The sequence below is a fragment of the Streptomyces sp. 7R007 genome (assembly GCF_054850255.1).
On record NZ_JBTWMV010000001.1, the window covers coordinates 496,808 to 552,970 of the forward strand.

The 56,163-nt window shown below is 73.3% G+C and carries 48 protein-coding genes and 1 pseudogene (2 of these 49 only partly in view); 23 read left to right on the forward strand and 26 right to left on the reverse strand.

Features of this window, described 5'->3' with window-relative positions; translation table 11 throughout:
• The 4 genes in view from ACYF6T_RS02395 to ACYF6T_RS02410 are tightly spaced (each overlapping or abutting the next) and all read left to right on the forward strand, a layout consistent with a single transcriptional unit that may run on beyond the window.
• Positions 1–602, forward strand: partial view of a hypothetical protein gene (locus ACYF6T_RS02395; RefSeq protein WP_461692965.1) — the 3' portion only. 88 nt of this gene lie to the left of the window's left edge; the window shows 602 of its 690 coding nt (coding positions 89–690); its start codon lies beyond the left edge, outside the window; its stop codon occupies positions 600–602.
• Positions 599–1,582 carry a DUF6895 family protein gene (locus tag ACYF6T_RS02400; RefSeq protein WP_461692967.1) on the forward strand — a complete coding sequence of 328 codons (984 nt, stop codon included), beginning with the start codon at positions 599–601 and terminating at the stop codon, positions 1,580–1,582. The genes ACYF6T_RS02395 and ACYF6T_RS02400 overlap by 4 nt, the downstream gene beginning before the upstream one ends.
• Positions 1,579–2,499: a DUF6895 family protein gene (locus ACYF6T_RS02405; RefSeq protein WP_461692968.1), complete on the forward strand. Its 921-nt coding sequence runs from the start codon at positions 1,579–1,581 to the stop codon at positions 2,497–2,499. The genes ACYF6T_RS02400 and ACYF6T_RS02405 overlap by 4 nt, the downstream gene beginning before the upstream one ends.
• Entirely contained in the window at positions 2,496–3,587 is a 1,092-nt protein-coding gene (locus tag ACYF6T_RS02410) for a serine hydrolase domain-containing protein (protein WP_461692970.1), read from the forward strand. Before ACYF6T_RS02405 ends, ACYF6T_RS02410 begins: the two co-directional genes overlap by 4 nt.
• A gap of 51 nt (positions 3,588–3,638) precedes the next feature.
• Here the strand turns inward: ACYF6T_RS02410 and ACYF6T_RS02415 are convergent, their stop codons facing one another.
• Together ACYF6T_RS02415 and ACYF6T_RS02420 are read right to left on the reverse strand one after the other, a co-directional pair.
• Positions 3,639–5,012, reverse strand: coding sequence for an alpha-lytic protease prodomain-containing protein (locus ACYF6T_RS02415; protein WP_461692972.1), 1,374 nt, complete (start codon positions 5,010–5,012; stop codon positions 3,639–3,641).
• 239 nt (positions 5,013–5,251) lie between these two features.
• The gene (locus tag ACYF6T_RS02420) at positions 5,252–5,425 is read right to left on the reverse strand and encodes a hypothetical protein (protein ID WP_107082809.1); all 174 of its coding nucleotides are present in this window, start codon (positions 5,423–5,425) and stop codon (positions 5,252–5,254) included.
• Positions 5,426–5,802: 377 nt separating this feature from the next.
• Between ACYF6T_RS02420 and ACYF6T_RS02425 the strand changes: the two genes are divergently transcribed.
• Complete coding sequence (locus tag ACYF6T_RS02425) at positions 5,803–6,903, forward strand: ABC transporter ATP-binding protein (protein ID WP_461692974.1); 1,101 nt, start codon at positions 5,803–5,805, stop codon at positions 6,901–6,903.
• Between the two features lie 55 nt (positions 6,904–6,958).
• Here ACYF6T_RS02425 and ACYF6T_RS02430 read toward each other — a convergent pair whose 3' ends face one another.
• Complete coding sequence (locus ACYF6T_RS02430) at positions 6,959–7,768, reverse strand: SDR family oxidoreductase (protein WP_461692975.1); 810 nt, start codon at positions 7,766–7,768, stop codon at positions 6,959–6,961.
• A gap of 64 nt (positions 7,769–7,832) precedes the next feature.
• On the opposite strand from ACYF6T_RS02430, the gene ACYF6T_RS02435 reads away from it, so the two are divergent.
• From ACYF6T_RS02435 to ACYF6T_RS02445, 3 genes are all read left to right on the forward strand, one after another.
• Positions 7,833–8,618, forward strand: coding sequence for a helix-turn-helix domain-containing protein (locus ACYF6T_RS02435; protein ID WP_461692977.1), 786 nt, complete (start codon positions 7,833–7,835; stop codon positions 8,616–8,618).
• A gap of 126 nt (positions 8,619–8,744) precedes the next feature.
• On the forward strand, positions 8,745–9,140 hold the full coding sequence (locus tag ACYF6T_RS02440; RefSeq protein WP_461692979.1) for an HD domain-containing protein: 396 nt from the start codon (positions 8,745–8,747) through the stop codon (positions 9,138–9,140).
• 25 nt (positions 9,141–9,165) lie between these two features.
• Entirely contained in the window at positions 9,166–9,969 is an 804-nt protein-coding gene (locus ACYF6T_RS02445; protein ID WP_461692981.1) for an SDR family oxidoreductase, read from the forward strand.
• A 6-nt stretch (positions 9,970–9,975) separates the two neighbouring features.
• On the opposite strand, the gene ACYF6T_RS02450 is transcribed toward ACYF6T_RS02445, so the two are convergent.
• The 5 genes from ACYF6T_RS02450 to ACYF6T_RS02470 all read right to left on the reverse strand — a co-directional run bounded on the left by ACYF6T_RS02450 (position 9,976) and on the right by ACYF6T_RS02470 (position 18,295).
• Entirely contained in the window at positions 9,976–10,209 is a 234-nt protein-coding gene (locus tag ACYF6T_RS02450) for a hypothetical protein (protein WP_461692983.1), read from the reverse strand.
• 77 nt (positions 10,210–10,286) lie between these two features.
• Positions 10,287–11,780, reverse strand: a complete 1,494-nt coding sequence (locus ACYF6T_RS02455) for an SDR family NAD(P)-dependent oxidoreductase (protein WP_461692984.1) — start codon at positions 11,778–11,780, stop codon at positions 10,287–10,289.
• A 104-nt stretch (positions 11,781–11,884) separates the two neighbouring features.
• Positions 11,885–13,219 (reverse strand): wax ester/triacylglycerol synthase family O-acyltransferase, encoded by a 1,335-nt coding sequence (locus ACYF6T_RS02460; protein ID WP_461692985.1) that lies wholly within the window; start codon positions 13,217–13,219, stop codon positions 11,885–11,887.
• Between the two features lie 145 nt (positions 13,220–13,364).
• Positions 13,365–15,680, reverse strand: coding sequence for a GH92 family glycosyl hydrolase (locus ACYF6T_RS02465; RefSeq protein ID WP_461692987.1), 2,316 nt, complete (start codon positions 15,678–15,680; stop codon positions 13,365–13,367).
• On the reverse strand, positions 15,677–18,295 hold the full coding sequence (locus tag ACYF6T_RS02470; RefSeq protein WP_461692988.1) for a PA14 domain-containing protein: 2,619 nt from the start codon (positions 18,293–18,295) through the stop codon (positions 15,677–15,679). Before ACYF6T_RS02470 ends, ACYF6T_RS02465 begins: the two co-directional genes overlap by 4 nt.
• Before the next feature lie 161 nt (positions 18,296–18,456).
• On the opposite strand from ACYF6T_RS02470, the gene ACYF6T_RS02475 reads away from it, so the two are divergent.
• Complete coding sequence (locus tag ACYF6T_RS02475) at positions 18,457–18,840, forward strand: cupin domain-containing protein (protein ID WP_461692990.1); 384 nt, start codon at positions 18,457–18,459, stop codon at positions 18,838–18,840.
• A 12-nt stretch (positions 18,841–18,852) separates the two neighbouring features.
• On the opposite strand, the gene glgC is transcribed toward ACYF6T_RS02475, so the two are convergent.
• The 3 genes from glgC to ACYF6T_RS02490 all read right to left on the reverse strand — a co-directional run bounded on the left by glgC (position 18,853) and on the right by ACYF6T_RS02490 (position 22,061).
• Positions 18,853–20,073, reverse strand: coding sequence for a glucose-1-phosphate adenylyltransferase (gene glgC, locus ACYF6T_RS02480; RefSeq protein WP_461692991.1), 1,221 nt, complete (start codon positions 20,071–20,073; stop codon positions 18,853–18,855).
• 84 nt (positions 20,074–20,157) lie between these two features.
• Positions 20,158–21,309, reverse strand: coding sequence for a glycogen synthase (gene glgA / locus ACYF6T_RS02485; protein WP_461693237.1), 1,152 nt, complete (start codon positions 21,307–21,309; stop codon positions 20,158–20,160).
• A gap of 35 nt (positions 21,310–21,344) precedes the next feature.
• Positions 21,345–22,061 (reverse strand): (2Fe-2S)-binding protein, encoded by a 717-nt coding sequence (locus ACYF6T_RS02490; RefSeq protein WP_461693238.1) that lies wholly within the window; start codon positions 22,059–22,061, stop codon positions 21,345–21,347.
• 210 nt (positions 22,062–22,271) lie between these two features.
• Here ACYF6T_RS02490 and ACYF6T_RS02495 point away from each other — a divergent pair, with 210 nt between their 5' ends.
• The gene (locus ACYF6T_RS02495; RefSeq protein WP_461692993.1) at positions 22,272–23,339 is read left to right on the forward strand and encodes a DMT family transporter; all 1,068 of its coding nucleotides are present in this window, start codon (positions 22,272–22,274) and stop codon (positions 23,337–23,339) included.
• Here ACYF6T_RS02495 and ACYF6T_RS02500 read toward each other — a convergent pair.
• Positions 23,329–24,513, reverse strand: a complete 1,185-nt coding sequence (locus ACYF6T_RS02500) for a transglycosylase family protein (protein ID WP_461692995.1) — start codon at positions 24,511–24,513, stop codon at positions 23,329–23,331. The genes ACYF6T_RS02495 and ACYF6T_RS02500 overlap by 11 nt on opposite strands.
• A gap of 291 nt (positions 24,514–24,804) precedes the next feature.
• Here ACYF6T_RS02500 and gndA point away from each other — a divergent pair, with 291 nt between their 5' ends.
• Positions 24,805–26,244, forward strand: a complete 1,440-nt coding sequence (gndA, locus tag ACYF6T_RS02505; protein WP_461692996.1) for an NADP-dependent phosphogluconate dehydrogenase — start codon at positions 24,805–24,807, stop codon at positions 26,242–26,244.
• A 707-nt stretch (positions 26,245–26,951) separates the two neighbouring features.
• On the opposite strand, the pseudogene ACYF6T_RS02510 reads toward gndA, so the two are convergent.
• The 4 genes and pseudogenes from ACYF6T_RS02510 to ACYF6T_RS02525 form a co-directional block, all read right to left on the reverse strand.
• Positions 26,952–27,587 (reverse strand): annotated as a pseudogene (locus ACYF6T_RS02510) (aspartate/glutamate racemase family protein); the annotation flags it as partial.
• Positions 27,588–27,609: 22 nt separating this feature from the next.
• On the reverse strand, positions 27,610–27,963 hold the full coding sequence (locus ACYF6T_RS02515; RefSeq protein WP_461692997.1) for a GNAT family N-acetyltransferase: 354 nt from the start codon (positions 27,961–27,963) through the stop codon (positions 27,610–27,612).
• A 26-nt stretch (positions 27,964–27,989) separates the two neighbouring features.
• Entirely contained in the window at positions 27,990–28,409 is a 420-nt protein-coding gene (panD, locus tag ACYF6T_RS02520; RefSeq protein ID WP_461692998.1) for an aspartate 1-decarboxylase, read from the reverse strand.
• Between the two features lie 115 nt (positions 28,410–28,524).
• Positions 28,525–30,402, reverse strand: a complete 1,878-nt coding sequence (locus ACYF6T_RS02525) for an ABC transporter ATP-binding protein (protein WP_461693239.1) — start codon at positions 30,400–30,402, stop codon at positions 28,525–28,527.
• 174 nt (positions 30,403–30,576) lie between these two features.
• Here ACYF6T_RS02525 and ACYF6T_RS02530 point away from each other — a divergent pair, with 174 nt between their 5' ends.
• Both ACYF6T_RS02530 and ACYF6T_RS02535 read left to right on the forward strand, forming a co-directional pair.
• On the forward strand, positions 30,577–31,557 hold the full coding sequence (locus tag ACYF6T_RS02530) for a lysylphosphatidylglycerol synthase transmembrane domain-containing protein (RefSeq protein WP_461692999.1): 981 nt from the start codon (positions 30,577–30,579) through the stop codon (positions 31,555–31,557).
• A gap of 65 nt (positions 31,558–31,622) precedes the next feature.
• Positions 31,623–32,387 (forward strand): crotonase/enoyl-CoA hydratase family protein, encoded by a 765-nt coding sequence (locus tag ACYF6T_RS02535; protein ID WP_461693000.1) that lies wholly within the window; start codon positions 31,623–31,625, stop codon positions 32,385–32,387.
• Here ACYF6T_RS02535 and ACYF6T_RS02540 read toward each other — a convergent pair.
• Genes ACYF6T_RS02540 through ACYF6T_RS02555 form a run of 4 tightly spaced genes read right to left on the reverse strand, consistent with a single transcriptional unit; the run spans position 32,374 to position 37,747 of the window.
• Entirely contained in the window at positions 32,374–33,645 is a 1,272-nt protein-coding gene (locus tag ACYF6T_RS02540) for a cation:proton antiporter (RefSeq protein WP_461693001.1), read from the reverse strand. The two genes, ACYF6T_RS02535 and ACYF6T_RS02540, sit on opposite strands and share 14 nt — an antisense overlap.
• A 13-nt stretch (positions 33,646–33,658) precedes the next feature.
• Entirely contained in the window at positions 33,659–35,044 is a 1,386-nt protein-coding gene (locus ACYF6T_RS02545; RefSeq protein WP_461693003.1) for a cytochrome P450, read from the reverse strand.
• The gene (locus ACYF6T_RS02550; protein ID WP_461693241.1) at positions 35,041–36,144 is read right to left on the reverse strand and encodes an alpha-hydroxy acid oxidase; all 1,104 of its coding nucleotides are present in this window, start codon (positions 36,142–36,144) and stop codon (positions 35,041–35,043) included. Before ACYF6T_RS02550 ends, ACYF6T_RS02545 begins: the two co-directional genes overlap by 4 nt.
• Before the next feature lie 10 nt (positions 36,145–36,154).
• Positions 36,155–37,747, reverse strand: coding sequence for an NAD(P)-binding domain-containing protein (locus tag ACYF6T_RS02555; RefSeq protein ID WP_461693004.1), 1,593 nt, complete (start codon positions 37,745–37,747; stop codon positions 36,155–36,157).
• A 217-nt stretch (positions 37,748–37,964) separates the two neighbouring features.
• On the opposite strand from ACYF6T_RS02555, the gene ACYF6T_RS02560 reads away from it, so the two are divergent.
• Entirely contained in the window at positions 37,965–39,059 is a 1,095-nt protein-coding gene (locus tag ACYF6T_RS02560; protein WP_461693005.1) for a mechanosensitive ion channel family protein, read from the forward strand.
• A gap of 4 nt (positions 39,060–39,063) precedes the next feature.
• Here ACYF6T_RS02560 and ACYF6T_RS02565 read toward each other — a convergent pair whose 3' ends face one another.
• Positions 39,064–40,596 (reverse strand): M1 family metallopeptidase, encoded by a 1,533-nt coding sequence (locus tag ACYF6T_RS02565; protein WP_461693006.1) that lies wholly within the window; start codon positions 40,594–40,596, stop codon positions 39,064–39,066.
• 177 nt (positions 40,597–40,773) lie between these two features.
• On the opposite strand from ACYF6T_RS02565, the gene ACYF6T_RS02570 reads away from it, so the two are divergent.
• From ACYF6T_RS02570 to ACYF6T_RS02585, 4 genes are all read left to right on the forward strand, one after another.
• Positions 40,774–42,993, forward strand: coding sequence for an NADP-dependent isocitrate dehydrogenase (locus ACYF6T_RS02570; RefSeq protein ID WP_461693008.1), 2,220 nt, complete (start codon positions 40,774–40,776; stop codon positions 42,991–42,993).
• A gap of 199 nt (positions 42,994–43,192) precedes the next feature.
• A complete protein-coding gene (locus tag ACYF6T_RS02575) occupies positions 43,193–44,056 on the forward strand; it encodes a helix-turn-helix domain-containing protein (RefSeq protein ID WP_461693009.1) in 864 nt (287 codons plus the stop codon).
• On the forward strand, positions 44,053–44,283 hold the full coding sequence (locus ACYF6T_RS02580; protein WP_461693010.1) for a DUF397 domain-containing protein: 231 nt from the start codon (positions 44,053–44,055) through the stop codon (positions 44,281–44,283). The genes ACYF6T_RS02575 and ACYF6T_RS02580 overlap by 4 nt, the downstream gene beginning before the upstream one ends.
• Before the next feature lie 30 nt (positions 44,284–44,313).
• Positions 44,314–44,880 (forward strand): hypothetical protein, encoded by a 567-nt coding sequence (locus ACYF6T_RS02585; RefSeq protein WP_461693011.1) that lies wholly within the window; start codon positions 44,314–44,316, stop codon positions 44,878–44,880.
• Here ACYF6T_RS02585 and ACYF6T_RS02590 read toward each other — a convergent pair.
• On the reverse strand, positions 44,874–45,986 hold the full coding sequence (locus ACYF6T_RS02590) for a DNA glycosylase AlkZ-like family protein (RefSeq protein ID WP_461693013.1): 1,113 nt from the start codon (positions 45,984–45,986) through the stop codon (positions 44,874–44,876). The two genes, ACYF6T_RS02585 and ACYF6T_RS02590, sit on opposite strands and share 7 nt — an antisense overlap.
• 106 nt (positions 45,987–46,092) lie before the next feature.
• Between ACYF6T_RS02590 and ACYF6T_RS02595 the strand changes: the two genes are divergently transcribed.
• The 3 genes from ACYF6T_RS02595 to ACYF6T_RS02605 are packed head-to-tail and all read left to right on the forward strand — an operon-like array spanning position 46,093 to position 48,714.
• The gene (locus ACYF6T_RS02595; protein WP_461693014.1) at positions 46,093–46,644 is read left to right on the forward strand and encodes a heme-binding beta-barrel domain-containing protein; all 552 of its coding nucleotides are present in this window, start codon (positions 46,093–46,095) and stop codon (positions 46,642–46,644) included.
• Entirely contained in the window at positions 46,641–47,435 is a 795-nt protein-coding gene (locus ACYF6T_RS02600; RefSeq protein ID WP_461693015.1) for an N-formylglutamate amidohydrolase, read from the forward strand. Before ACYF6T_RS02595 ends, ACYF6T_RS02600 begins: the two co-directional genes overlap by 4 nt.
• 58 nt (positions 47,436–47,493) lie before the next feature.
• Positions 47,494–48,714: a cytochrome P450 gene (locus ACYF6T_RS02605; protein ID WP_461693017.1), complete on the forward strand. Its 1,221-nt coding sequence runs from the start codon at positions 47,494–47,496 to the stop codon at positions 48,712–48,714.
• Positions 48,715–48,729: 15 nt separating this feature from the next.
• On the opposite strand, the gene ACYF6T_RS02610 is transcribed toward ACYF6T_RS02605, so the two are convergent.
• From ACYF6T_RS02610 to ACYF6T_RS02620, 3 genes are read right to left on the reverse strand one after another with little or no spacing between them, the layout of a single operon-like run.
• Positions 48,730–49,194 (reverse strand): hypothetical protein, encoded by a 465-nt coding sequence (locus ACYF6T_RS02610; protein WP_461693019.1) that lies wholly within the window; start codon positions 49,192–49,194, stop codon positions 48,730–48,732.
• Between the two features lie 2 nt (positions 49,195–49,196).
• The gene (locus ACYF6T_RS02615) at positions 49,197–49,772 is read right to left on the reverse strand and encodes an RNA polymerase sigma factor (RefSeq protein ID WP_461693021.1); all 576 of its coding nucleotides are present in this window, start codon (positions 49,770–49,772) and stop codon (positions 49,197–49,199) included.
• A gap of 59 nt (positions 49,773–49,831) precedes the next feature.
• Positions 49,832–51,268, reverse strand: coding sequence for a S8/S53 family peptidase (locus ACYF6T_RS02620; RefSeq protein WP_461693022.1), 1,437 nt, complete (start codon positions 51,266–51,268; stop codon positions 49,832–49,834).
• 148 nt (positions 51,269–51,416) lie between these two features.
• On the opposite strand from ACYF6T_RS02620, the gene ACYF6T_RS02625 reads away from it, so the two are divergent.
• Positions 51,417–53,981 (forward strand): CHAT domain-containing protein, encoded by a 2,565-nt coding sequence (locus tag ACYF6T_RS02625; protein ID WP_461693242.1) that lies wholly within the window; start codon positions 51,417–51,419, stop codon positions 53,979–53,981.
• A gap of 106 nt (positions 53,982–54,087) precedes the next feature.
• On the opposite strand, the gene ACYF6T_RS02630 is transcribed toward ACYF6T_RS02625, so the two are convergent.
• Positions 54,088–55,893, reverse strand: a complete 1,806-nt coding sequence (locus tag ACYF6T_RS02630; RefSeq protein ID WP_461693023.1) for a LuxR family transcriptional regulator AbsR2 — start codon at positions 55,891–55,893, stop codon at positions 54,088–54,090.
• Positions 55,894–55,988: 95 nt separating this feature from the next.
• On the opposite strand from ACYF6T_RS02630, the gene absR1 reads away from it, so the two are divergent.
• Positions 55,989–56,163, forward strand: the beginning of a protein-coding gene (absR1, locus tag ACYF6T_RS02635) for a beta-glucuronidase AbsR1 (protein ID WP_461693024.1). Its footprint extends 908 nt past the window's final position; the window shows 175 of its 1,083 coding nt (coding positions 1–175); its start codon is at positions 55,989–55,991; its stop codon lies off the right edge, out of view.

The window sequence follows — 56,163 nt, forward strand, 5'->3', positions numbered from 1 at the left end:
ACGCGCCGTCGGACGAGATCCCCCTGTACGGTCCCTCCGGTGACCTGGACGTCGCGGCGGCCCGCGTGCTGGGCGCCGACCTCCTGCTGCCGAGCGTCCTGCACCGCGCACCGCCCCCGCCCGACCGGCTCGACCTCGCCCGACGCACCCTCGACGCCTTCCCCCCGCGTCCGGACGCCGCGCCCACCGTCCAGTGGAGCCACTGGGCCCTGAGGCGCGCACTGCACCACGTCGATCCGTCCCCCGCCGGCCTCCCGCCGGAGCCGGACGCGACCTGGATCGACGGCGCCTCCTGGCCGTACCTCACCCACCAGCTCGCCGTACTGGCGCCCCTCGCGCTGCCCGCCGAGGACTGCGCGGTGGCCCGGGCGGCACGCGCCAGGAGCCTCGACGTGGCCCGGGGCTTCGTGCGGGCGGTCCGGCGCCGGGACTGGCTGCAGGCGGCCGGCGCGGGCCGCTGGCTGACGCTGCTGCCGGACGTGCCGGACACCCTGGGTCTGGCGTCCGGACTCGACTTCGTGGAGCTCATGGGAGGTGAGGACCCGCGGGTGCTGCTCCAGGTGCGGGCCGCGCGGCTGATGTCCACGGGGGTGCCCGCGTGACGGCGCCACGGATCGCACAGGTGCAGCGGGCGGCGCTGGGCTGGCTGTCCCAGCGGCGGCAGCGGTTCGCGCTGGGCCCCGACGCCCTGTCGCCGGACGGCCGGGTCAACAGCACCTGGAAGCCGCTCGGCGAACTGGCGCAGGTCTGCGCCACGCTCGCCGTGCACACCCCCCGCTCCGATCCGCTGCACGCGTGCGCGCGCGACCTGCTCGCCTTCGCCTGGCGGCAGACCGAGGAGGGCGAGCTGTTCCTGCGCCTGCAGCGGGCGGAGCCCTTCGCCACCTATCCGCTGGAGGTCTACGCCGCGTTCGCCGCGGCCGGCCTGCGCCACCCCGGTTACGAGCGGGCCGCGGCCACCGTGGCCCGCACGCGCGGCTGGCGGCTCGCCGAACAGGACCCCACCCGGCGCCTCGGCGTCCTGCGCGCCGAGCAGTGCGGCCGGCTGAACCCGCACGCGCGCGTGGAGCACGTACTGGCACGGACCTGGCTGGGCGGGCTGCCGGAACCGTGGACGTTCGAACGCTCGTCCGGCTACGCGCTGACCCATGTCGTCTTCCATCTCACCGACTGGGGCCGGGGCGGACCCGGCGTACCGCCCGGGCTGGCGGACTATCTGACGGACTGGCTGCCGGCCTGGCTCACCACCTGCCTGGAAGCCCGTATGTGGGACCTCGGCTGCGAACTGCTCGCCGTCGCCGCGAGCCTGCCGGAGCCGCCCGACGAGGCACTGCTCGCGGACGGCTGGGACCGCGTCGCGGACGCGCAACTGCCCTCGGGCGCCCTGCCCGAGGAGGGCGGCGGCGAGGACGCCGCCGGCTCCGACGACTTTCCCCACAGCTACCACTCCACCCTGATGGCCGCCTTCGCGGCCGGTCTCACGGCCGGCCGGCGGGGCCGCGCGGACGGTGACCGGCCCACCGGCCGCCCGCGGCCCGGCGGCGTACGGATCGCGCACGGCGGACAAGGAGTGCCCGGATGACCGACACACGTCTCCTGCACACGGTGGGGGCCCGCGCCATCGAGTGGCTGTGGGCCCACCGCGACGGATTCCGGCTCGAGGAGGACGTCGACCCGGAGGTCGGGTTCCTGGAGCGGTTCAAGCCGATCGGTGAACTCGCCCTGGTCTGCAAGGTGCTGTTCCGCGAGGGCGTCGCCGGGTCCCGCCAGGCCGAACTGGCGCGCCGGCTGCTGGACCACGTCTGGCGCGAGACGCTGGACGGCGGCCGCATGCTGGTACGCGGCCAGCGCACCGAGCCGATCTCGCCGATCCCCTTCGAGGTGTACCTGCCCTTCAGGGAACTCGGCTACAGCCGGCCCGAGATCGAGCGGGCCGCCGTACTCAACCACCGCCTGGACAGCTGGCACGCCTTCGAGACCACCCCCACCCGGCGCCTGGGCCTGTCCGCGTTCCAGCGCCGCTTCGGGCTGCGGCCCCGCCCGCCCGAGCAGGAGGCCCTGGCGGCGACGTGGCTGGCGCGCACGCCCGAGCCGTGGACGGTCGAGGGGCACATCGCCTACGACGTGACGCACGCGGTGTTCCACCTCACCGACTGGGGCGAGAACCCGGACGGCCTGCCGCCCCGGCTCGCCGACTACCTCGCCCAGTGGCTGCCGGTGTGGATCGACGACTGGCTGGACCTCAGGCGCTGGGACCTGCTGGGCGAACTGCTCGTCGTGGACGCCTGTCTGCCGTGTCCCACGCTGGACGAGCGCGGCTGGGCGGGGTTCGCCGGGGCACAGCGGGCGGACGGCGCCATGCCGGCGGTGCGGGACATGCCCGAGACCGACGACGCCGACCAGTTGTTCGACATCGTCTACCACCCGACGCTGGTCGCCGCCTTCGCCTCCACCCTGGCCACCTCCCGCGCCCTGACCGAGCTGGCGCAGGCGTCATGACCGGCCGCACGCTGCTGTGGCCCGGCGAGGCCCTCGACGATCCGCCCGAATCCGACGGCCCGCGACCGGACGACGGCCCCGACGACGGCGAGCTCGGCGAGCGGCTGGCGGCCGCCGTCGACGCGGTCGAGGCCCCCGACGCCGTCTTCGCGCTCTCCCGCCACGGGCGGCGCCTGACGCGCACCGGCGGCACCGCCCCCGCCCCGGCACTCCCCCGCGAGGACCTGCGCTACGAGATCGGGTCGGCCACCAAGGCGTTCACGGCGCTGCTGCTGACCGAGCTGATCCGGCGCGGCGCCGTGACCGGAGCCGAACCCGCCGCCGCGCTGCTCCGCCCGGCCCGTCCCACCGAGGCGTCACCCGCCACGCTGGCCCACCTCGTGACCCACACCGCGGGACTGCCCGCGCTGCCACGGGACTTCCACCTCCGCGCCCTGCCCGCCTGGCACAGCAACCCCTACGGCCGCTACCCCTCCGCGCGGGTCGTCGACGCCTACCTGCGCCACCACCCGCGCCACCGGCCCGGAACCCGCTGGCACTACTCCAACTTCGGCGTTGCCGTCCTCGGACACGCGCTCGCCGCCGCCACGGGGACCTCCTGGGAGGACCTGGTCTCGACGTGCCTGCTGCGCCCCCTCGGGCTGTACGGCACCTCCCTGCGTCCCGGCGACACGGACCTCGACGCGGTGGGCCGCCGCAAGGACGGCCGCACCCCGACCCCGTCCTTCGACGCCGGCGGCTTCCAGGCGGCCGGCGCCCTGCGCGCCACACCGCACGACCTGCTCGCCTTCCTGGAGGCCCATCTCCGGCCGGACGGCACCCCGCTTCGGGAGGCGCTCAGAGCGGTACGCCGTCCCGTCCTGCGCCGCGGCCTGGGGCACCGCCACGTGCACACCGTGGGGTGGTTCCGGCATCCGTTCTCCGGCGGCCCGATGTACTTCCACAGCGGAGCCACCCTCGGCCAGCAGGCGTTCCTGGGCTTCCGGCCGGACGCGGGCACGGCCCTGGTGGCGGTGTGCACCCGGCGGTTTAGGGCGCACGACCCGTTCGTGGCCACGGCGTACGGGCTGCTGGCGGACCTGCCGTGACCCGGCCCGGGCGGCGAGGCGCGGTGCCCCGCGCCCGGGCGGACGGCGTCGTCACACACGCTGCCAGAGGGCGGGCGTGACGTCGGGGGCCCAGGAGCTCTGCGCCTGGTGGGTCTGCAGGCACCGGTAGCCGACCGTGCCGTACGTCACCGTCGCGCCCGCCTGGTACACCCGTCCCGCGCTCCAGCCGTCCGCCGCCGCGCCGTTCTGCTCGGGCGCCGCGGTGCTCTGGCCCGTGGTCTTCAGGGTCAGGCCGAAGTCGCTGAGGGTCGGGTTGACCGGCTGGAAGAACGTCGTGCCGCCGCTCGTGCAGTCGCCGGAGCCGCCCGAGGTGGTGCCCTGCGCCTGGACGCCGGCCACGTAGGGGCCGCCGGAGTCGCCGGGTTCGGCGCACACGCTGGTCTGGGTCAGCCCGTCGACGGTGCCCTCGGCGTAGCTGACGCTGGTGTCCTGGGACTGGACGGTGCCGCAGTGCCAGCCGCTGGTCGAGCCGGAGCGGCACACCGACGCGCCGACCACCGCCTCCACCGAACCGGCGACCTGGACCTTCTCGCCGTTGTCGGCCTTGACGTCCGGGGTGGCGGTCCAGTTGGCGTTGACGCCCACCCAGGCCATGTCCTTGCCGGGGAAGGTGGAGGCCTGGAAGGTGCCCTGGTCGGTCTGGTCGAAGCCGGTGGTCTTGGAGCCCGGCTTGCCGCAGTGGCCGGCCGTGACGAAGCCCTGCTGATCGGCCTTGGTGACGGAGAAGCCGATGGAGCACCGCGCCTGGGCGTCGATGTAGTAGGCGTCGCCGCCGACGAGGTCGGTCATGAGCCGGGGCCGCTTCGCCGAGGAACGCACGCTCGTACGGTCGGCCTGTGCGCCGGCCGCCTGGACGAACCTGGTGGCCGCGGCGCCGCTGGTGGCCTGGATCACCACACGGTTGGTCCGGACGTCCACGTACCACACGGGCGTGTCGGCGGTCTGGACGCGCGTGGCCGCCTGGTCCAGCTTCTCCTTGACCGAGCGCAGGTCGTCCAGTCCCCAGCGCACGACCGCGGCCTTGGCGCCCTGGGCCTCGATCGTGGGGACGTCCGCGGCGTCGGTGGTGGCGACGGTCAGCTCGGCCGAGGTCGCGCCGCGCACCCAGGCGCCGGCGAAGTGCGGGCCCAGGGCGTTGCGCAGGACCCCCGCCCGACTGCCGGCCTCCGCCTCGTTGACCAGCCGGGTGGAGGCCTGACTCGAGGTCAGACGTAGATCGCGGCGCAGGGCGCTGAGGACCGCCGAGGACGGCCGGTCGGCGCCGACGGTCTGGGCGGCGCTGGGGAACGGTCCGCGGGGGGACGGCGGTTCGGCCGACGCGGCCGGATGGATCGCGGCCAGGGCGAGCGTACCGAGAGCGGTCACGGCGGCGCTGCGTCCGACCGCACGGTGTCTGCCTGCCATGCGGCGTACCTCCTTGGGATGCGGTTGAGCAGGTCGTGAGGCAACAGACCTACCGCCGCAGCCGCGGGCGATGGCGCGGGTGATCCCCTTTTGCGTACTTCGGGGGACGCCGGGATGGCATGTGCAGTAGCGATGCGCGGGGCCCGGGTCTCCTGTCCGCAGGAGACCCGGGCCCCGGCTGGAGCTCGCCGGTCGTGACGATCCGGTCGTGACGATCCGGTGCGCGAACGGTGGGCGCGTCAGTCGACGCTGGGCAGGATGTGCGGCTCGGCCAGGTCGTCCTCGTAACCCGCCAGGCGGATCGGGGCGGACCTGGCCCACACGTCGAGGCTGCCGATCTCGCCGGGCCGCCGCCCGGCGCGTTCGGTGCGTTCCTTGGGGCGCTGTTCGCGATTCGTCTTCTCCGGTGTCACCGCGCACTCCTTATGTGTCGGGTCACCCTCGGGGCGTGCCGGCCACTCTGCGGTCCGGCGCCTGACGCCCGCTCGGGTCTGAGTCGAAAGCCGTTCGGACGCGGTGGCGCCGGTAACTCGCGTGAGAGCAAACCGTTGTGAAGCGGCCTGCCCCGGGACGGACGTGGGTGTGGGTGGGACCCGGTGGTGCTGTCCGTCGGCTCCAGATTAACCAAATGAGCGGGCGCCTGCTCGATGGGGCTGAAAACTTGTGGTTACTGTCTCAAGTCGTCCTGTTTCATCCCTCTCTCGCGTCACCCGTTCGGCGCACAGGTCTGCCGAAACCCCAACAGGCGTTCCACCCTGGGGTGGAGGGCTTCGTCCGGGAGGGGGCTGTCATGGCGTCCGTCACCTTCGAGAAGGCCACCCGGTGCTTTGCCGCGGCGGCCCGGCCGGCCGTCGACGCCCTCGATCTGGAGATCGGGGACGGCGAGTTCATGGTCCTGCTCGGTCCTTCCGGCTGCGGGAAGTCGACCTGCCTGCGCATGCTGGCCGGGCTGGAGGAGGTCGACTCCGGGGCGGTGCACATCGGTGTCCGGGACGTCACCCATCTTCCGCCGCGGGAGCGCGGGGTGGCGATGGTGTTCCAGAACTACGCCCTGTACCCGCATTTGTCGGCTGCCGACAACATCGGCTTCGCCCTGCGCGTCGCCCGCATGCCCCGGCGCGACGCCCGCCGGCGGGTCCGGTTCGCCGCCTCGGTGCTGGACCTGGAGGACTGTCTGGGGCGCAGGCCGGGGTCGTTGTCGGGCGGCGAGCGGCAGCGGGTCGCCACCGGGCGGGTGCTGGTGCGGGACCCGCGGGTCTGTCTGATGGACGAACCGCTGTCCCACCTGGACGCACGGCTGCGGGTGGAGACCCGGGCGCGGATCGTCGGGATGCAGCACCATCTGGGGATCACCACGGTGTACGTCACCCACGACCAGGTCGAGGCGATGGCCGTGGGCGACCGGCTCGCCGTGCTCAGGGACGGTGTGCTGCAACAGGTGGGCACGCCGAGGGAGGTGTACGCGCGCCCGGCCAACGTGTTCGTGGCCGGGTTCGTCGGGTCGCCCGCGATGAACCTGTTCCGGCTGCCGCTGTCGGCGGACGGTGCCCGGCTCGGCGCCATCACCGTGCCGCTGCCCCGGGCCGCCCTGCGCGCGGCCGGGCCCGAGCGGGAGATCGTGCTCGGCGTGCGGCCCGAGGAGTTCGAGGTCCTGCCGCCCGACGACGCGCGGACCGCAGGGCTGGACCTCGTGGTGGAGACGGTCGAGGACACGGGGGCCGCCACGTACCTGCACGCCGCCGGCTGGTCCGGCGAGGGGCTCGTCCAGGTCGTCGTACGACTGCCGGGGCGCCCCGCGCACGGCAGGGGCGAGCGGCTGCGGGTGGCGATCCGCGCGGACGCCGCGCACTGCTTCTCCGCCGCGACGGGGCTGCGGCTTCCGACGGACTGAGGGGCACCGTGCCGAGGGAGGGACGGCCGCACCGCGGGCCACCCCGCGGAAACCGTCAGGCCCTGGCGGCCAGCGGTCGCCACGCGTTCCACGTGCGCAGTCGCCGCTCGTAGGCGGCTTCGACGACGGGATAGGGGTAGGTGCCGAGGAACAGGCGCAGGGGCGGGTCGTCGGTGTCGACGAGTTCGAGGACGACGTCGGCGGTGGCCCGCGGGTCCTGCGGCGCGCGGGCGGCGGCGCCGGAGCGGCGCGCCTCCCGGACGGGTTCGTACGCGGCGATGGGTTGCGTGTGCACCGCGGACGCGCCGGACCAGTCGGTGCCGTAGGGGCCGGGTTCGAGGAGGGTGACGTGGATGCCGAGCGGGCCGACCTCCTGGGCGAGCGCCTCGCTCATGCCCTCCAGCGCCCACTTGGAGGCGTTGTACAGGCCGAGGGTGGGGAAGGCGGCGAGGCCGCCGAGGCTGGACACCTGAAGGATGTGCCCGCGGCCGCGGGCGCGCAGGTGCGGCAGGGCGGCCTGGGTCACCCACAGGGGACCGAACAGGTTGGTGTCGAGCTGGGCGCGGGCCTGTTCCTCGGTGGTCTCCTCGACCATGCCGAACAGGCCGTAGCCCGCGTTGTTGACGACGACGTCGAGGTGCCCGAAGGCGTCCACGGCCCGCTGGACGGCGTCGGCCGCCGCCGCCCGGTCGGTGACGTCCAGGCGCAGCGGCAGGACGCGGTCGCCGTAGGCGTCGGCGAGGGTGTGCAGGGACTCGGGTCGGCGTGCCGTGGCGGCGACGCGGTCGCCGCGGGCGAGGGCGGCCTCGGCCCAGATCCGGCCGAAGCCACGGGAAGCGCCGGTGATGAACCATGTCTTGCTCATGTCCCCACCGTGCGAGATCCGGCGGGCGGCAGCCAGCACCCCGGGAGGGTTACCCTTCGGGGACATGGCGAGCGACAACGTCCTGGGAGAGTTCCTCAAGGCCCGGCGGGGACGCGTTGCGCCCTCGCACGCGGGCCTGGCCGCGCCCGGCCGGCGCCGGGTGGCGGGGCTGCGCCGGGAGGAGCTGGCCCGGCTGGCCGGGATCAGCGAGCCGTATCTGATCCGGCTGGAGCAGGGCGTCGACCGCCACCCCTCACCGCAGGTGCTGCGGGCGCTCGCGCGGGCCCTCGAACTGGACGCCGACGCCACCGCCCACCTGCTCTCGCTCGCCGCCCCCGCCCCGCAGCGGCCCGCGGAGAGCGAGGTCTCCCCCGACCTGCACCAGCTGCTCGACGCGTGGCCGGACCGTCCGGCGTACGTGCGCAACCGGCGCTTCGACGTGCTCGCCGCCAACAAGCCGGCCCGCGCGCTCGCCCCCATGTACGAGCCCGGGCACAACCTGGCCCGGGACGTGTTCCTCGACCCCGCGGTGCGCCGGCTGCTGCCGGACTGGCCGCTGATCGCCGCGCAGACCACCGCCGCCCTGCGCGCCGAGGCCGACCCGCACGATCCGAGGACCGCGCGCCTGGTGGCCGAGCTGGAGGCGGACGGCGACTTCCGCCGCCTGTGGGCACGGCACGACGCGCGGCACGCCCGCGACGAACTCAAGCGGTTCGCCCATCCCGTCGTCGGCGAACTCGTCCTGCGCCGGCAGGCTCTCACTGTCGGCGGCGCCGAGCACCAGGTGGTCATCGCCTACCAGGCGGCGCCCGGCAGCCCGTCCGAGGCGGCCCTCGCCCGGCTCGTGTGAGAAGCGCGCGTCCGGCACGGCTCCGCGTCGAAGGGGCCACGCAGTTCAGGTCCCGTTGGCCGAATCGAAACACGGCCATGATCTGCTGGCGGGTGGCAACGGCTTGTCCGGCGGGAGGACTGACGCATGGAGCTGCGCAGTGTCGAGGAGCTGATGGATCTGCTGTACGCCTGCCGGCACCAGCATGCGCTGCGCACCGCCGCGCTGCTGCGCCGCAGCCGCCCCGCCGACAAGGAACTCCAGGTGGCGGGGCTGGTGCACGACATCGGGCAGGTGCTGTCGCCCGGTGACGAGATCCGCCGGGCCGAGCACGCGGCCGAGGCCGTGCGGGCCCTGCTCGGCGAGCGCGTCTACCGGCTGGTGGGCCGTCACTGCCCCGCCGGGGACGAGGACCTGGGGCGCCTGCGGCTGGCGGACGAGGAGAGCCGGACGGCCGCCTTCGACGCCGGTGTGCTGGAGGACTGGCGCACGGTCCTGGAACTGGTGGCGGCACGCAACTCCCGCCTCGGGGCTGTCGACTGACGGCCCGTCATGAGACGGTACGGCGATGACGTCGTCGTACGGGCTCCAGGGGAAGGCCGCCGTCGTCACCGGCGCGACGCGCGGCATCGGGCGGGCGGTCGCCCGGGAGCTGGCCGCCGCGGGCGCGCACGTGTGCGTCACCGCGCGCGACCCCGAGGAGGCGCGCCGCACGGCCGAGGAGCTGGGCGGCATCGGGGTGAGCGGGAACGTCGGCGACCCGGCGCACCTACTCGAGGTCACGGAGCGGACGCTGGGCGCCTTCGGCCGGATCGACGTCGTCGTCAACAACGCGGCGACGAACCAGCCGTACGGGCCGCTCATGGAGGCGGACCCGCAGGCGTGGCGGGCGGCGTTCGGCGTCAACGTGGAGGCGCCGCTCAGGCTGGTGCAGGGCGCCTGGCGGGCGTGGATGCGGGAGCACGGCGGCGCGGTCGTCAACGTCTGCACCGAGGGCGCCACGCACGTGGGGCCGAACGTCGGGGCCTACGGCACCAGCAAGGCGGCCCTGCTGCATCTGACCCGGCAGCTCGCGGGCGAGCTCGCCCCGAAGGTGCGGGTCAACTCCGTCTCGCCGGGCCTGGTGCGCACCGAGATGGCGCGCTTCGTGTGGGAGCCCGGCGAGGAGCAGGTCGCCGCGGGGCTGCCGCTGGGGCGGATCGGGGAGCCGGAGGACGTCGCGCGGGCCGTGGTGTGGCTGGCGTCCGACGCGGCGCGCTGGGTCACCGGGGCCGACCTGCTGGTGGACGGCGGCACACGGGTCAGGACGGCGTACCCGTCCGGGTACGCCGTCCACGACCGTCTGCGCTCGTCCGCCCCGCCCCGGGACTGAGGCGCCTCAGGGGAACAGCGCGATCCCCACGAGGATCAGCAGGATGATGCAGGCGATGAGCACCACCGTGGCCCAGGGGCCGCGGTGCTTGACCGGACGGGTGGGTCCGCCGCCGCGCGGCCGGTCCTCCGGCAGCTCCGGATGTGCCGGCCGGTCGCTGGCGTAGAACTGCTCGTCGGTCGGGTAGTGGTTGCGCGGGTCGTTCTGCGCCCGCGGATCGATGCCGTGTGGACTGCCCATGAGAATCACTCCTGGCGCGGTAGTCACCGCAGAGCGGGTTCCCGGCCGGCGCCGGGCCACACGTCACGATCGGCGGCTCACCACTTCCCGGGCGCGTAGTCCTTGAGGAAGACGCCGTACAGGTCCTCGCCCTGTTCACCGCGCACGATCGGATCGTAGACCCGGGCGGCCCCGTCGACCAGGTCGAGCGGCGCGTGGAAGCCCGCCTCGGCCAGGCGCAGCTTGTCGTAGTGGGGGCGCTCGTCGGTGATCCAGCCGGTGTCGACCGAGGTCATCAGGATGCCGTCGGTCTGGAACATCTCCTGGGCGCTGGTCCGCGTCACCATGTTCATCGCGGCCTTGGCGGCGTTGGTGTTCGGGTGGCCCGCGCCCTTGTAGCCGCGGCCGAAGACGCCCTCCATCGCCGAGACGTTCACCACGTAGGCGCGCTTGCTGGCCGCCCTCCGCGCCGCCTCGGCCATGGCCGGGCGCAACTTGCTGATCAGGATGAACGGCGCCGTGTAGTTGCACAGCTGGGTCTCGAGGAGCTCCACCGGGGAGATCTGCTCGATGGTCTGCACCCAGGTGTTGGTGTCGACGACGTCCGGGACCAGGCCGCCCGCGTCGATGGCGGTGCCGTCCAGGTGGCGTTCGACGCTGGCGTTGCCCGCGACCAGGGCGAGGTCGGCGACCTGCTGGGCGTCGAGGCCGCTGGTGCCCGGGGGCAGGGCGGCCAGGCCGTCGACCGCGCCGGAGTTGAAGGCGCCGATGACGTGGTGGGCGGGCAGCTCGCCGGCCGGCAGCGGGGCGCTCTCGCCCTCGACCAGGGCGGCGTAGGCGGAGGGCAGGCGGCGTACGGTCTGCGTCGCGTTGTTGACGAGGATGTCCAGCGGGCCCGCCGCGGCGACCTGCTCGGCCAGGGCGACGGCCTGCGCCGGGTCGCGCAGGTCGATGCCGACGACCTCCAGGCGGTGGATCCACTCCGCGGAGTCGTCCATGGCCTTGAAGCGGCGGATGGCGTCCTTGGGGAAGCGCGTGGTGATGGTGGTGTGGGCGCCGTCGCGCAGCAGGCGCAGCGCGATGTACATGCCGATCTTGGCGCGGCCGCCGGTGAGCAGGGCACGCTTGCCGGTGAGGTCGGCGCGGGCGTCGCGCTTGGCGCGGTTGGTGGCGGCGCAGTCCGGACAGAGCTGGTGGTAGAAGTAGTCGACCTCCACGTACCGGGCCTTGCAGGTGTAGCAGGAGCGGGGGCGCTGGAGTATGCCCGCGACCCGGCCCTCCTCGGTCCGCGAGGACGGCAGCAGGCCCTCGGTCTCGTCGTCGATGCGCTGGGCGGAGCCGGTGGCCGTGGCCTCGGTGACCGCCTTGTCGTGGGCGGTCTTGGCGGCCCGGCGCTCCTGGCGGCGGCGCTGCTTGACGGTGCGGTAGACGCCCGCGGTGGCCCGGCGCACGGCGATCGCGTCCGGGTGGTCGACCTCCAGCTTGTCGAGCTCCTCCAGCACGCTCAGGCAGACGGCGAGCCGCTCCGGGTCGATGCCGGGCCCGTACACGACCTCGTCCGTGGTCGCCGAGCCGTCCTGTGTCACCGTCATCGCGCTGCCGTTTCCCTGATCGCCCGAGCGGCGCTCCGATCGCGCCCGCTGTCCGAACGGTGGATTTTACGGAGCGCCGGCCCGGTCCTCCAAACCCGTCGTGATCAGGAGCCGCAGGCGGTGATCAGGGTCTCGACCTCCGCGGTCAGGGCCGCCGACAGGCGGTCCAGGTCCGGTACCGCCTCGGCGTCCGCGACCAGGCCGTAGTGGACGTGTCCGCGGTACGTTGAGACCGCCACCGCCAGGGCCTGGCCGCGGGCCAGCGGGGCGAGCGGGTAGACCTCGGTGACCGGGTTGCCGCCGAGCTTCAGGCCGATGGAGGGCAGGGGCACGCTGGTGACCAGGATGTCGAACCAGAGCCGGGCCGCCTGGCTGACCAGCGGGCCGCCGAGCCGGTGGCCGAGCGGGGGCACGTGGTCGGCGAGCAGGGCGACGGCGCCCGCGCCGCGGTTGGGGCCGGCGTTCTTGTTGCGGTCCATGGCGGTACGGACGGTGGCGAGGCGGCCGAGCGGGTCGGGGTCGTCGACCGGGAGCCGTATCAGGTAGCCGGAGAGGCGGTTGCCCTGCGGGTGGGCGGTGCGCGGGCGGCGCTTGGAGACGGGGATCAGGGCGCGCGGCGCGACGCCCTCGCTGCCGTCGCCGCGCTCGTCCAGCCAGCGCCGTAGGGCGCCCGCGACGACCGCGATCAGCACGTCGTTGACGGTGCCGCCCTGCGTCTTGCGCACCCGGTGCACGTCGTCGAGGTCGATGACCACGCCGGCGGTGCGGCGGGTGCCGGTGGCCTCGGAGGTGAACGCGGACGACGAGCGCGCGGCGAGGCTGGAGACGGCCACGGAGGCGCCGATGTCCAGGGCGCGGCCCACGTCGGACACGGCGGCCCGGACCATCCCGGGCAGTTTGCGCACGTCGGGCAGCAGGCCCCCCTTGGGCTCCTCGGGGCGGGGGCGCGGCGCGGGCATGTCCATGGGGTCCAGGACGGCCGCGGCGAGCGTCAGCGCCCGCAGACCGTCGGCGAGCGCGTGGTGGAACTTGAACAGCACGGCGAACCGCACGCCGTCCTCCCCCGGCAGCACGTGCGCCTCCCACGGCGGCCGGCCGCGCTCCAGCGGGCGCTCCATGAGCCGGCCGGCCACCGCGTGGAAGTCGGCGGTGGGGGCGTGCAGCCGTACGTGCCGCAGGGGGTCGAAGTCGGGGTCGGGCTCGCGGGAGGCCCCGCCGAAGGCCAGGGGGCGGAAGGAGAACGGCTGCCATACGTCCCGGATGCGCATGCGCAGTCCGGGGACGGCCGCGGCCCGGGCGGCGAGCAGGTCGGCCGCGTGGGCGCCGGCCGTGGGCGAGTGCGCCGAGAAGACCCCGAGGGCGCCCAGGTGCATGGGGTGCTCGGCGGACTCGATGTTCCAGAACGCCAGGTCGAGTGGAGCGAGCAGGTCGGAAGTCAATGGCTTGCCTCGCGTCGACGGACGGGTGGGCCAGCAGTCAATCGCCCTGGGGCGATTACGGTCAAGTACGATCAAGCTACGCTCAGTTAACGGCAGATTAAGTCCCGCCCCTCTGGGAGGGGCGGGACTCATGCGGTACCAGCGGTCACTTCAGCGCGGGCGGCGCGGCCTGGGGTGACGAACCCCACTCAGACGGGCGCGGGCCGACCGTGAAACCGAGCGTGCGCAGGGAGCGCAGATCGGCGGTCGTCAGGTAGGTGCGGTCGTACGACGTCCCGTCCACCCGGGCCGACTGGATGTAGCGGTCGGTGCCGGAGGTGCCGGGGGCCGTGATGGTCAGGGCGCCGCGCGGATAGTAGCGGCGGTCCAGGGTCAGGTCGACGCGGTCGAAGACGGGCGTGGACAGGCCCCAGGTGTCGTAACCGGGCTGTACCGGGAAGATCCCGATCGACGACAGCACGTTCCAGGCGGACATCGTGCCGAGGTCGTCGTTGCCGGTCATGCCGGTCGGGGTGTCGGTGAAGAGGGTCAGCGCCGCGTGCACGACGTCGGTCGTCTTCCACGGCTCGCCGGTGGACAGGTAGGTGTAGGGGGCGATGAGGTCGGGCTCGTTCTGCGGGTTGTACTTGTCGGCGTTGTAGTAGTCGTACGGGCCGTTGACCCACACCTCGCGGGCCGTCTTCGCCGGGTCGGCCAGCAGCTGGTCGTAGGCGAAGAAGGAGTCCAGCCGGTCGTTGGCGGCCTGCTTGCCGCCGATCAGGTCGACCATGCCGGGCAGGTCCTGCGGCACGAGCCACTGGTACTGCCAGGACGTGCCCTCGTGGAAGCCCTCGCTCTGCGCCGGGTCGGCCGGTCCGGTGAAGGCGCCGGAGGCGTCACGGGCGCGGAAGAAGCCGGTGGAGGGGTCGAAGATGTTCCGGTAGCTCTGGGCGCGGGCCGCGTAGCGCGCCGCGTCGGCGCCGTGGCCGAGGTCGCGGGCCATCTGGGCGAGCATCGCGTCCGACAGGGCGTACTCCAGGGTCGCCGAGGCGCCGTGGTCGTAGTCGGAGTCGCCGGGCTTCACGTGCGGGCGGCCGGCGATGTAGGGCGCGAAGCCGTCGGCGATGTACTCCTTGTTGGCCTCCCGGCCCACGGCCGGCGAGTCGGCGGGCGGCACCCCGTCGGCGTTCCGCTTCAGCGCCCGGTAGGCCCGCTCCTCGTACCCCTTGAGCAGGCCCTGCTGGTAGGCGTTGGTCAGGAACGGCGTGACCGGGTCGCCGGTCATGATGTTCGTCTCGACCGTGCCGTAGCCCCACTTGGGCAGCCAGCCGCTCTCCTCGGAGATCCTGATCACCGAGATCGCCATGTCCCGCGCCTCACGCGGCGCGAGCAGGGACAGCAGCTGGGACTGGGTGCGGTAGGTGTCCCACAGGGACCAGTTCTGGTAGTAGGTGAACCCGTCCGTGCGGTGGATCCGCTGGTCCCAGCCGGTGTAGCGGCCGTCGGCGTCGCTGCCGATGTTCGGCGCCAGGAAGGACCGGTACAGGGACGAGTAGAAGGTCCGGCGCACACTCTCGTCGCCGCCCTTGACCCGTACGTCGTCCAGGCGGTCCTCCCACGCCTGCTGGGCCCGGTGGCGCACGGCGTCGAAGGAACGCCCGCCCTCGGCGCGCAGGTTGACGGCCGCGCCGTGCGCGTCGACGTAGGACAGGGCGGTGGTCGCCTCGACGGTGCGGTCCTCGGTGGTGTCGAAGCGGACGTAGGCGCCGCCCCGCCCGCTCCTGGACCCGGCCGTCACCGTGGAGCCGTCCCAGGTGCCGTACGCGGTGAAGGGGCGGTCGAAGCGGGTGATCGTGTAGACGGTGTAGGGCTTGGTGTCCTGGCAGAAGCCGCGGCCGGTGATGGCGGTGCGGACCGTGTGGTCGTCGAGGACCTCGACCTTGGTGGCGACCGTGGTGTGCAGGGACTGGGCCGCGTTCAGCAGGACGTTGGCCTTGTCGGTGGCCGGGAAGGTGTAGCGCTGGACGCCGGTGCGCGCGGTCGCCGTCAGCTCGGCCTCGATGCCGGTCTTCAGGCCGACCCGGTAGTAGCCGGGGCTCGCCTGCTCGTCGTCGTGGCTGAACTCGGCGGCGTATTGGGCGTAGTCCGTCTGCGTGACGTCGCCGGTGGTCGGCAGCACGGGCAGGTCGCCGCCGAGGCCGCAGCCGACGCCGGAGAGGTGGACGAGCGAGAAGCCGCGGATGTGGTTCTGGGCGTAGTCGTAGCCGGTGTTGTGGCCGGTGTCCGGCGAGAACTGCACCATGCCGAAGGGCACGGCGGCGCCGGGATAGGTGTTGCCCTCGTTCTGGGTGCCGATGAACGGGTTGACGAGATCGGTGAGAGGGGCCGGGCCGGCGTGCGCGGTCACCGGTGCGGCGACCACGCCGGCGGCGGCCGCCACCAGTGAGGCCACGCCCAGGCGCAGGCGTCTGGTCCAGGTCATCGTGTGAGTCCTTCGGTTGCCGTGCAGTTCGCCGGGGTCGCCTGCGAGGCGTCCCGGATGAGGGCCTCGTGCGCGGCCTTCAGCCGCCGGGCGTCCGGCTTCAGGATCGTGCGGTCGTAGGTCAGCAGGCCGTTCAACTCGCCCTCGACGTCCGAGATCTGCGTGTAGACCGCGCCGTTGCTCCCCTGGCAGGCCAGGGCGTGCACCTCGGCGAGCTTGGCGAGGTAGTCGTCGGTGTAGGTCGCCGGGTCGACGTCGACGTACGACTGCTGCACGGACCAGGCGTGGCCGGGCACCGCCAGGCCCAGTCCGCCGTACTCGCCGCTGACCAGGGCGCGTTCGCCGTCCGGGTGGGGTGGCAGGGCGGGGCTGGGGTAGCCGTGCTCGTCCATGATGTCGCCGGTGCCGCCGTCGGCCCCGAGGTTGAGCCCGGACATGGAGTTGACCAGGCGGGTGGGGTCCCAGGCCTTCGCCTGGTCGGCGATGCGGGCCATGTCGTACTGGCCCCAGCCCTCGTTGAAGGTCACCCACATGACAACCGACGGGCTGCTGACGTGCTCGTCGATCACCTGTTTCATCTCCCGCTCGAACTCGGCGCGGGCGGACGCGGACGGGTCGGTGCCGGCGGTCATCGCCGGCATGTCCTGCCACACCAGCAGTCCCAGCCGGTCGGCCCAGTAGAACCAGCGGTCGGGCTCGACCTTGATGTGCTTGCGCACGGCGTTGAAGCCGAGCTGCTTGTGCACCTTCAGGTCGTAGGCGAGGGCGTCGTCGGTGGGTGCGGTGTAGAGGCCGTCCGGCCAGAAGCCCTGGTCGAGGGTGGCCATCATGAAGACCGGCTTGCCGTTGAGGAGGGTGCGCGGGACGCCGTCGACCTTCTCGACGGAGATGGAGCGCATGCCGAAGTAGCTGCCGACGCGGTCGGCTCCGACGGTGACCTTCAGGTCGTAGAGGTAGGGGTCGTCGGGCGACCACAGGTGCGGATCGTCGATGGTCAGGGTCAGGGGTGCGCCGGTGCGGCCGCGGGCCGTGGCGACCTTGCGGTGTCCGGCGTACGCCGTCGCGGTGATCGGCACGCCGTCGCGCACTCCCCGTGCCTCCACGGACAGTGCGCCGTGGGCGACGTCGGGGGTGAGCTTGAGGGAGTCGACGTGGTCGGCGGCCACCGGCTCCATCCACACCGTCTGCCAGATGCCCGAGGTCGGGGTGTACCAGATGCCGCTCGGGTCGAGGCGCTGCTTGCCGAGCGGCGGGTTCTCGCCGTCGGCGGCGTCGGTGGGGTCGTAGACGCCGACGATCAGCTCCTGGGTGCGGCCCGGCTTCAGGGCGTCGGTGATGTCGGCGCCGAACTTGTCGTAGCCGCCCTGGTGTTCGGCGACCTTGGTGCCGTTGACGTAGACCTCGGCGCGCCAGTCGACCGCGCCGAAGTTCAGCTGGAGCCGCTTGCCGGAGCCGATGTGCCAGCCGGCCGGGACGGTGAAGGTGCGGCGGTACCACATGCGGTCCTCGTGGCGTTCCAGGCCGGACAGCTGCGACTCGACCGGGTACGGGACGAGGATGCGCTCGGCGAGCTTCCTGCCGACCGGCGGCTGCTCGCCCGCGGTGGCCGCGGCGAACTGCCAGGTGCCGTTGAGGTTCTGCCAGTCGGCGCGGGTGAGCTGGGGGCGCGGGTACTCGGGGTGGGCGTTGTCCGGGGTGACCTGGTCGGCCCACCGGGTGCGCAGCTCGTAGGTGGAGTGGTTGGGGCCGCTGGTCCAGAAGGCGTTGACAACGTTGCCGCCGGTGGTGGCCAGGCCGCCTTCACCGTCGTAGCGGACGTCGGCGGTGCCGCGTGCGGTGCCGGTCTTGTTGCCGACGACGGGCTGGTCCAGGGCGACGAGGAGGGACTTCGGGTCGGCCGGGTCCAACCGCGCCTCGCCGAGCGGCCACTTGGCGCCGCCGATGACCGCTTCGAGGTGGTCGGCGAGGCCGGCCGGGGGTGCGGTGAGGGGCTGGGCGAAGTCGAGCCTGAGGGTGCGGCCGGTGGCGAGGACGGTGGCGGCGAGGGCGCCGTCGTAGTCGAAGCCGTCGGGGAGGCGGAACGCGGACTGCGGGACGGCTTCCTTGCTGCCGCCGGGCGGGGTCCAGCGCAGGTGCAGGTTGGAGCCGCCGTAGTGCTCGAAGTACTCGACCTTGATGTCGTAGGCCGTGCCCGCGGTCAACTCGACCGGTTCGGCGGTCTGTTCGCGGTCCCAGTCGTCGACCCAGTGGTCGATCAGGAGCCGGCCGCCGACCCACAGGCGGAAGCCGTTGTCGCCGATGACCGAGAAGGTGTGGGGACCGGTCCGCTCCGGCACGATCTTGCCGGTCCAGCGGACGCTGACGTCGTCCGACTGGCCCGTGGCGAAGGCGAGCCGGGGTTCGAGGTTGTCGAAATCGAGGTTCGGATCGAAGGTGGTGGCCTTCAGCTCGTGGAAGTCGAAGGCGCCGGGGGCGGACTGCGTGTAGTACTCGCCCTTCAGGCCGTGCACGGCGGTGGAGTCGTCGGCGGCGGCCGTGCCGGAGGCTGCGCCGAGCCCGGCGATGCCCAGGAGCAGGGCGAGCAGTAACGCGAGTCGGTTTCTGAGGCGTGTCATGCGTACGGACCTCCATAACAACGTTGTCATGGACAGCAGATGGCATGACAACACGGACACCGCCGTCTCGTCCAGGGACATGACAAGCACTCCGGTGGCCCGGCCGCCGCGGCGGCGGAGAATGGAGTGGGGGCTTACCGCTGGGGAAGAAGGCGAGAGCGATGCCGAAGGTGTCCAGGGAATCCGCCACGCAGGGCGGGGACTACGGCCCGGTCGTCGACCACTCCGAGGAGTTCGAGCGGTACGCCGTGAACTTCCTGGCCTTCCGCGAGGACGTCGACCACGGCCCGCTGCTCAGGGGACTGCCCGACGACCGCTGCCAGTGCCCGCACTGGGGCTACGTCTTCAAGGGCACGCTCGTCTTCCGGTACGCGGACCGGGACGAGACGTACGAGGCCGGTGACGCCTTCTACGCGCCGCCGGGACACGTGCCGGTGCACACCGCGCCGGGCACCGAGTACCTGCAGTTCAGCCCGGCCGACGAGCTGCGGCGGACCAGCGAGGTGATCATGAAGAACTTCCAGTCCCCGCCCGCCCAGGGCTGAACCGGCCGGCGGCTACTGCACCCGCTGTCCCTTGCCGAGCGCGATCACCCCGCCCTTGGAGACGGTGTACAGCTCCGCGTCGCGTTCCGGGTTGACGCCGATCGTCGCGCCCGGGGGGACCTCGACGTTCTTGTCCAGGACCGCTCCGCGCACCACCGCGCCGCGGCCGATGTGGACGTTGTCGTGCAGCACCGAGCCCTGGACCACCGCGCCCGGGTCGACCACGACGCCCGGCGACAGCACGGAGCGGGTGACCTGGCCGCGGATGAGGCAGCCGGCGCTGATGATCGACTCGCTGGCCATGCCGCCCGCGTTGAAGCGGGCCGGGGAGAGCTGGTTGGAGTGGGTGTAGATGGGCCACTGCCGGTTGTAGAGGTTGAAGGCGGGCCGCTCGGCGATCAGGTCCATGTGGGCGTCGTAGTAGGCGTCGAGCGTGCCCACGTCACGCCAGTAGCCCTGGTCGCGGGTGGTCTCGCCGGGCACGTGGTTGGCGCTGAAGTCGTACAGCTGCGCCTCGCCGCGGTCGGTGAGCTGGGGCAGGATCGAGCCGCCCATGTCGTGCACCGAGTTCTCGTCCTCGGCGTCCCGCTGGAGGGCCTCGATGAGGACCTTGGTGGTGAAGAGGTAGTTGCCCATCGAGGCGAAGACGCACTCCGGGTCGTCCGGCAGTCCGGGCGGGTCGGTGGGCTTCTCCAGGAAGCGCTCCACCGTCAGGCCGTCCGAGCCGGGGCTGATCACGCCGAAGGAGGAGGACTCGGTGCGCGGGACGCGGATCCCGGCCACCGTGACGCCCGCGCCGCTTTCGATGTGCTGGGCGAGCATCTGCCGGGGGTCCATCCGGTAGACGTGGTCGGCGCCGAAGACGGCGACGTACTCGGGCTGTTCGTCGTGGACCAGGTTGAGGGACTGCAGCAGCGCGTCGGCGCTGCCCAGGTACCAGCGCGGGCCGAGCCGCTGCTGGGCGGGGACCGGGGTGACGTAGTTGCCGAGCAGGCTGGACATCCGCCAGGTGGTGGTGATGTGCCGGTCCAGCGAGTGCGACTTGTACTGCGTCAGCACGCAGATGCGCAGGATGTCGCCGTTGACGAGGTTGGACAGGACGAAGTCAACCAGGCGGTAGGTGCCGCCGAAGGTGACCGCGGGTTTCGCGCGGTCCGCGGTCAGGGGCATCAGGCGCTTGCCTTCTCCGCCCGCCAGAACGATTCCGAGCACCGAAGGACCACCACGACGCATGGCCGCTCCCCTCACACGTGTTGACCCCAGCCTGCCCCTGAGCAGAACCGCGTAAGCCTGTTCGAGGTTGTCCCTGCCCGCTTTCTATCCGTCTTTGAGGATCTCCTCGTAAAGCCTGACCGTACGGCGGGCGACGGCGTCCCAGCCGAACTCGCCGACCGCCCGTTCACGCCCCGCCTCGCCCATCCGCCGGGCGGCCTCCGGGTCGCCCAGCACCGAGTCGAGGGCCCGCGCGAGACCGGCCTCGAAGTCGTCGTCCAGGGTCACGAGTACCCCGGTCTTGCCGTCGTCCACGACCTCGGGGATGCCGCCGACCCGGGAGGCGACCACGGGCGTGCCGCAGGCCATCGCCTCCAGGTTGACGATGCCGAGGGGTTCGTACACCGAGGGGCAGACGAAGGCGGCGGCGTGGGTGAGGAGCTGGATCACCTCGGGGCGCGGCAGCATCTGCGGGATCCAGTGCACGCCCTCGCGGACGCGGCTGAGCTCCTCGTAGAGGTCGCGGAACTCCTGGTCGATCTCGGGGGTGTCCGGCGCACCCGCGCACAGCACGACCTGGGCGCCGGGGTCGATGTCCCGCACGGCGCGCAGCAGGTGCGGCACGCCCTTCTGCCGGGTGATGCGACCGACGAACAGGATGTACGGGCGGCCCCGGTCCAGGCCGATGCGGTCGAGGACGTCGGTGCCGTGGTCGGGGCGGTACAGGCTGGTGTCGATGCCGTTGTGCACGACGTGCACGCGGGCCGGGTCCAGCGCCGGGTAGCAGCCGAGGATGTCCTCGCGCATGGCGCCGGAGACGGCGATGACGGCGTCGGCGGACTCCACGGCGGTGCGCTCGGCCCAGCTGGAGAGCGCGTATCCGCCGCCGAGCTGCTCGGCCTTCCAGGGGCGCAGCGGCTCCAGGGAGTGGGCGGTCATCACGTGCGGGATGCCGTAGAGCATCTTGGCGAGGTGGCCGCCGAGGTTGGCGTACCAGGTGTGGGTGTGCACCAGGTCGCGGCCTTCGAGGCCGGCGGTCATGGCGAGGTCGACGGAGAAGGTGCGCAGCGCGTCGTTGGCGGTGTCGAGCGCGGCCCAGGAGCGGTGGCGTACGACGCCGACGCCGCGGCCCTCGCCCCAGCAGTGCACCTCCAGGTCCACCAGCTCGGTCAGCTCCCGGGCGAGGAACTCCACATGGACGCCCGCGCCGCCGTACACGTCCGGGGGGTACTCCCGGGTCAGCAGTCCCACTCGCACCCGCAACCCCCTGTCCTGGACCCGTTCCTTCATGGTCACCCAGATGCGCCGCGCGCGGAAGGGCGCGGGGCTCGTGTGAAGCAACAGTCACCGCACACGCCTCCACCGGGTACCCGGTAATACAGGCAGCAACTGCGGCGCCGGTGGGTGTCGGTGAGGGCACCGGACAGCAAGGGGTGGGTGAGCAGCTCGGCGGCGAGGGAGCGGGCCCGTCCCGTGGGGCCCAGCCGGCGGGCGGCGCCGGTCAGCGCGGAGGCCGCGTTGCCCCGCAGCAGGCCGGGGGCGAGGCGGTGGTGCGCCCGCAGGGCCCGGGCCAGCGGTTCGAGGTGGCCGTGCAGGACGACGTCCGCGACCGTCGCGGCGTCGGCGGGGCGGGCGCGGACCTCCGTCAGCCACAGGTCGTCGGGGGCGCCGGCGGCGGGATCCCAGTGCAGCAGGCCGGGGTCGAGGTCGGGGACGCGGCCGTAGAGCTCGGCGCAGCCCAGGGTCACCGACCACAGCCGGGCGGCGAGGCCCTGGTGGGCGATGGAGGCGGCGATGCGCGGCTCGGGGGCGCGCAGGGCGGCGGCGACCTTCTGGACACGGAAAGTCATGGAATTTCCGTAAACATCCGACGTCCGATTTTCGTACACCTGCGTGAGCGACGGCAGCGCGGCGCCCGGGGCTGCGCCCGCGCGTAGGACGAAGAAGCCGCCGAGCGTCCGCAGGGCCGTGAGCTGGGGGTCGAGGTCCACGAAGAGCAGTAGTACCAAGGCGCCCAGGGGTGGCATCCAGGGGGTGTCCACCCGGGGTCACCCACCCTGGGGAGGACGGCGTCCGATTCGTACTCCATCGGCAGTAGGACCCATTGGGTGCTCAGGGACGACGACGGGAAGAGATCGACGGGGCATCGTGTTGGTCATGAAGGCCGACCGTTCGTCGCGCAGGGGTCACCGCCCCCGCCTCACGCAGAGGAGCAGCTCATGAGTGCCCTCGCGGTGTCCGTGCTGCTGTCCCTCGTCTCCGCCGTGGCGTACGCCGGCGGAGCGATCGTGCAGGAGCACGTCGCGGTGTCCTCCCCGGGCGAGCAGTACGCGCCGCTGCGCCGGCCGAGCTGGTGGGCTGCGGTGGCGCTGAACGGCCTCGGCGGGGTGCTGCACGTGGTGGCGCTGGCCTACGGCCCGCTCTCCCTGGTGCAGCCGCTGGGCGCCCTGACCATCGTCTTCGCGCTGCCGATGGCGGCGCTGTGCGTGGGCCGCCGGGCCGGGGCGGCCGCCTGGCGCGGGGCGATCATGGCGACGGTGGGCCTGGCCGGTCTGCTGTCCCTGGTCGGCAGCTCCGAGTCGCAGTCGCTGGACACCGCGCAGCGGGTGGCCGTCGCCGTGGTCACCGGCGGTGTGGTCGTCGCCCTGATGATCGCCGGCCGCGCCGCCCACCGGCACCCGGCGGTGCGCAGCATGCTGCTCGCCACCGCCTCCGGCATCGCCTTCGGCATGTCCTCGGTGTTCACCAAGACGGTCGCCGTCGACTGGAGCGGCGGCGTGCGTCCCGGCGACCTGCCCTCCCTGGCGGTGATCGGCGTCTTCGCGACGGCCGGCATGCTGCTGTCGCAGGCCTCCTACCGCGGCGCGGGCCTCGCGGCCCCGCTGGCCACCCTGACGGTGGTCAACCCGGTGATCGCGGCGGCGGTCGGCATCACGATGTTCGGCGAGACGTTCCGCTACGGCTCCACCGGCACCGCGCTCGCACTGAGCTGTGGTGTGGTGGCGGCCGGCGGTCTGATCCTGCTGACGACGGAGCGCATCGCCCGCCCCGCCCCGCAGGAGACGGAGCCGGCCGGGCGGCAGCCCGTCACCGTGGCGCGCGAGGAGGTCGTCGTACCGGCGCAGGTGGGCCCCTCGGTGCTGGAGGTGGCGTACGTCGAAGCGCCCCAGGACGCGGACGAACTGCTCACCGACCCCGCCCGCTACCGCTTCTACGGCCCGTTCTACGGCGGTTCCTACGTCCCGATGCCGACGCTGGACCGGCACCGGGAGCGGATCAAATCCTGACGCCGCCGGCCCTGAGGTACGCCACGGGGTCGATGTCGCTGCCGAATCCGGGCCCCGTCCGCACCTCGAAGTGCAGATGCGGGCCCGTGGTGTTGCCGGTGGAGCCCGAGCGGCCGATGCGCTGGCCGGCGCCCACGGACTGGCCCGCCCGCACGGAGATCGCGGACAGGTGGGCGTACTGGCTGTAGCGGCCGTCGGCGTGCCGGATCACCACCTGGTAGCCATAGGAGCCGCCCCAGCCGGCCGTGACGACCTTGCCCGCGGCGACCGCCTTCACGGAGGTGCCGGTGGGCACGAGGAAGTCGACGCCGGTGTGGTAGCCCTTCGACCAGGAGGAACCCGCGACGTGGTAGCCGGTGCCGATGGGGGCGTGGACCGGGGCGACGAGCGTGTGCGTGCTCGTCGTCTTCGCCTCGGTGTGCGAGGTGGTCGAGGTCGTCGACGAGGACTTCGTGGTCCTGGTGGACTTGGTGGTGTGGGTGGCCGGGGCCGCCTTGGGGTGCAGTTTCAGGCGCTGGCCGGGCAGGATGAGGTCCGGGTCGGCGCCGATGGTGTCGCGGTTGCCGGCGTACAGCTTCTGCCAGCCGCCCCGCACGTGTTCGGTCTCGGCGATGTCGGAGAGGGTGTCGCCGCGCACCACGGTGTACATCTCGGCCGTGCCCGCGCGGGACTGGGGGGTGGTCTGCGGCCGCACGTCCTGGGCCGAGGTCTTCTTCGTGGCCGCCTTCGTGCGCTTCGTGCTCGCCGTGGCCTTGCCGTCGGTGCCGCCTTGGGGGTGCACGTCGGGGGTGTCGCCGCCCCGGGTCAGACCCGCCCGCACCGAGCACACCGGCCAGGCTCCGGGCCCCTGTCCGTCCAGCACCTTCTCGGCGACGGCGATCTGCTGGTCCTTGGTGGCGAGGTCCGCGCGCGGGGCGTACCAGGTGCCGCCGTACGCCTCCCAGGTGGACTGGGTGAACTGCAGCCCGCCGTAGAACCCGTTGCCGGTGTTGACGTGCCAGTCGCCGCTGGACTCGCAGGCGGCGACCTTGTTCCAGGTGGACACGTCGGCCGCGTGGGCGGTGCCGGCGCCGATCAGCGGGATCGCCATGCCGGCGCTGCCGGCCGTGACGGTGAGCGAAGCGCGGTTGATCCTGTTCGGCTGGTACCGGCGGTGCCGGCCGCGTACGGCCATATCGGAGCCCCCTCGGCATGCGTCGGGAGGGCCAAAAGTAAGCGCCACGAACAGGCCATGACAAGACGGCAATCGGCCGCCCTGCCCCTCAAGTGGCCGGTGGTGCACGGCAGTTGCGCAACCGCTGAGGCGGTTGGGGCCCGTGGTGCGTATGTCCGTATGGTGCGCCGGTCCGCTGGGACATGAGCTCGGACACGCGCTCGGTGTACCGGCACGTCAGCAGGGCCGGTGGGGCGATACTGACGGGCACGACCGGCATTACCGATACCGGATCCTTAGGAGCCAACTCGTATGAGCACTTCAGCCCAGATCGGCGTCACGGGACTCGCGGTCATGGGCCGCAACCTCGCCCGCAACTTCGCCCGCAACGGCTACACCGTCGCGCTGCACAACCGGACGGCGGCGCGCACGCACGCCCTGGTGGAGGAGTTCGGGCACGAGGGCGACTTCATCGCGGCCGAGACCGCCAAGGAGTTCGTGGCGGCGCTGGAGCGGCCCCGGCGCCTGGTGATCATGGTGAAGGCGGGTGAACCGACCGACGCGGTGATTCAGGAGTTCGCGCCGCTGCTGGAGCCCGGCGACATGATCATCGACGGCGGCAACGCGCACTTCGCGGACACCCGGCGCCGGGAGCGCGACCTGCGCGAGCAGGGCATCCACTTCGTCGGCATGGGCGTCTCCGGCGGCGAGGAGGGCGCGCTGAACGGACCGAGCATCATGCCGGGCGGCCCCAAGGAGTCGTACGACTCCCTCGGTCCGATGCTGGAGAAGATCTCCGCGAAGGCCAAGGACGGCGCGCCCTGCGTGACGCACGTCGGTCCCGACGGGGCCGGGCACTTCGTGAAGATGGTCCACAACGGCATCGAGTACGCCGACATGCAGTTGATCGGCGAGGCGTACCAGCTGCTGCGCGACGTCGCCGGGTACTCCCCCGCGCAGATCGCGGAGATCTTCCGCACCTGGAACACGGGCCGGCTGGACTCCTACCTGATCGAGATCACCGCCGAGGTGCTGTCGCACGTGGACGCGGCGACGGGCAAGCCGTTCGTGGACGTGGTGGTGGACCAGGCGGAGCAGAAGGGCACGGGCCGGTGGACGGTCCAGATCGCCTTGGACCTCGGGGTGCCGGTCTCCGGCATCGCGGAGGCGGTCTTCGCCCGCTCGCTGTCCGGTCACGCGGCACTGCGCGAGGCGTCCCGCGGCCTGGCGGGCCCGAAGGCGACGGCGCTGTCCGAGTCCGAGGCGGCGGCCTTCGCGGACCGGGTCGAGCAGGCCCTGTACGCGTCCAAGATCGTCTCCTACACGCAGGGCTTCCACGAGATCGCGGCGGCGCGCGAGGAGTACGACTGGGACATCGACCTGGGCGCGGTGTCGGCGATCTGGCGGGGCGGCTGCATCATCCGCGCGGCGTTCCTGGACCGCATCCGGGCAGCGTACGACGCCCGCGCCGACCTGCCGAGCCTGCTGTCGGACGAGACGTTCGCCCAGGAGATCGCGGCGGCGCAGGACGACTGGCGCGAGGTGCTGGTCGCCGCGACCCGCCAGGGCGTACCGACGCCGGGCTTCGCCGCGGCCCTCGCCTACTACGACGCCCTCCGCGCCGAACGCCTGCCCGCCGCCCTCACCCAGGGCCAGCGGGACTTCTTCGGCGCGCACACCTACCGGCGGGTGGACCGCGAGGGTTCCTTCCACACCCTTTGGGGCGGGGACCGCTCGGAGGTGGACGCGTAGCGCTCGCCGGAACGGCGGGCCTGCGGCGGGCACAACGGGCATGCGGCGGCGGAGGACCTGCGGGTGGTCCGCCGCCGTGCGCTGTGAGGGGGCGTCGGCCGCGGGCGCGCGACTCACGGCATGGGGCGGGCAAACGCCGAGTGGGGCCGCACCGCCACCCTCACCGTGCCCACCCCGCCCGTGCCTCCCTGTTCCTTGCGCAAAAACGCACCCCGCGGAGCCCGCTGAGGTCGGCTCAGGTCAGGGGTGGGCCCGGTTCCGGGTTGGGGACCGGCTCGGGACCCGGGGGGATCGGGCCCGGTTCGGGACTCGGGCCGGGGTTGGGGCCCGGGGTCGGGTCCGGGGGTGACGGCGGGGTGGGTTCCGGGGCGGGGGGCGGTTGGGGGGTGGGAACCGGGGACGGGTAGGGGTCCGGCGGCGTGGGGTCCGGACCCGGCGCGGGCCCCGGCGGGACGGGGTCGGGATACGGCTCGGTCATCATGTCCTCCGGCCAGTCGGTCGACATCGGCTCTGGACTACTCCCCCGCGTACCCGACACCCGCCTCCCCACTCACCCGCCCGGCCCTGTGCGGTGTACTCGTGCCGCGATCATCCTCGAGTACGTCACGAGGACCTGACCCTTCGTCGAGAAGGCGAGGGCCGTTCAGACCGTCCCGTGGGGAACGAGTGCCTCGGAACGCATGCGGGTGACCTCGGCCCACCGGTTCACCGCCGGCCGCCGCCCGCACCGCCGCCGCCAGACCCGCCCGGGGACTGGATAGCACCGGGATGGTCGTGGTCGTCAACTGCCGCGCCGGGGCCATCGAGCCCTGGGCCAGCACGATCGCGTCGGCGTCGGTGACCGCGTCGGCGACCGCGGCCACCAGCCGGGCGCACCCTTCCGTGTCACCCGCCGCGAAACGCTCCCACGCGCCCTCGACGAGCCGGGTCCGCACCTCGACCGGGCGGCCGGCGCCGTACGCCTCCTCCTCGATCAGGGCCACCGTCGGCCCGAACGTGCTCTCCACCGTGGCGAGGACGACCACCCGCGCACCGGCGGCCACCGCGGCCGCCGCCATCGGGCGGTCCGACCGCAGCACCGGCACGGCCACCCCGGCCCCGGCCGCCTCCGCGACCGCGCCGATGGTCGAGCAGGTGCAGAGCACGGCCGCGGCACCCTCGGCGACGGCCTGCTCCAGCACCGCCCGCACCTCGTCCGCGACCGCCTCCGGCCCCTCCCGGCGGGCCCGCGCCAGCAGCTCCTCGTCGACGAAGTGCCGCAGCCGCAGCCCCGGATGGTCCGCGTCGCGCAGCGCCTCGAAGACGGGGACGTGCGCGGGCGAGGTGTGCAGGAGGGCGAGCATGCCGGTGGCCGAATCCGCCGTCTCAGAACCGTCCCGGATGCGCCGCGAGCCACTCCTTGGCCGCCCGCAGCAGCGCCGGGTCGGCCGCCGGGGCCTCGTCGGGGTGGCGTTCGGCCCACTTGACGACGTAGGGGCACAAGGGGGCGACGGCGACGCCCTCGCGCTCGGCGATGGCGTACAGCTCGCGCGCCAGCGAGCCCGCGATGCCCTTGCCCTCGTGGGCCGGCTCCACGATGGTGTGCACCGGGACCAGGGCGCGCCCGGGCGATTCGAGGACGAAGTACTCGATGTGGCCGACGACTTCGCCGTCCGTGCCGTCGCCGAGGGCCTCCAGGCGGCCCGCCGTCCGGTCGTCGCGGATCTCGATGTCGCTCATGGGCACGCTCCTGACGGTCGTGATGATCAGGCCGGTACGGCCTGCGGGCTGCGCTCCTGGTCCGAGCCCGGCACCGGCTCGGACGGGTCGGCGCCCAGGGCCACGATGCGGTTGTCGCGGTCCACGTGCACCACCCGCGGCTGAAGTGCCCGCGCCTCGGCGTCGGTCACCTGAGCGTAACTGATGATGATCACCAGGTCGCCGGGGTGGACGAGATGGGCGGCGGCACCGTTGATCCCGATGACACCGGAGCCGCGTTCGCCCTCGATGACGTACGTCTCCAGGCGCGCGCCGTTGGTGATGTCGACGATGTGCACCAGCTCGCCCGGCAGCAGGTCGGCGGCGTCGAGCAGCTCGGCGTCGATGGTCACGGACCCGACGTAGTGCAGGTCGGCCTGGGTGACAGTGGCCCGGTGGATCTTGGACTTGAACATGGTGCGCAGCATGAGCCGTTGCTCCCGTGGGTGAAGAGGGTCGCGTCCCGGTGGCGGGTACGCGCCGACGCCCGCCAGGGTACGGCGGGCGGGCGTGCCTTGCCTACGCGATCCACGTCACCTTGCGCTACACGGCGGGCACCGCCTCCGTGCCCTCCTCGAACTGCGTGCGGTACAGCTCGGCGTACCGGCCGCCCGCCGCGAGCAGTTCCTCGTGCGTGCCGCGCTCGGCGATCGTGCCGTTCTCGACGACCAGGATCACGTCCGCCGCCCGCACCGTGGACAGCCGGTGCGCGATCACCACCGCGGTGCGGCCCGCCAGCGCCTCGGTGAGGGCCTCCTGGACGGCGGCCTCGGAGGTGTTGTCGAGGTGGGCGGTGGCCTCGTCGAGGATGACGACGCGCTGGCGGGCGAGGAGGAGCCGGGCGACGGTCAGGCGCTGGCGTTCGCCGCCGGACAGACGGTAGCCGCGCTCGCCGACCACCGTGTCCAGGCCGTCGGGCAGGGAGCGGACCAGGTCGTCGAGGCGGGAGCGGCGCAGGGCGTCCCACAGTTCGCTCTCGTCGGCCTCGGGCCGGGCCAGCAGGAGGTTGGCGCGGACGGTGTCGTGGAAGAGGTGGCCGTCCTGGGTGACCATGCCGAGGGTGGCGCGCAGCGAGGCGGCACTCAGGTCGCGCACGTCGACCCCGCCGACGCGGACGGCGCCCGCGTCGACGTCGTACAGCCGCGGCAACAGGCTCGCGATGGTCGACTTGCCGGCACCGGAGGAGCCGACCAGCGCGACGGTCTGCCCGGGTTCGGCGCGGAAGGAGACGCCGTGCAGGACCTCGGCGCCGCCGCGGGTGTCGAGGGCGGCCACCTCTTCCAGCGAGGCCAGCGAGACCTTGTCGGCGGACGGGTAGGCGAAGCGGACGTCGTCGAACTCGACGGCGACCGGGCCCTCGGGCACGCTGCGCGCGTCCGGCTTCTCCTCGATGAGCGGCTTGAGGTCGAGCACCTCGAAGACCCGCTCGAAGCTGACGAGGGCGCTCATCACCTCGACGCGGGCCCCGGCCAGCGCGGTCAGCGGCGCGTACATGCGGGTCAGGAGGAGGGCCAGCGAGACCACCGCGCCGGGCTCCAGGCTGCCGCGCAGGGCGAACCAGCCGCCGAGGCCGTAGACCAGGGCGAGGGCGAGCGAGGAGACGAGGGTCAGCGCGGTGATGAACACCGACTGGGCGGTGGCGGTGCGCACGCCGATGTCCGCGACCCGGCGGGCCCGGGCCGAGAACTCCCGGGACTCCTCCTCCGGCCGACCGAAGAGCTTGACCAGCGTGGCGCCGGGCGCGGAGAAGCGTTCGGTCATACGGGTGCCCATGGCCGCGTTCAGCTCCGCCGCCTCCCGCTGCATCCGGGCCATCCGGCTGCCCATGCGCCGGGCGGGGACGACGAACACCGGCAGCAGCACCAGGGCGAGCAGGGTGATCTGCCAGGACAGGGTGAGCATGACGGCGAGGGTGAGCAGCAGGGTGACCAGGTTGCTGACCACGCCGGACAGCGTGTTGCTGAAGGCGCGCTGGGCGCCGATGACGTCGTTGTTGAGTCGGGAGACGAGCGCTCCCGTACGTGTGCGTGTGAAGAACGCGACCGGCATCCGCTGCACATGATCGAACACAGCCGTGCGCAGATCGAGGATGAGTCCCTCCCCGAGCGTCGCCGAGAGCCTGCGGCCGAGGATGGCGAGCGTCGCCTCGGCCACCGCGATGAGCGCGATGAGCAGGGCCAGCCGTACGACCTTCCCCTCGTCGTCGCGCGACACGATCGCGTCCACGACGCGGCCGGCCAGCACGGGGGTCGCGACGGCGAGCAGGGCCGTGACCACGCCGAGCAGCACGAACAGGGCGATACGGCCGCGGTGCGGACGGGCGAACGCGCCGATGCGGCGCAGCGTGGCGCGCTCGAAGGGGCGGCGCTCGGGCTGGGCGTTCATGACACTGTGCAGCTGTGTCCACGCTGTGGTCTCCATGCTCATGGGAGAGAACGTAGGACCTCAAGCGTTGTTGAGGTCAACACTCCCGCGATCCCGTCCCCTCCCCCGAAGGACCCTATGGCCCTCCCTCCCCACCCGCTTCCCGTCCGTAAGCCGCCGGCCGTGATCCCGCAACCCGCAGTTGGCGCGTGGCGGAAAACCTCTCCCGATGTGACTGCGGTACAACTCCCCGAAGCTCCGCTCCCGCCGGGGCGGACTCCCCGTCGTGTCCCGGTCCGCCAGATCCTGTGCCTGCTTCCGCTCCTGCTGGTGGCCGTGGTGGCGGTGCGGCACCGTGACGTCCTGGCCGAGGGCTTCGGCCATCTGCGCCGGGCGCAGTGGCCGTGGCTGCTGGCCGCCGTCGGCGCGACCTGTCTGACCTGGGTGGCGGCCGCCTTCACCCGGCAGGGCGCGGTCGTGGACCGGCTGCCCAGGCGGCGGCTGCTGGCCACCCAGTTCGCGGCGGGTTCCGCCAACCACCTGCTGCCGACCGGCCTCGGCGCGGGCGCGGTCAACCTGCGTTTCATGACGGTGTGCGGGATTCCGCTCGCCCGCTCCTCCGCCGCGCTGGCCCTGTACCTGCTGGCCGAGTGCGTCACCCGGGTGGGCCTGCTGGCCGCCCTGCTGCTCGCCTTCCCCGACGCGCTCCGCTTCGGCACCCTGCTGCCCCGGGGCGCCACGGGCCCGCTGCTGCTCGCGGCCGGCGGTGCGGTGCTCGTCGCGGTGGCGGTCCTGGCCTGCGTACGGCGGCTGCGGACGGCCGTGTCGTCCTTCCTGCGCACGGCGCTCGGCGAACTGCGCTCGGTGCACACCCGGCCGTCCCGCGCCCTCGCGCTGTGGGGCGGCTCGCTCGCCTTCCCCGCGCTGCAGGCGGCGGGGCTGGTCCTGGTCGGCCTGGCGCTGGGGCTGCCGGTGCCGCCGGTGCACATGGCGGTGGCGTATCTGGCGGCCACCGTCGCCGTCGCCCTGGTGCCGACTCCGGGCGGGATCGGCTCGGTGGAGGCGGCGCTGGTGGTGGCGTTGGTCGCGGCGGGCGGCCCGGTGGCCGTGGCCACGGCGGTCGTCCTCGCCTACCGCATCATCACGGTCTGGCTGCCGCTGCTGCCGGGAGCGCTGACGCTGGGGGCGCTGGTGCGCCTCAAGGTGATCTGACCCCGCTCGGCCGGCTGCCTGGGTACGGTGCTTTCGCCCGCCACAGGCCGAAAGGGGCTTCGAGCATGCCGGTCCGGATCGAGCGTCAAGGGCACGTCCGCACGGTCGTGCTGTCCCGTCCCGAGGTCCGCAACGCGGTGGACGGCCCGACCGCCGCCGAACTCGCCGCCGCCTTCCGCCAGTTCGAGGCCGACGACGAGGCACGGGTCGCCGTGCTGTGGGGAGAGGGCGGCACGTTCTGCTCGGGCGCCGACCTCAAGTCCATCGGCACCGAGCGGGGCAACCGGGTCGCGCAGGACGGCGACGGGCCGATGGGGCCGACCCGGATGCGGCTGTCGAAGCCGGTGATCGCCGCGGTCGCCGGGCACGCGGTGGCCGGCGGGCTGGAGCTGGCCCTCTGGTGCGATCTGCGGGTCGCCGAGGAGGACGCCGTCTTCGGCGTGTTCTGCCGCCGCTGGGGCGTGCCGCTGATCGACGGCGGCACGGTACGGCTGCCCCGGCTGATCGGCACCGGACGCGCGCTGGACATGATCCTCACCGGACGCCCGGTGCCGGCCCCGGAGGCGTACACGATGGGCCTGGTCAACCGCGTCGTCCCCACCGGCACCGCCCGCGCCGCGGCGGAGGAGCTGGCGGCCGGCCTCGCCCGTCTCCCCCAGGCCTGTCTGCGCAGCGACCGGGCGTCGGTGCTGGACCAGGAGGGGCTGGCGGAGCCGGACGCGATCCGCGCCGAACTGCGCCACGGCATGGGGGTGCTGGCCGAGAGCCTGGAGGGCGCCGCCCGGTTCGCGGGCGGCGCCGGACGCCACGGTTCGTTCACCGACCTGTGAGTTCACGCTCGGGTGAGCGCGGCGGCCGCACCACGCGCGCCGCCTCCCGCCGGTCGAGCCAGGACAGCACCGGTGCCGTCATCACGGTGGTCACCAGGGCCACCAGCACCAGCGCCGAGAACAGGGCCTGGCTGACGATCCCGGCGGCCAGGCCGACGTTCAGCGCGATCAGCTGCATCAGGCCGCGGGCGTTCATCAGGGTGCCCACGCGCAGCGCGATCGACGGCGGTTCGCGCCGCAGCCGGGCCGCCGCCCAGCAGCCGCCGAACTTGCCGGCCACGGCGACGGCGACGGCCGCCGCACCGAACGCCAGCACCGCGGGGTCGGCGAACACGTCGAAGCGGGTGTTGAGGCCGGAGTAGGTGAAGAACATCGGCACGAACACCACCTGGGTCACCGACTGCACGGTCCGCACCAGCCGGGCGGCGACCTCCCCGCGGGGCATGGCCATCCCCACGCAGAACGCGCCGAAGACGGCGTAGAGGTCGATGGCGTCGGTGAACCAGGCGGCCGCGAACAGCACGGCCACGACGCCCAGCAGCCGCGTCTCCTCGCTCAGGCCGGTCCGCTCCACGATCCAGGCGAGCAGCCGGCGGCCCACCAGGATCAGCACGGCCAGGAAGAGCAGGGCGCCGCCGACGGTGGTCAGCACCTGGCTCGCCCGGCCCGAGGCCACGCTCAGCACCCCGGCCAGCAGGATCCAGGCGACGGCGTCGTCGGTGGCCCCCGCGGCGAGGGACAGGGAGCCGAACCGGGTGCCGGCCAGCCCCCGTTCGGTGATGATGCGGGCCAGCATCGGGAAGGCGGTGATCGCCAGCGCGACCCCGACGAAGGCGGCCGTGACCCAGACCGAGACGCCGTCGACGAAGATGTCGACGTGTCCGTGCGCGAGGAGGGCCAGGCCCGCGCCGAGGACGAGGGGGACGCTGACCCCGGCCGCCGACACGGCGACGGCGGTGCCGGCCAGCCCCCGGTTGGCGTGGGCGCGGAACTCGTAGCCGGCGTGGAACATCAGGGCCACGAGGCCGATCTGCCCGGCCACGTACAGGACGGGTTTCAGTTCGGGCGGGAAGACCGCGTCGGACGCGCCGGGGGCGAGCAGTCCGAACAGGGACGGGCCGAGCAGGACGCCGGCGATCATCTCGCCGACGACCGGCGGCTGCCCGCAGCGGCCGGCCACGGCGACGACCAGCCGGCAGGTCAGCAGGATCACGACGACGGCGGCGAAGAAGGCGGGCGCGAGCTCCACGGGTGTCATGGCGTCGCCCCCTTCACCGGCTGCCGACGACGGACGGCGACGAACCGCCGGGCGCCTGGGCGAAGTAGCGGCGGCACAGGCCCTGCCGGCGGGCGTCCCACACCATGTAGCTGCCGAGGACGAGCTGGGTGAGGCTGCGGGGCACGTTCGCCCAGTGGTCGGCGAGCCGCATGGCCGCCAGCCGCAGCCGGGGACGGCGGGTGTCCGTGCGGGGCAGCAGCAGGCAGGGGCCGCGGTTGGGCAGCGAGCGGGTGTGCTCGGCGGCGGACTCCAGCCGGAACCTCCGCAGCACCTCCGCGGCGGCGACCCGCATCGTCAGCACGGCGAACCCGCGGGCCGGGCAGGGCCGGTTGGCGGCGACCCCGAAGGGGATGGAGGCGGTGGGACGGGTCTCCCTGCGCAGCCACCGGTCGGGGTCGAAGCGGCCGGCCCCGGCCGTGCCGGAGCGCTGGTACTCGGGGTAGTTGAACAGCAGCACCGAGCCCGCCGGGATGGCGGGCCGGCCCGGGCGCGGGATGGCGTCCGTGGTGATGCGGTGGGCCACGCCGAACAGCGGGAAGTGCTGGAGGGTCTCGTCGACGACGTGGTCGAGGTACTCCGGGTCGCCGCCCGCCGCCGCCCGTTCCTGCACGTCCTGGTGGGTGGCGAGGGCGAGCAGCAGATGTGCCATGGCCTCGGACATCTGCACCACGGCCGTGTTGAAGAAGGTGCCCTGGAGGTAGTACGCCCGCTCCGGCGCGGTCAGCAGCGCGGGCAGGGGCACCGGCGGCGGGTCGTGGGCGAGCCGGTCGCCGAGGTAGGCGGTGAGGCGGGCCCGGCGGTCCATGTGCCGCAGCCGGGTGCACTTCAGGGCGCTGACCACGTCGTCGGCGTTGCCCACGATCAGGTCCCGCACCGTGCGGGGGCACGGCTCGTGGAAGACGACCTCGTAGTACACCTCCGCCCAGACCGGCATCATCAGGTCGCGCAGCCGGACGTGGTGCACGCGCGCGTGGCCGTCGAGTCCGTCCAGGACGCGGCGGGTGCACCGGCCCACCAGCTCGGTCCACTCGGCGCGGGAGGGCCCGGCGAGGATCTGCCGGGTGGTGCGGGCGACGTCGTCGTAGCGGGGGCCGGGTTCCAGGTGTTCCTGGTGGACCTCGGGGCCGGGTGAGAGCCAGTACCAGAACAGGTCGGACAGGGCGGCGCCGCGGCTGCGTCCGCCGGCCGCCGGATGGCCGTAGACCTGCTTGAACTCCTCGGCGGGTACCTCGCGGCCGGGGGCGGGGATGCCCTCCTCGCCGTTGACCCACGCGAAGATGCGCACCCGCAGCGCGACCACCGCGCGCGGCAGCCAGTACGGCAGGCTCGCCACCAGCGCGAGGAGGGCGGCGCCGGTGATCCAGCCGGCGGCGCTCACGAGGCCGCTCCGCCGAACAGCCGGCCCGACCAGGCCGGGCGGACCAGATCCGGCGTCAGCTCCGCGAGGCCGGCCGCCCCGCACAGGGCCAGCGCGTCCTCGATCTCCTCGCGCAGCAGCTCCAGCAGCCGCCGTACGCCCTTCTCCCCGTCGGCGGCCAGCGCCCACATCACGGGGCGGCCGATGCCCACCGCCCGGGCGCCCAGGGCCAGCGCCTTGACCGCGTCGGTGCCCCGGCGCACCCCGCCGTCGAGCAGCACCGGGATCCGTCCGGCCACGGCGGCGACGATCTCCGGCAGCAGTTCCAACGTGGCCGGGACGGAGTCGAGTTGACGGCCTCCGTGGTTGGACAGCAGCAGGCCGGCCACGCCGTGGCGGACGGCCAGGCGGGCGTCCTCGGGGTGCAGGACGCCCTTGAGCAGGACCGGCAGGGAGGTGATCGCACGCAGCCGGTCGATGTGCTGCCAGGAGAACTCCGGTGACATGGCGATCTGCCGGACGTGGCCGCTCTCGCCGTCCCGCAGGTCGACGAGGTTCTCGCAGCGCAGGCCGGCGGGCAGGTCGTGGAAGCCGTTGCGCCGGTTGCGCTCGCTTGCGCCGAGCACCGGGGAGTCGACGGTGACGACGAGGGCGGAGCAGCCCGCGTCGGTGGCGCGGCGCACCAGGGCCTCGGTGATCTCCCAGTCGGGCTGGAGGTAGAGCTGGAACCACAGGGGCACCGGTTCGCCGGGCGGGGCGGCGGCGCGGGCCGCGGCGGCGACCTCGCCGACGGCGACCGTGGACGCCATGCTCGCGATCATGATCGCCCCTGCGGCGGCAGCGGCCCGCGCGGTGGCCGGCTCCCCTTCCGCGTCGACGAGTCTGTGGAAGGCGGTCGGCGAGAGCAGCACCGGCATCCGGGCCCGTCCGCCGAAGAGGGTGACGTCCAGGTCCGGTACGGCGGCGCCGCGCAGCACCCGGGGCAGCAGCCGAAGCCGGGTGAACGCCTCCTCGTTGGCGCGTACGGTGATCTCGTCGCGGGCCCCGCCGGCGATGAAGTCGGCGTGGACGGGGTCGAGTCGGTCGCGGGCGGCGCTCTCGAAATCCCTGACGCTCAGCATCACGGCCGTCTCACCGCCCCGCGCCGGTCGTCTCCGCGGCCCGCTCGCGCCCCAGTTCACGGGCGAAGAACGCGGCGAGCGGGGCGTGGTGGACGTCCGGGTGGTCCCACTCGTTCTCCAGGTTCTCGGCCAGGTGCTGGGTGCCGAGGAGGGTGCCGTCGCGGAAGTGGCGGATCACGGGGTGGAGATAGGAGGCGTCGAAGGCGTCGTCGACGGAGTTCTGCGCGGTGCGCCGGACGGTGATGTCGAAGGGGTCGACCTTGTCGTGGTCGGGCCCGTACTCCAGGGTGACGGTGAAGTAGTCGCGGCCTTCGGTGAGTCGGCTCTCGTGCGCGTAGGCGACGGGCACCTCCTCGTGGTAGCGGGCGTCCGGTCCCTCGGTGACGACCAGGTCGCCGAGCACGCCGAACTGCTGCCACAGCGCGGAGCTGCGGTTGACGCGCGCGACGACGGCGTCCGCCAGGGCGGCCGGGTCGGTGGCGAGCGGGCGGTGCGGCCAGGGCCGTTCGTGGTGGCGTTCGTCGAGGATGCGGCCGAGCGCCCGGACGGCGTACCGGAAGCCGTGGATGAAGCCGCCGGTGGACTTCTTGAAGTCCCGCTGCTGCATCAGGGTGCCGGCGAAGTACAGGCCGGGCACGTTGACGGACTCGTAGGCGGGGGTGAGCTCGGCGAACCGGTCGTCGATGACGAGTGCGGGCCGGCACTCCGGTGCGAACACCGAGGCGTCGAAGCGGAACCCGGTGCACACGATCACCCGGTCGTAGGTGAGCTCCTTCACGACCTCGTCGGCGCGGGAGAAGCTGAACCGGACGCGGTAGCGGCCGCCGCCCTCCTCCCGCTCGATGCCCAGGACATGGCCGTCCAGCAGGGCGTTGAGGGACTTGAGCTGGTAGGTGTCGAGGAAGTTGTTGTTGACGGCGCGCAGATGGCCGACGTAGTGCGTGTTCCAGGCGAGGCGGATCGCGTGCGGGCCGGCGACGTGGATCACGGCCGCCGTCTCGACAAGGTTGTCAGCGGTCTCCAGGGCGGAGTTGCCCTTGCCGAGGATGAGCACGCGCTGGTCGGTGAAGTCCTCGGGGTCGACGCAGACGGACGCGTACTGCTCGGCCGTCTCGATGCCGGGGATGTCGGGGATCCGCGGCAGGGAGACCCCGGTGGCCATGACCAGACGGCGGGCGCGGTGCACGCCGCCGTGCTGGTCGGTGACGGTGAACCCGTCCGCGTCGCGCGCGATGCGGACCGCCCGGGTGTCGTAGGCGATGTCCAGCTTGAACGCCTCGGCGTAGTCGGCGAGATAGCGCACGAAGTCGTCGGCGGGCGGGAAGTAGCGCTTGCTGTAGCGGGTGAACAGCAGCTCGGGGTCCGGGGAGAGCAGGGAGTTCCAGTCCATGCGGAGGTTGAGCTCGGGGTCCGAGGTGCCGTTGTGGACCTTGTTGGTGGAGATCAGCTGCCGGTGGCGGGGAAAGGTGCGGAAGAACGTGCCGGGTGTGCTGCCGCTCTCCAGGATGCGGTAGGGGTGGCCCGCGGTCTGCAGCTGCTGTCCGAGCTGGAGGCCCGCCGGACCGGCGCCGATGACGAGGTAGTCGAGCGATTCCTGGTGCACAGTGCCTGCCTTCCGATGGGGGGGGTGGTGGTCCGGAAGTCGACGTGCGGGGAGCCGGGCAGCAGCCAAGTCCGTGGCGAGGCGCAGCGGAAGCCAAGGTCCGTTCATCGACAGCAACTTGACAGCTTCACCCGCTCCGTCCGGCGGGCGCGCGGCGCGAACGCCCGTGCGGATGAGGCAGGATGAACGACTGCACATCCCGAATTGGAGGTAACCGGTGAACCGAGCGCTCACCGTCGACGACCTGGTCCTGGCCGGAATCGCCCTCGCCTGCGGTCTGTTGGCGGCATTCCTGCTGCGCATGCTGCTGCGCTGGCTGGCCGGGCACGCCGGACGTACGCGCTGGAGCGGTGACGACGTCATCGTGGACGCGCTGCGCACGGTGGTGCCGTGGGCGGCGATCGTGGGCGGCGCCGCCGCCGCGGGCGGGGTGCTGCCGCTGACCAGAACGGTGCAGAGCCACGTCAACCAGGTGCTGACCGTCGTCCTCATCTTCGTCGTGACGCTGACCGCGGCTCGGGTCATCGCCGGTCTGGTGCGGGCGGTCACCCAGTCCCGCTCCGGGGTCGCCGGGTCGGCCACGATCTTCGTGAACATCACCCGGGTGCTGGTGCTGGCGATCGGCTTCCTGGTGGTGCTGCAGACGCTGGGGATCTCCATAGCGCCCCTGCTCACCGCCCTGGGCGTGGGCGGTCTGGCGGTCGCGCTGGCACTGCAGGACACCCTCGCCAACCTGTTCGCGGGCATCCACATCCTCGCTTCCAAGACCGTGCAGCCGGGCGACTACATCCAGCTCAGCAGCGGCGAGGAGGGGTACGTCGAGGACATCAACTGGCGCCAGACGACGGTCCGCGCGCTGTCCAACAACCTGATCGTCATCCCCAACGGGGAGCTGGCGAAGGCGAACATGACCAACTTCATGCGCCCGGAGCAGAAGCTGACGATCACGGTCCAGGTCGGCGTCGCCTACGACAGCGACCTGGACCACGTCGAGCGGGTCACCTGCGAGGTGGTCTCCGAGGTGATGACGGAGATCGCCGGCGCGGTCCCGGACCACGAGCCGCTGGTGCGCTTCCACACCTTCGGCGACTCCCGGATCGGCTTCACGGTGATCCTCGGCGTCGGCGAGTTCAGCGACCAGTTCCGGATCAAGCACGAGTTCGTCAAGCGGCTGCACCGGCGCTACCGCGCGGAGGGCATCAGCATTCCGGCGCCGGCCCGGACCGTGGCGCTGCAGCAGGGCTCGGTGGTGATCCCGCAGCAGCGCACCCTCAAGGAGGCGGGCGACGCGAGCGCCGCCCGCCGCGACTGACGGGTCAGAGTGTGGCGGAGTTGTCGTGCCAGTGGCCGTCCCGGCGGCTGTGCGGGGAGGCCGGTGCCGGGTTCGCCGGCGTGACCGTCCAGTCCGGGTGGCCGGGCATCCGCGGGGTCGTGGTGCCGTAGAGCCACTCCCGCAGGAAACCGGTCAGGTCCTGCCCGGAGACCTCCGAGGCGACGGCGATGTAGTCGTCCGTCGTCGCCGAGGAGTTGCGGTACCGGTCGAGGAAGCGGCGCTCGATCGCGTGGAAGACGTCCTCGCCGACCAGCCGGCGCAGCGCGTACAGCACCAGGACGCCGCCGGTGTAGCGCTGGCTGTCGAAGAGGTTGACGGCGTTCGGCGCGGCGACTGGGCCCGAGTCGCGCCGCCACTGGTCGCCGAGGCCGTAGGTGTAGCGCATGCGGTCCTCGAAGGTGCTGTAGCCGAGGGAGTCGGTCCAGCCGCGCTCGTAGCGGTACAGCAGCCCGTAGTAGTCCGCGTGGCCCTCGTTGAGCCACAGGTCGGCCCAGGTGGCGGGGCTGACGAGGTTGCCGAACCAGGAGTGCACCAGCTCGTGCATCATGTGCGAGCCGATCTTCTTCTCCTCCTGGAGCAGGAAGTTCGGCTTGTACAGGGTGAGGGTCTGCGTCTCCAGACCCGTGAAGTCGAACGCGGTCGGGCTGTCGGAGTTGCAGGGCAGCAGGCCGTACGTCTCGAAGGGGAACGCCCCGAGCCGCTGCTCGATCCACTCCACCAGCCCGGGCGTCAGCGCGAGCGCGGGCTCCAGCGCGGCGGCCCGGGCGCGCGGCACGACGTCCCTGAGCGGCAGGCCGTTCGGGCCCTGCCGGTCGACGACGACGTAGTCGCCGACGGTGATCTGCACCAGTTCGGTGGCCATCGGCTCGCGGGAGACGTACGTGTACGCCGTGCGGCCGCCGTCGAGGCGCTCGGTGCCGGCCGGCATACCGCCCGCGACCCCGCGCAGGCCGTCGGGGACGGTGACGCGGAAGGTGAAGTCCGCCTTGTCGGAGGGGTGGTCGTTGCAGGGGAAGACGGTGTGCGCCGCGTTGGGCTGCGGGCAGACCGCGAAGCCGTCGGGGGTGACGACCCAGGCGGTGTACGGCAGGCTGCGGGCCGGATCGGCGCCGTACGCGACGCAGATCGTCACCCGGGCCCCGGCGGGCAGGGGGCGGGCGGGGGTGATGCGCAGCTTCGCGTCCGCCTGCTCGAAGGCTGCGGTGCGGCCGGCGACGCGCACGGAGCGGATGTCCAGGCCCAGGGCGTCCAGGGAGAGGCGGGTGAGGGCCTCGGTGGTGCGGATCCGCAGGGTGGCGGTGGCCTCGACGAGCCTGGTCGTGGCGTCGTAGGCGAGGTCGAGGCGGTAGGCCGAGACGCGGTAGCCGCCGTTGCCGAGGGTCGGGAAGACGGGGTCGCCGAGGGTCTCGGCGCCGGTGCCCCCCGCGGTGGCGTGCGCGGTTCCCCCGATGGTCACTGCCGCGGCCGTGCCGGCCAGGACGGCCGCCGGGGCCGTCACTCTGGTGCGATATCTCATGGTCAGCCTTCGTTCGGGCGGCCGGGTGGTCAGGTCCGGCCGTCGACGATCAGTTGCACGATCTACATCCATGACCGCCCGGTCGGGCCTTTGGTTGCACGGACCCCTGTCGAGCCGCCCCCGATCACGAGATATCTTGATGTCGAGCAATGTTGCAGACGTGGAGCGGAGCACCCGGTGACTGACTCGACCATCATCTATACGCACACTGACGAGGCCCCGGCCCTGGCGACGTATTCCTTCCTGCCGGTGGTCCAGGCGTACGCCTCGCAGGCGGGTGTCTCTGTGGAGACGCGGGACATCTCGCTGGCCGGGCGCATCATCGCCGTGTTCCCGGAGTACCTGACCGAGGACCAGCGCATCCCGGACGCCCTGCACGAGCTGGGCGAGCTGGCCAAGACGCCCGCGGCCAACATCATCAAGCTGCCGAACATCTCGGCGTCGATCCCGCAGCTGAAGGCCGCCATCGCCGAGCTGCAGGCGCAGGGCTACGCGCTGCCGAACTACCCGGACGACCCCAAGACGGACGAGGAGCGGGAGATCCAGGCCCGCTACGACAAGGTCAAGGGCTCCGCCGTGAACCCGGTCCTGCGTGAGGGCAACTCCGACCGCCGCGCCCCGGCCTCGGTCAAGAACTACGCCAAGACCCACCCGCACCGCATGGGCGCCTGGACGGCCGAGTCCAGGACCGAGGTCGCCACCATGGGCGAGAACGACTTCCGCTCCACCGAGAAGTCCGCGGTGATCTCCGAGGCCGGTTCACTGCGCATCGAGCTGGTCGGCGACGACGGCTCCACGACCGTGCTGCGCGAGTCCGTCCCCGTCCTGGCGGGCGAGGTCGTCGACGCCTCCGTGATGCGCGTGGCCGCGCTGCGCGAGTTCCTGACCGCGCAGGTCGCCCGGGCCAAGGCCGAGGGCGTGCTGTTCTCGGTGCACCTGAAGGCCACGATGATGAAGGTCTCCGACCCGATCATCTTCGGCCACGTCGTGCGCGCCTTCTTCCCGAAGACGTTCGCGAAGTACGGCGAGACCCTCGCCGCGGCCGGCCTGACCCCGAACGACGGTCTGGGCGGCATCTACAAGGGCCTGGAGGCGCTGCCCGAGGGCGCCGAGATCAAGGCCTCCTTCGACGCCGAGCTGGCCGAGGGCCCGGCGCTGGCCATGGTCGACTCCGACAAGGGCATCACCAACCTGCACGTGCCCTCCGACGTCATCGTCGACGCCTCCATGCCGGCCATGATCCGCACCTCCGGCCACATGTGGGGCCCGGACGGCCAGGAGGCCGACACCCTCGCCGTCCTGCCGGACTCCTCGTACGCGGGCGTGTACCAGGCCGTGATCGAGGACTGCAAGGCCAACGGCGCCTACGACCCGTCGACCATGGGCTCGGTCCCGAACGTCGGCCTGATGGCGCAGAAGGCCGAGGAGTACGGCTCCCACGACAAGACCTTCGAGATCCCGGCCACCGGCACCGTCCGCCTGGTCGACGACAAGGGCAACGTCGTCATCGAGCAGGCCGTCTCCGCCGGCGACATCTTCCGCGCCTGCCAGACCAAGGACGCGCCGATCAGGGACTGGGTGAAGCTGGCCGTCACCCGCGCCCGCGCCACCGGCGACCCGGCGGTGTTCTGGCTGGACGAGACCCGCGCGCACGACGCCAACCTGATCGCCAAGGTCAAGCAGTACCTGCCGGAGCACGACACCGAGGGTCTGGACATCCGCATCCTCAACCCGGTCGAGGCGACCAAGCTGTCGGTGGAGCGCATCCGCCGCGGCGAGAACACCATCTCGGTGACCGGCAACGTGCTGCGTGACTACCTCACCGACCTCTTCCCCATCCTGGAGCTGGGCACCAGCGCCAAGATGCTGTCGGTGGTCCCGCTGATGGCGGGCGGCGGCCTGTTCGAGACCGGCGCCGGCGGCTCCGCGCCCAAGCACGTACAGCAGCTGGTGAAGGAGAACTACCTGCGCTGGGACTCCCTCGGTGAGTTCTTCGCCCTGGTGCCCTCCTTCGAGCAGTACGCGACGGCCACCGGCAACGCCCGCGCCAAGGTCCTCGCCGACACCCTCGACCGCGCCACGGCGACCTTCCTCAACGAGGACAAGTCCCCGACCCGTCGCGTCGGCGGCATCGACAACCGCGGCAGCCACTTCTACCTGTCCCTGTACTGGGCGCAGGAGCTGGCCGCGCAGACCGACGACGCCGACCTGGCCAAGGCCTTCGCGCCGCTCGCCGAGTCGCTCGCGGCGAACGAGCAGAAGATCGTCGAGGAGCTCCTCGCGGTGCAGGGGCAGCCGGCCGACATCGGCGGCTACTACCAGCCCGACCCCGCCAAGGCCGCCGCGGTCATGCGCCCGTCGGCCACCTGGAACGAGGCGCTCGCGTCCCTGAGCTGACGCCGCTCGCCGTCTGCCGCCGCCCCGGCCGGGACAACCACCGGCCGGGGCGGTCGCGTTGCGGGCAGAGGGACTTCCTCCACGCAATTGCGTGAGCCAAACGTCTCGGTTCATGCTCCCGTGGGTGCAAGGGAGTTCTCGGCGGGGCACACTTGCGTACAGCAAGAGCGAGGCGCTGCCGATTGCGAGGGGTGAGGCGATGGCCACGGCCGGCGGCCCGACGGTACGGCGGCGCCAGCTCGGATCCGAGCTGCGGCGCCTGCGGGAACACGCGGGCAAGCGGATCGAGGACGCGGCGGCCCATCTGGAGTGCTCCATGTCCAAGATCAGCCGGGTGGAGACCGGCCAGGCCCCCATCAAGGCACGCGACGTACGGGACCTGCTGGAGTGGTACGGCGTCAGCGACCCGGTGCGCATCGAGACCGTCCTGCAGATCCACAAGGACGCCCAGCAGCAGGGCTGGTGGGCGCACTACGCCGAGGTGCTGCCCTCCGGCATGGCCACCTACGCGGGTCTGGAGGCCGACGCCCGCGTGCTGAGGTCGTACGAGCCGACGTTCGTGCACGGTCTGCTGCAGACCGAGGACTACGCCCGGGCCGTGATCGCCGCCGTGCGCCCCAACGAGCCGTACGAGGTGGACCAGTTGGTGCGCTTCCGCAAGGAGCGGCAGGCGCTGCTGACCCGCGAGCCCGATCCGCTGGAGCTGTGGGTGGTGGTGGAGGAGAGCGCGCTGCGCCGCCCGGTCGGCGGCAGCGCGGTCATGGCGGCCCAGCTGGAGCACCTGATCGAGGTGACCTCCCTGCCGAACGTGACGATCCAGGTGATGCCGACCGCCAAGGGCGCGCACGCGGCCCTGGCCGGCATGTTCTCGCTGCTGGAGTTCGAGACGCACGCACCCACCGTCGTCTACGTCAACTCCATCGCCGGCAACGTCTACTTGGAGAAGGAGCGCGACGTGCGCACCTTCATCCAGACCTTCGACCTGGTGCGGGCCGCCGCTCCCGACCCGCAGGACACCCCCGCGACCCTGGAGCAGATCATGAGGGAGATGCAGGCATCATGAGCGCGCAGCACGGCCGGCGACCGCCGCGGGCCGACCTGGAGGGCGCGAACTGGCGCAGGAGCAGCCGCAGTTCGGGCAACGGGGCGTGTGTGGAGGTCGCCGTCGTCGGCGGGGTCGTCGCGGTGCGGGACTCCAAGGACACCGGCAGGCCGGCGCTCGTGTTCTCGCCGCGTGGGTGGAGCTCGTTCCTCGGCGCGGCCGGCGACGGCTTTCCGCGCCGCCGCTGACCGACCGGCCGAGGGGCCAAGGGGGTGCCCGTGTACGACGTTTCCTCAGCCCGGGCCGTGGCGTCCGGCCCCTGGTACGCCACGGAGACCTTCTGGACGGCGGCCGGGGTCGCGGTCGCCGTGCTGGTGGGCTGCGGCGCGATCTGGGCCGCGTTCCGCGCGGCGCACCCCCGACGGCGCCTGAACTGCACGGTCGAGCACGCCCCGTTGGTGCAGCCCATCGACGGGTGTCTGGAGATCCGGCGCAACGGCACCCCGCTCACCGAGCCGTACCTGGTGACGGTGGTCCTCACCAACCCGGGCCGCCGGGACATAGCCAGCAGCGCCTTCGACCGCAGCGAGCCGTTCCGGGTGCGGCTCGCCGTGCCCTACGCGGAGCTGCTCGACACCGAGTCCCGGCCGCCGGCCGCCCAGTCGCCGCCCGCCTGGATCCGCGACGGCGAGCTGCACATCGGGCCGGGCCGGATCGGCTGCGGGACCACGACGACCTACCGCGTGCTCGTCGACACCGTCCCGGTCGTCGGCTGCCGGCACTCTCTCCTGGACGTGCACGTCCAGTGCACGATCGCGCCGGCGCGGCAACCGCTCGGTCAGTGAGACGGGGTGGCCGGGTCGAGCTCCAGCTCCAGCCAGCGCGCCAGGTCCTCGATCTCGCGGCCGACCTCGGCGCGCATGGCTCCGGTGAACGGCTCGTCCTCGTGCAGTGCGTGCACGCGCAGGACGCCGGACTTGCGGTCGGCGGTGGCGTCGAGCTTGCCGACCAGCCGGTCGCCGTACAGGACCGGCAGCGCGAAGTAGCCCCAGCGGCGCTTGGCGGCCGGTTTGTACATCTCCAACTGGTAGTCGAACGCGAAGAGTTCGGTGGTGCGTCTGCGGTCGTGGACGAGCCGGTCGAAGGGGGACAGCAGGGCCGCCCGGCCCTCGAAGGGCTGCCCGAGCTGCGCGGGGTCCACCCGCCAGGTGCCGCGCACGCCCTCGACGACGGCCGGCTCGCCCGCCTCGCCCACGTCCGCCGGCTCCACCTGGCACTCCGGTCCCCGGGCGCGGGCGATGCCCAGGGCGCGCAGCCGGCGCTCGTCGCGCAGGCGCAGCGCCTCCTCGACGGGGACGGGCGGCGTGCCGGGGTAGACCCGGTCGGCCAGGTCCCACAGGCGGTCGCCGCCCGCGCGTCCGGCGACGGCGACCTCGCCGCGCTGCACCATCAGCTCCAGCAGCTTGGTGACGTTGCGGTGGTTGGTCCAGCCGCTCGACCTCCACGGCGTGACGCAGGTGTCCGGGAGCGCCCGGGAGGGCAGCGGTCCCTCGCGGCCGAGCCGGTCGAGAAGGTCCCGGCGGCACGCGTCGTTGGCCGCCACCCAGGTGCGGTGGTACTCGCGCCACGACGACGGCGTGCCCCGCTCGGGCCACTCGGCCATCTCCGCCCGGTACAGCGCGAGGTCCTCGGCCGGCCGGACCATCGCCTGCAGCTCCAGCAGCGTCCGCTTCTCCAGGGCGCCGGTCAGCTCGGCGGTGTCGTACGACGATCCGAGCCTGCTCCAGACGACCAGGTCCGCGTTGGGCGCGATCGCGGCGGTGGGGTCGATCTGCAGCAGGGTCAACCGCCGCACCACGTCGAGCAGCCCGGCCGGACGGGAGGCGTCCAGCAGTTGCGCGCGTACGGCGATGCGGCGGGCTTCGGTGCGCGAGAGCTCGTGGACGGTCATGGCAAGGAGGCTAGGGGACGGGTCTGACAGTGAGGATGTGGACGGCATCGCGCGGGGTGCGGCCTAGGCTGGCCCCGGCACCGGACCGACCCCGAGGAGCGCACCCGTGTCCGACACCGCACCCGAGCACCCGTACCCCGACGCCCACGGGCCGGACGAGGCACCCGCGCCGCACGCCCTGCTCGCGCCGGTGCTCGGCCTGCTGGGCACCTGGTACGGCCGGGGAGAGGGCGGCTACCCGACGCTCGACGAGGACTTCGCGTACGCGCAGGAGGTCGTCTTCACGCACGACGGCCGCCCGTTCCTGCGCTACGAGGCCCGGGCCTGGCTGCTGGACGCCGACAGGGCGCCGCTGCGTCCGGCGGCCCGGGAGAGCGGCTGGTGGCGGCTGCAGCCCGACGGCCGGGTGGAGGCCCTGATCACCCAGCCCACCGGCATCGCGGAGATCGCCGTCGGCCGCGCGGCGCCCGGCACCGTCGACCTGGCCACCGACGACGTGGCGCTCACCCCCACCGCCAAGGAGGTCACCGCCACCCGGCGCCGCTACACCCTGACCGACGACGGCACCCTCACGTTCGTCCACGACCTCGCGGCGGTCGGACAGCCGTTGCAGCACCACCTGACGGCGCTGCTGCGCCGCCGGGAACAGGGCCGTTGAGCGTGCCGTCCTCCTTCGAGCTGCTGCCCGGAGCCGACGCCTCCCCGGTGATCCTGCACGTGCCGCACTCCGCGCGGGCGATCCCGGCCGGCGTACGGGCCGGCATCGTCCTCGACGACGCCGCGCTGGAGCGGGAGCTGGACCACATCACCGACGCCCACACGGCCGAACTGGCCGCCGCGGCGGCGCAGCGGTGCGCCCTCGCCCCGTGGCGGTTCGTCAACCGGCTGTCGCGGCTGGTCGTCGACCCGGAGCGGTTCCCGGACGAGCGGGAGGAGATGCTGTCCGTGGGGATGGGAGCCGTCTACACGCGGACCACGCACCGGGAGGTCCTGCGGCCCGCGGACACCGACCCCGAGCCGCTCGTCGAACGCTACTTCCGGCCGTACGCGCGGGCCATGACGGACGCCGTCGCCGACCGGCTGGCCGCCACCGGCCGGGCCGTCGTCGTGGACGTGCACTCCTACCCCACCGCCGCCCTGCCCTACGAACTGCACGGCGCGGGGCCCCGGCCGCCCGTCTGCCTCGGCACCGACCCCTTCCACACCCCGCCCGGGCTGCTGGCGGCGGCCCGGGAGGCGTTCGCCCACTGCGGGGAGACGGGACTCGACAGCCCCTTCGGGGGGACGTACGTGCCCCTGGAGTTCTACGGCAGGGACCCCCGGGTGAGCGCGCTGATGGTGGAGATCCGCCGGGACACGTACATGACCGAGCCGGGCGGACCCGCCGGCCCGGGGCTGGAGCGGCTGGCCTCGGCGCTCGCCGTGCTCGTCGACGCCGCGGGGCGCTGACCGTCCGGCTGGAGCACTCCCGCGCGACACGCGGCCGGGCGGCGGTGAGGGTGGGGGCATGACCGAGGAGACCACCACGCTGACCGGGCAGGCACCGCCCCCGGTACGGGACTGGCCCGCGCTGGACGTGCCGGGGACCGACTTCGACCCGGTGCTCGCCGAGCTGATGCGCGAGGGCCCGCTGACCCGCATCCGGCTGCCGCACGGCGAGGGCTGGGCGTGGCTGGCCACCCGCCACGACGACGTCCGGCTGATCACCAGCGATCCGCGCTTCAGCCGCATGGAGGTCACCCGCCGTCAGGTGACCCGGCTCGCCCCCCACTTCGCGCCCCGGCCCGGCTCGCTGGCCTGGGCCGACCAGCCGGAGCACAACCGGCTGCGCAAGCCGGTCGCCGGCGCCTTCACGGTGGGGCGGATGAAGCGGCTGCGGCCCCGCGCGCAGGAGATCCTGGACGCCCTGGTCGACGGGTTGGTCGAGGACGGGCCGCCCGCGGACCTGGTCGAACGGGTGCTGGAGCCCTTCCCGCTGACCGTGGTCAGCGAGGTGATGGGCGTGCCCGTCGCGGACCGCGAGCGGGTGCACGGCTGGACCCGGCAGATCATCTCCACCTCCGGCGGCTCCGAGGCCGCCGACCGCGCCAAGAAGGGCCTGTACGGCTGGATCGCGGAGACGGTCAGGAGCCGGGCCGGCAGCACGGACGAGGACGTGTACGCGCTGCTCGGCGCCGCCGTGGGACGCGGCGAGATCAGCGAGGAGGAGGCGGTGGGCCTCGCCGGGCCGCTGCAGATCGGCGGTGAGGCCGTCACGCACAACTGCGGCCAGATGCTGTACCTGCTGCTGACCCGGCCGGAGGTGCGGGAGCGCACCCGTGAGCCGGCCGCCCGCCCGGCGGTGCTGGACGAGCTGCTGCGGTACATCCCGCACCGCGCCTCGGTGGGCCTGGCCCGCATCGCCCTGGAGGACGTCGAGCTGCACGGCCACCGCATCCGGGCCGGCGACCCGGTGTACGTCTCCTACCTCGCCGCCAACCGCGACCCGGACGTCTTCCCCGACCCGGACCGGATCGACGCCGACCGCGACCCCAACCCGCATCTGGCGTTCGGCAACGGACCGCACCACTGCACCGGCGCGGTGCTCGCCCGGATGCAGACCGAACTGCTCGTCGACACCCTGCTGGACCGGCTGCCGGGGCTGCGGCTCGCGGTCCCCGCCGATGCCGTGGTCTGGCGTCGCAAGACCATGATCCGGGGACCGCGGCGCCTGCCGGTCACCTGGTGACCGGCAGGCGGCCGGTCAGGCCGTCAGCCAGTCCGTGACGAGGACCCCCTCGCCGGTGCGCAGCTTGAGCGCGAACGGGCCGGAGGGGGGCGCGTCGTGGGTGAAGCGCCCCATGTCGTCCGTCGTCAGCGCAGCCCCCGCCTGCGGCCCGGTGAGCACCTCGATCCGGGCCGGCTGCGGCGGCAGCACCTGCCCCATCAGTCCCTGCGCGGTCAGTTCGACGTCGACGGTCACCTCGCCCGCGTGGAAGGTCAGCATCCGCGGGGTGTCCGTGGCGCCCCTGACGGGCAGGGCGTCGACCACCGAGTCGAAGGTCAGCTCGGCGATCCGGGCGTCCAGGTCGTGCAGGGCGAAGGCCTCCACGGCGATCTGCCGCAGCTGGGGCGGCACCGGGTCCAGGATGGCCGTGGCCCGGCGCAGCTCCTCCTCCACCAGGGCGCAGTCGAACTCCTCGCCGTCGAACACGTCGTCGTCGCTCATGCTCACACCGCCCCTCGTGCTTCGAGTCGTGCCTTCAGCCGCCGCAGACAGCGCTGGCGCAGCGGGCCGATGCTGCCCACGGCGATGCCCAGCGCGGCGGACACCTCCTGGTAGCTGGGCGGCGGCGAGGCCATCAGCACGCGCAGCAACTGCCTGCACCGGTCGCCCAGTTCCTCGAACTCCTGCCACAGGTGCCGGATGCGCTCGTGCTCCGCGGCCGCGTCCTCCGAGTCCAGCAGCGACTGCTCGGGCGTACGGTCCTCGCTGACCCGGTCGAGCAGCTGCGGATCGTCCGTCACGGTCAGCCGCCTCAGACTCTTGAGGACCTTCAGGCTCTCGTGGCGCGCGGTGCTCGCCAGCCACGAGCCCGCCTTCTCCGGTTCGCGGATGCGCCCCAGATGCTGGGCGAAGCGGAACCACACGGTCTGGTAGACCTCGTGCGCGTCGGCGTCGGAGAGCCGGTGCGCGCGCACGACGGACCACACCAGCGGGCTCAGCCCTTCCACGAGCGCCTTCCAGGCCGCCGCGTCGCCGTCGACGGCGGACCGGACCAGCGCGCCGACATCTGTACGGTCCACGGCCCCACCCCTCGTGTACGGCATGACATCGTACGCCGTGGAGGGGGCGGTTCCAGACCTCATGCCTGAGGTGCCAGCAGCGTGACCGGCGTGGGGGTCCAGGCGGCCGGGCGCAGCGCCGGCACGTGCGCCCCGCGCACCTCCGCGTACGCCGTGTTCGCCGCGAGCAGCTGGCGGCGCGCCACGCGCGGGTCGCTCTCCTTGTTCGCCGTCATGTAGGCGGCGACCAGGCCGGCGGCCACGGGGGTGGCGAAGGAGGTGCCGCTCCAGTGCGCGTAGCCCTCGAACATCACCTGGTCCGCCTTCGCGGCACCGGGGTCGCCGTTCGCGCTGAGCACGCCGGTGTGCCGGGGGTACTGGCAGGTGCACGCGTACGTGAAGCCGTACCGGCAGGCGTCGTAGGTGGTGTGCTGGTAGACGTACGGCACCGGCGCGTCGAAGCCGGTCAGGGTGCTGGTGAGGCGCTCGCCGGGGGCGTACACGTTCACCCAGGGGCCGTGGTTGGTGAAGCAGGCGCCGTACTCGCCGTCGCTGCGCAGCGCGCCGACCGACAGCACGGCGTCCTGGTAGTCGGGCAGGGAGGCGTAGGCGGCGGGCCAGAACGGGGTGGCGCTGGCGTTGTTGCCGGCCGCGGCGACCAGCAGGGTGCGCTGGGTGCGCAGTTCCTGCATGAAGCCCTCCACGCCGAGCAGGCCGTCGGTGCTGCCGTTGGCGGTGCCGGCGGACAGGCTGATCAGGTCCGGCCAGCCGTTGGCGTCGACCGCGGCGAACAGCCGCTCGCCGAACTGGTCCTCCAGGATGGCGCCGGCGTCGTTGAGGGTGTTGCGCACGGTGACGTCCGCGTGCGGCGCGACGGCCGCGACCAGGCCGGCGATGAACGTGCCGTGGCCGACGTACTGCAGGAGGTTGCCGTCGGCGTCGGTCTCGGTGCCGTGCAGGTCGCCCTGGACGTGGGCGAGCAGCGGGACCAGGCCGTGGTCGTGGGTGAGGCCGTTGTCGATGACGAGGACGCCCACGGCGGTGCCGGCGCCGTCACCGGTCCCGGACGGCGCCGGGTTGGTGCCGCCGGTGAGCGGGGCGGGCACGGGCTCGTCGCCGGGGCAGGAGTTGACCGCGATGGACACCACGTGGTTGCGGCTGACCAGCCGGCGGCCCTGCCGCTGCTCGTGCTCGCGCAGGGCGCGCAGGGCGTGCGCGACGTGCCGGTCGGCGCGCCGGTCGCCGTGGCCGGGGTCGCCGACCTGGATGCGGGTGATGCCGGAGCGGTTGGTCTCCGGGCTCGCCCGCCGCACGTGGTCGGCGGTCAGGCCGGTGGCCTCGGTGAAGTGGGCGCGCACGGTGTCCTCGACCAGCCGCGCCTCCTCGCCGTCGCGGGCCAGCACGACGCCCTTCTCGTAGAGGAACTCGCCGGCGTCGTCGGGCCCGATGGCCAGGGGGACGTCGGGCATGGAGCGCTGGATCTGCTCGAACTGCTCGTGGAATCGCTGAGGTGCCATGGCGTGTCCTCCCACTGAGGCGGCGGTCGCTAGTCAGAGCCGCCGGGTCGCTGATTGATACAGCACCAAACCGGTGTGGCGGGCAACGAGGACCACTACCATCCGTGGAGTGACAGCGGGAAACGACTCGGTTCTCGAACTGCTGCCGATGGTGTTCGCCGCTCCCCAGGAGGCCCTGGCGCGGGCCCAGGGGGTGCTCGACGCCGACCCGTCGCCGTGGAGCGCCTCCGTCGCCCACCAGGTGATCGGCATCTGGCAGCGGGACTGGGGCGACCTCAGGCTCGCACTGCGCCATCTGCGCCGCGCCCGCGATCTGGCGGCACGCGCCCAGGCGCCCGACCGGGAGGCCGACGTACTGGCCGCGCTCGGCGTGGCGCTGGTGCACGCGGGCCGCACCCGGCAGGGCCTGGAGGCCCTGGAGCGGGGCGTGACGGTCAGCAGCGGCCACACCCGCGCGCGGGTCCTCTTCCGCCGCGCCTACGCCTCCTGGGTGCTGGGCCGTCACAAGGAGGCCCTGGAGGACGTACGGCGCTCCGTGCCGGTGCTGCGGCAGGCGGGCGACGTGATCTGGACGGCGCGTGCGCTGACGCTGCGCGCCACCGTGCACCTGGCGCTCGGCGCGGTCGACCGGGCGGACGCCGACTTCACGGCCGCGCAGGCGCTGTGGGACACCACCGGCCAGGAGCACGACAAGGCCGACGTGGTGGAGAGCCGGGGGCTGGCCGCGTTCCGGGCGGGCGACATCCCGGCCGCGCTGCGGTTGCTGGACGAGGCGCAGGAGCGCTACGAGGCGCTGGGCACGCCGAGTTTCATGCTCTACATCCGGCGTTGCGAGACGCTGATGGCGGCCGGGCTCGCCCCCGAGGCGCTCGCCGAGGCGGACACGGCCATCGGCGTGCTCGACGGCATCGGCGGGCAGTCCACGCGCAAGGCCGAACTGCTGCTGGTGGCGGCCCGCGCGGCCCGGATCGCGGGGGACCCGCACACGGCGATAGCGCGGGCGGCGCTGGCGGTGCGGCTGTTCGCGGGACAGCGGCGGACCTGGTGGGAGATGCACGCCCGGCTGGTGCTGATCGAGGCGCGGGTCGCCGCCGGGCGCGGGTCGGGCCGCCTGGTGGCGGACGCGGCCGCGGTGGCCGACCGGCTCGCCGCGCTGGGTGCGCCGGCCGCCGCGTCGGCGTCGCTGCTGGCGGGCCGGATCGCGCTCGGGCTGGGCTGGACGGAGGACGCCGAGCGGCATCTGGCGGTCGCCGCCCGCAGCCGGCGCAGCGGGCCGCCGCTGGCCCGGATGACGGGCTGGGCCGCCCAGGCGCTGCGGGCCCGGGCCACCGGCTCCGGCCGCGGGGTGCTGGAGGCGTGCCGGCGCGGTCTGGACGTCCTGGACGACCATCGCACCACGCTGGGCGCCTCGGAGCTGCGGGCCCGGGCCACCGCGCAGGGCGCGGAGCTGGCGCAGCTCGCCCAGCAGGTCAGTCTGGAGTCCGGTGAGCCGCGGCGGCTGCTGATGTGGAGCGAGCGCTGGCGGGCCACCGTGCTGTCGACGCCGCCGACGCGGCCGCCGGCCGATCCGGTGCTGCAGAGCAGTCTGGTGGCGTTCCGTGAGATCGCCGCGCGGGCGGAGGAGGCGCGCCGGGAGGGGCACCCGGTGCCGGCCCTGGAGCGTGAACGGCGGCGGCTGGAGCGGGAGATCCGCTCGCGCACGCTGCACATACGGGGGGACGGCACCGGTGACGGACACCGGTTCGACGTCGGGCGGCTGCTGACGGAGCTGGGCGAGGTGCGGCTGGTGGAGCTGGCCGTGCTCGACGGGCGGGTGCAGGTGCTGCTGTGCGGGGGCGGGCGGGTACGGCGCTTCGAGGCGGGGCTGCTGGCCGACGCCGAGGTCGAGGCGGAGCATGTGCAGGCCGGGCTGCGGCGGCTGGCGCATCCCGGGGCGGAGGCGCGGCTGCCGCTGGTGGAGGCCATGGGGCGGCGGCTGGAGGAGCTGCTGCTGGGGCCGGCCGCCGCGCAGCTGGGCTCCGGGCCGGTGGTCGTCGTACCGCCGGGGCGGCTGCACCGCGTGCCGTGGGCGCTGCTGCCGTCGCTGCGGGAGCGGGTGCTGAGCGTGTCGCCGTCGGCGAGCAGCTGGCTGCGGGCGCGTCAGACGCGGCCGCCGGAGGGCGGGCGGCACGTGCTGGTGCGCGGGCCGGGGCTGGCGACCGGCGGTGCGGAGGTGCCGGAGCTGGCCGGGCGGTACGGCGGGCCGACCTTGCTGGAGGACGACGACGCGCGTGTGCCGTGGGTGCTGAAGGAGATCGACGGGGCGGCGCTCGCCCATATCGCCGCGCACGGCACCTTCCGGGCGGACAGTCCGCTGTTCTCGTCCCTGCGGATGGTCGACGGGCCGCTCATCGTGCACGACTTCGAGCATCTGGACCGCAGCCCGTACCGGATCATCCTGTCCTGCTGCGAGACCGCGCGCTTGGCCTCGGTCGGCGCCGACGAGCTGCTCGGCCTGGTCACCGCGCTGCTGCCGCTCGGCACGGCGGGGGTGGTGGCGAGCAGCGCGCCGGTCAACGACGAGGCGGTCGTCCCCCTGATGCTCGCCCTGCACAAGGGCCTGGGCGACGGCCTCTCCCTGGCCGAGGCCCTGCGCGACGCCCGCACCGCCCTCCCGAACGACGCCCTCCACCAGGCGACGGGCTGGGCGTTCACGGCGTTCGGGGCGGCGTGAGGACGGACCGCGGGGCACGGGCGTGGGTGGGGTCGTGGTGGGCGCGGGGTGGCGGCCTGACCCCTCCCCCGAATACTGGGGGTCAGACCGCCGGTCCGCGGGTGGCTCAGGCCGGCTGGGCCGCCGGGAGTTCCATGAGCCACGGCAGCGCCGCCCGGTCGCTCGCGCCGAGGCGGGCGTAGGCGCTGTACAGGTGGTTGCCGACCGTGCGGATCGACAGCGTGAGCCGTTCCGCGATCTGGCGGTTGCTCAGTCCCGCCGCGGCGAGGGTGACGATCTGCCGCTGGCGGGCGGTGAGTTCGCCCAGCACGAGGCCGGACAGGGCCGGCGTGCGGGCGCCCTGGCAGCGGCGGGCCAGGGCCACGGCACGCGTGCGTGACGTGCGCGCCGCCCGCGGATCCCGGTGCGCGGTGACGGCCTGCGCGTACGCCTCCGCGGCGAACAGCAGGAACCCCCGCTCCTCCAGCGCCGCGGCCGCCCGGTCCAGCCCCGGCCCGTCCGCGCGCGCGAGGGCGTCGGCGTGCCGGGCGAAGACCCCGTCGGCGGGCAGCAGGGCGGCGACCTTCTCGGGCGCGCCGAGGCGTACGGCGTCGTAGAGGCCGTACACGTCCGCACCGGCGAACGCTTCGAGGACCGCCTCCTCCACGTCCCCGCGCGCCACCGCCGACCACACGGCGCACCCCCCACCGTCGCTGACCGGCTGCCCGGACTGCGCGGCGGCCAGGGCGAGTTCGGCGCGGCAGTCCGCGTCGTCCGGGGCTTCCCGCAACCCCTCCCCCGCCCAGGCCGCCGCCTCCCGCAGCTCCCCCCGAAGCCGCGCGAACCGGGCCCGGACCGCCGCGTACCCGGCCGGCACCGGCGCGCCCTCCCCCGCCAGCCACTCCCCCACCGGCGTCGGTGTGGCGCGCACGTCCGCCCGCTCCAACCGCCGCGTCAGCTCGGCCTGTTCGGCCCTGAGAGCGGCCCGGCAGTCGTCCGGCGTCCGGGCCAGCCGGCGCGCCCGCAGGGTGCCGGCCGCGGCCCGCAGCACCGGGCCGTACAGGGGGCGGGCGAGACGGACGCCGCCGTGGTCGTCGATGCGGATCAGGCCGTCGGACTCCAGCCGTTCGAGGATCCGCAGGTCGAACTCGTCCATGACCGGCGCCAGCGGTTCGGCGAAGGCCAGGCGTTCGAGGATCTCCCGCTCGTCCCCGCGGGCGTGTTCGAGGACCTCGCGGGCGTGGGCGCGGAGGGTCGCGGTCACCGGCAGCGGCCCGCGCCAGGCCCGTTCGCCGCTGTGCGCCGACCGGTCGAGCAGACCGTGGTCGCGCACCGCGTCCACCACGTCGCGCAGCAGCCGCAGATCGCCCTGGCACAGGTGGTGCAGCCGGTGCAGGGTGAGCGGTTCGAGGCTGCCGACGGCCGCGGCGAGGAGCTGTTCGGTGTCCTCGCGGGGCAGCGGCTCCAGGGCGAGCCGGGGCAGCAGCTCCCCGGTCCACAGTCGGGAGACCGCGCCGGGCACCGGGACGTCGTCGGCGGCGGCGACGATCAGCCGGGTGCGGCCGTGCACGGCGAGCTGGTGGACGAGGGCGGCCGAGGCGTCGTCGAGCAGATGGGCGTCGTCGACCAGCAGCAGCCGTACGCCGGACAGGAGCTGGACCGCCCGGTGCAGCGAGACCGTCTCGGGCAGCAGGTGGGTGAACGCGGCGAAGGGGATGTGCCGGGTCTCGGGCGTCCCGGCCGCGCGGGCGCGGTCGCCGCCCCGTACGGCCTCGGTGACCAGGCGGGTCTTGCCGCGGCCCGTCGGGCCGGTCACCACGATGCCGTGCCGGCCGGCGGTCAGGGAGCGGCGGACCAGTTCGAGTTCGTCCTCACGTCCGGTGAACGGCCAGGGCAGTTCAAGTGTCTTCGCGTCACGTTCGAATGTCGTCACGGGAGTATGAGCACGAGTACTCACGTCTGATACAGGGTGACTTGAGTAGCCCCCGACTCAGGCGCCTGTGACCCTGCTCACGGCAGGCTGTGCGCATGACCGCCGGACGCTACTGCTCCCTCGCGCAGCAGTCCGCCCCCGCCTTCGCGCCGGGGCTGACCGCCGAGCGGCGCGGTGCGCTCGTGGCGGGGAACCGGATGTGGGTCAACGGCACGGTCCTGCACTATTACTTCTTCGACGACGACACGGACGGCTCCGTCATCCCCGTAC

What these genes read in the sequence shown, in the direction of transcription:
- ACYF6T_RS02405 (WP_461692968.1), top strand. Translation starts at nt 1,579, where the DNA reads ATGACCGACACACGTCTCCTGCACACGGTGGGGGCCCGCGCCATCGAG.
- ACYF6T_RS02410 (WP_461692970.1), top strand. Translation starts at nt 2,496, where the DNA reads ATGACCGGCCGCACGCTGCTGTGGCCCGGCGAGGCCCTCGACGATCCG.
- ACYF6T_RS02415 (WP_461692972.1), bottom strand. Translation starts at nt 5,012, where the DNA reads ATGGCAGGCAGACACCGTGCGGTCGGACGCAGCGCCGCCGTGACCGCT.
- ACYF6T_RS02425 (WP_461692974.1), top strand. Translation starts at nt 5,803, where the DNA reads ATGGCGTCCGTCACCTTCGAGAAGGCCACCCGGTGCTTTGCCGCGGCG.
- ACYF6T_RS02430 (WP_461692975.1), bottom strand. Translation starts at nt 7,768, where the DNA reads ATGAGCAAGACATGGTTCATCACCGGCGCTTCCCGTGGCTTCGGCCGG.
- ACYF6T_RS02435 (WP_461692977.1), top strand. Translation starts at nt 7,833, where the DNA reads ATGGCGAGCGACAACGTCCTGGGAGAGTTCCTCAAGGCCCGGCGGGGA.
- ACYF6T_RS02440 (WP_461692979.1), top strand. Translation starts at nt 8,745, where the DNA reads ATGGAGCTGCGCAGTGTCGAGGAGCTGATGGATCTGCTGTACGCCTGC.
- ACYF6T_RS02445 (WP_461692981.1), top strand. Translation starts at nt 9,166, where the DNA reads ATGACGTCGTCGTACGGGCTCCAGGGGAAGGCCGCCGTCGTCACCGGC.
- ACYF6T_RS02450 (WP_461692983.1), bottom strand. Translation starts at nt 10,209, where the DNA reads ATGGGCAGTCCACACGGCATCGATCCGCGGGCGCAGAACGACCCGCGC.
- ACYF6T_RS02455 (WP_461692984.1), bottom strand. Translation starts at nt 11,780, where the DNA reads ATGACGGTGACACAGGACGGCTCGGCGACCACGGACGAGGTCGTGTAC.
- ACYF6T_RS02465 (WP_461692987.1), bottom strand. Translation starts at nt 15,680, where the DNA reads ATGACCTGGACCAGACGCCTGCGCCTGGGCGTGGCCTCACTGGTGGCG.
- ACYF6T_RS02470 (WP_461692988.1), bottom strand. Translation starts at nt 18,295, where the DNA reads ATGACACGCCTCAGAAACCGACTCGCGTTACTGCTCGCCCTGCTCCTG.
- ACYF6T_RS02475 (WP_461692990.1), top strand. Translation starts at nt 18,457, where the DNA reads ATGCCGAAGGTGTCCAGGGAATCCGCCACGCAGGGCGGGGACTACGGC.
- glgC (WP_461692991.1), bottom strand. Translation starts at nt 20,073, where the DNA reads ATGCGTCGTGGTGGTCCTTCGGTGCTCGGAATCGTTCTGGCGGGCGGA.
- ACYF6T_RS02495 (WP_461692993.1), top strand. Translation starts at nt 22,272, where the DNA reads ATGAGTGCCCTCGCGGTGTCCGTGCTGCTGTCCCTCGTCTCCGCCGTG.
- ACYF6T_RS02500 (WP_461692995.1), bottom strand. Translation starts at nt 24,513, where the DNA reads ATGGCCGTACGCGGCCGGCACCGCCGGTACCAGCCGAACAGGATCAAC.
- gndA (WP_461692996.1), top strand. Translation starts at nt 24,805, where the DNA reads ATGAGCACTTCAGCCCAGATCGGCGTCACGGGACTCGCGGTCATGGGC.
- ACYF6T_RS02515 (WP_461692997.1), bottom strand. Translation starts at nt 27,963, where the DNA reads ATGAGCGACATCGAGATCCGCGACGACCGGACGGCGGGCCGCCTGGAG.
- panD (WP_461692998.1), bottom strand. Translation starts at nt 28,409, where the DNA reads ATGCTGCGCACCATGTTCAAGTCCAAGATCCACCGGGCCACTGTCACC.
- ACYF6T_RS02525 (WP_461693239.1), bottom strand. Translation starts at nt 30,402, where the DNA reads ATGGAGACCACAGCGTGGACACAGCTGCACAGTGTCATGAACGCCCAG.
- ACYF6T_RS02535 (WP_461693000.1), top strand. Translation starts at nt 31,623, where the DNA reads ATGCCGGTCCGGATCGAGCGTCAAGGGCACGTCCGCACGGTCGTGCTG.
- ACYF6T_RS02540 (WP_461693001.1), bottom strand. Translation starts at nt 33,645, where the DNA reads ATGACACCCGTGGAGCTCGCGCCCGCCTTCTTCGCCGCCGTCGTCGTG.
- ACYF6T_RS02550 (WP_461693241.1), bottom strand. Translation starts at nt 36,144, where the DNA reads ATGCTGAGCGTCAGGGATTTCGAGAGCGCCGCCCGCGACCGACTCGAC.
- ACYF6T_RS02565 (WP_461693006.1), bottom strand. Translation starts at nt 40,596, where the DNA reads ATGAGATATCGCACCAGAGTGACGGCCCCGGCGGCCGTCCTGGCCGGC.
- ACYF6T_RS02575 (WP_461693009.1), top strand. Translation starts at nt 43,193, where the DNA reads ATGGCCACGGCCGGCGGCCCGACGGTACGGCGGCGCCAGCTCGGATCC.
- ACYF6T_RS02580 (WP_461693010.1), top strand. Translation starts at nt 44,053, where the DNA reads ATGAGCGCGCAGCACGGCCGGCGACCGCCGCGGGCCGACCTGGAGGGC.
- ACYF6T_RS02590 (WP_461693013.1), bottom strand. Translation starts at nt 45,986, where the DNA reads ATGACCGTCCACGAGCTCTCGCGCACCGAAGCCCGCCGCATCGCCGTA.
- ACYF6T_RS02605 (WP_461693017.1), top strand. Translation starts at nt 47,494, where the DNA reads ATGACCGAGGAGACCACCACGCTGACCGGGCAGGCACCGCCCCCGGTA.
- ACYF6T_RS02610 (WP_461693019.1), bottom strand. Translation starts at nt 49,194, where the DNA reads ATGAGCGACGACGACGTGTTCGACGGCGAGGAGTTCGACTGCGCCCTG.
- ACYF6T_RS02620 (WP_461693022.1), bottom strand. Translation starts at nt 51,268, where the DNA reads ATGGCACCTCAGCGATTCCACGAGCAGTTCGAGCAGATCCAGCGCTCC.
- ACYF6T_RS02625 (WP_461693242.1), top strand. Translation starts at nt 51,417, where the DNA reads ATGGTGTTCGCCGCTCCCCAGGAGGCCCTGGCGCGGGCCCAGGGGGTG.